This window comes from Bacillus sp. ISL-41, assembly GCF_018613235.1.
Taxonomy (GTDB): Bacteria; Bacillota; Bacilli; order Bacillales; family Cytobacillaceae; genus Mesobacillus.
This window is the reverse complement of sequence record NZ_JAGGQP010000032.1, coordinates 57,672-115,342: the sequence shown is the minus strand read 5'-3', so window position 1 is coordinate 115,342 and position 57,671 is coordinate 57,672. Positions and strand designations below refer to the sequence as shown.

Sequence of the window (57,671 nt, the reverse complement as noted above, 5' to 3'; positions counted from 1 at the left end):
TGGCCTCCGCCGCCGGGATATCCGCCGCCAGGGTATCCGCCACCGGGGAATCCGCCGCCGCCTGGCAGGCCGGGAATAGGGATGTACAAGCCTTGTCCTTGTTGTCGATGGTTCATTCAGGTCATCTCCTCGTAATCTGATGTAAAGTATGATATTAGTCTATGTAAGCTAGCAAGAAATGGAATGGGCACCTGCCCAATGAATAAAGGAGGTTCAGCAATGAGAATCGATAAAGTGCTTTCCAACCTTGGATACGGAAGCAGGAAAGACGTGAAGAAACTTTTAAAAGATGGTGCTGTAAAAGTAAATAATGCAATTGTCAAAGATGCAAAGCACCATGTGGATCCTGAAAACGATATGATCACATTAAACAGGGAAGAAATTCATTATCGAGAATTTATTTATTTAATGATGAACAAGCCGCCTGGTGTCATATCCGCGACAGAGGACAACCGTGATGAGACGGTCATCGACCTGCTTGAGATTGAAGACCAGGTACTTGAGCCATTTCCAGTAGGAAGGCTTGATAAGGATACGGAGGGCCTTTTGCTGATCACGAATGATGGACAGCTTTCCCATAGGCTCTTATCACCAAAAAAACATGTCCCCAAGACATATTTCGCGGTAATTGAGGGAGAAGTGACGGAAGAAGATATCCAAGCGTTTAAAAAAGGCGTCACACTTGATGATGGCTATGAAACAAAACCGGGTGAACTTGTTATCTTAAAATCAGGCTTAACGTCTGATATTGAGTTGACGATTACCGAAGGGAAATTCCATCAGGTGAAGCGGATGTTCGAAGCTGTCGGAAAAAGGGTCATTTATCTGAAACGATTATCAATGGGCCCGCTGAAGCTCGATGAAACGCTGGAGCTAGGGGAATACAGGGAACTTACCGATGAAGAAGTGGAAATGCTGCAAACCTATGAGGTATAAAAAAATCGCCGGGGATCTTCCTCTGGCGATTTCTTTTTTTTCTATTATTAGATTGTCTGGCGAAAGCGTCCTTCTGCTTTCTCTTTTTCGAATTAAGACGACATCTTTACCTTTTTCTGGGTCGTTGTCCATTTACCTCGGCTCGGACTTTTCACTAAGTCGTTATAAGCCAGGACATTCAAATCCCTCTGGATGGTTCGAGGAGTAATTCCGAATTCCTCTACAAGATCTTGAGTTGTGACAGTACCATTCTGACATATATACATGTAGATGGATTTGATGCGGTTTATCATCCGGTTAGTCGAAGGTTTCAAACAACCACTCCCTATCCTTTTTTAAACCCCTTTGTCATATTCCTGCAACCGACTATTGATTGAAGACGAATCCCCAAGTATGTAGTTTTCTTCTTTCCAGACAGCTCCTTTTGCGTCCATTTTAAAAGGCAATCATAAGATGTCTTACCTTTTGGACTATTTTACACTTTAATAATGTAAAATTCCAGATTATTCACTGTTTTTTATGAAAAATTAACAATTAATTTAGAAAACTGCCTCCCTTCAAATCGTTTATATACTTAACGATATGGTTTTAAACAGGTTAATTATGACAGTTTTTAGAAAATTGAGAAAAAATATATAACGTGCTGCTGTTTACGGATTGTGGTTAACAGGAGTAAAATTAATATCAAGTTTTTAACTAGAAATTTAAGGTACAATAAGAACATTGCCGGGCTTAAGTGTAATTCTTAAGGGAAATACATATAGAACAACATATGGAGGTTTGAATAATGACTTCAATCAATTGGACGAAGGAAGTAGAAAAAAGAGAATCTGATTTAATTAAGGTCACTCAGGACTTGCTTAAAATCAAGAGTGTGCTCGATGAGGAAAATTCTACAGCTGAGGCACCGCTAGGAGAGGGTGTCAGAGAAGCATTGGACTTCATGCTTCAGTTGGGTGAAAAGGATGGTTTTACGGCCAAAAATGTCGGCAATCTGGCTGGACACCTTGAATTCGGGCAGGGAGATGAAATCGTTGGTGTCCTCTGCCATGTTGATGTAGTGCCAGAAGGAGACGGCTGGACAAGTGATCCTTACGGTGCAGAAATCCGCGACGGGAAAATCTTTGCGCGCGGCGCGATTGACGACAAAGGGCCAACGATGGCAGCATATTATGCGATGAAAATCGTTAAAGAATTAGGCTTACCCCTTAATAAGCGTGTCAGGATGATCATTGGTACGGATGAGGAAAGCGAATGGCGCTGTGTTGACCATTATTTTGAACATGAGGAAATGCCAGCGATGGGCTTTGCGCCGGATGCCGACTTTCCGATCATCTACGCAGAAAAAGGGATTGCCGATTATGACTTGGTTTCAAAAGCAGCTGGAATTGAAAAAGAAAACTTTGATGCAGAGGTAATCGAGTTTTCATCCGGTCGCCGCTATAATATGGTACCTGATTTTGCGAAGGTAGAATTGGTTGTTCAGCAAGGGCAAACAGATGTTGTCCAGCGCTTTGAGGAATTCAAGAGGAACAATGAATTGGATGGCAGAGCTGTCGTAGAAAGCGGCAAGTTAATCCTTGAGCTTGAAGGTGTATCAGCACACGGCATGGAGCCTGACAATGGCAAAAACGCAGGCCTGCTCATGGCAAGCTTCCTCTCTGAGATGAACCTTGATGGAAGCAGTGAAAAGTTCTTTCAATTCGTCGCCAAGTACTTGGGCAAAGATTCACGCGGCCGGGAACTGGGCGTCGCTTACGCCGATGACATTACCGGGGACTTGACGATCAATGTCGGCAAGCTGTCTTACTCAAAGGCTAAAGGTGGCCGCGCTGGATTGAACATGCGCTATCCAGTAACTACTGACCTTGAGAAGACAAAGGGAATCTTAAATCAAGTGTTAGAGGCAGAAGGACTTGTCATCGAAAACTTCACAAACTCCAACCCGCACCATGTCGATGAAAGTGATTTCCTTGTACAGACCTTGAAAAAGGTATACGAAGAGCAGGTTGGGGAAAAAGCCGAACTTATTTCCATTGGCGGAGGAACATATGCAAGGTCACTGAAATCAGGTGTGGCATTTGGCCCGCTTTTCCCAGGAAGACCTGACATTGCTCACCAGAAGGATGAATACATGATCATTGAGGACCTTCTCAGAGCAACTGCGATTTATGCTCAGGCAATTTATGAATTGGCAAAATAAAGGGAATGACCAAACATCATTTGGGTTAGAAAACCGAACATCTTTTGAATAGCAAAATAAAGTGAGAATTACCGAACATCTTTTGTGTTAGTAAAATGAATTACCGCACATCGTGGAGGGGAAAAGGATGGAATATGTAATTGTAGACGGCGAGATTCTTGACAGGACGGTCGCCAAGGTAGACATCGAGGACAGAGGGTATCAATTTGGCGATGGTGTTTATGAAGTGATCCGGGTTTATAACGGTAAAATGTTCACAGGTAAAGAGCATTTGAACAGACTCGTTGAAAGTGCAGATAAAATCAGGATGAAGCTTCCATATGGTCCTGAAGAGCTTGAGTCTAAAATGGAAGAACTGATCTCGAAAAATGAATTGGACACTGGGATCGTGTATATGCAGTTTACAAGAGGAGCTTCACCACGTAACCATGTTTTCCCAGGAGAAGATGTGGCACCAACGTTTGTTGCGTACACGCGTAAGGTGGCACGTCCTGTGGATTCTATGGAAAAAGGGGTCAGAACCATTCTTGATGAAGACATTCGCTGGCTTCGCTGTGACATCAAAAGCCTGAATTTGCTTGGGAATCTGCTATCGAAGCAAAAGGCAGCAGAAGCCGGCTGTTTTGAGGCGATTCTTCATCGGGGAGAAACTGTCACCGAGGGAAGCCATTCCAACATCTCAATTGTAAAAGACGGCGTGATCATCACGCATCAGGCTGACAATTTGATCCTTAATGGAATCACAAGACAAAAAGTGCTTGAGATTTGCAGAAATGAGAACATTGCTTTTGAGGAACGAGCTTATACGCTTGATGAATTGTCTGCTGCTGACGAAGTTTTTTCATCTGGTACGACCGTCGAAGTCATGCCAATTGTAGAAGTCGATGGTAAGCCTGTTGGAAATGGAGAGCCAGGCCTTGTCACAAAGAACCTGCAAAACCTTTTTAAAGCAGAAATTGAAAGCCAGTGCGGCCAATTATAATCTTTATCCTGCAGTTTTAAAGCTGCAGGTTATTTTTTGCTCAAAGAAGGGTACCTGAAGGTTTTAACGCTTGGTTTGTTTTTTCCTGGCAGGAATGGGTATCATAAAAATATTTAAATCATCTGGATACCTGCTTTTGTTCATACTCAGACAAACTACAGCAGAATACCGAACAGGGGGAACAGAAATGAAAATCACTTCTGAACAGCATATTGAATTGCATGGATTCAATAATCTGACGAAATCATTAAGTTTTAATATGTATGACATCTGTTATACCAAGACAAAGGAAGAGCGTGAAGCTTATCTTGATTATATTGATGAACAGTATAATGCAGAACGGCTTACTAAAATCCTCACTCATGTTTCAGATATCATTGGTGCCCATGTCCTGAATGTGGCCAAGCAGGACTATGTGCCGCAGGGTGCGAGTGTGACCATACTTGTCTCTGAAGGACCGGTTGTCGAGGTGCCTGATGAAGCGTATGATGAGTCGCCAGGCCCGCTGCCTGACAATGTCGTATTGCAGCTGGACAAGAGCCATATTACCGTCCACACGTATCCGGAATTCCACCCGGATGAGGGAATCAGTACATTCAGGGCCGATATCGATGTTTCAACATGCGGGGAAATCTCGCCGCTGAAGGCGTTGAATTACCTAATTCATTCTTTCGAAACCGATGTCATGACAATCGATTATAAGGTAAGAGGCTTTACCCGTGATAAAGATGGCAATAAATTGTTCATCGACCACGATATCAGCTCAATTCAGAACTACATCCCTGAGAATGTAAAAGATCAATTCGATATGGTCGATATCAATGTGTATCAGGAAAACATCTTCCATACCAAGTGCAAGCTGAGAGAGTTTGATTTGGATAATTACCTTTTCGGCTATACAAAAGAGGAATTATCTCCTGAAGAACGCGAGGAAATCACCGAAAGGATCCAGGATGAAATGGAAGAAATCGTGTCAGGAGTGACACTTCATTCGGGAACGATTTTTGAAGATGAAGAGGAAGATCTGGATAAATAGCAAGTAAAAAGGCGTGTGGATGACCACACGCCTTTTTGAAACTTTGGTTATCTATTTAGCATATGGTGCTAATCTTCAAACCTGAATAAATCACTGGATAGATATCTTTCCCCGGTATCGCAGGCAATACAGATGACGACTTCATCAGGCTTCAGGTCCTTGGCGACATTGATGGCAGCGAAGCAAGCGGCTCCTGATGATGGGCCGACAAGGATGCCTTCTTCTTTGGCCAGTCGTCGAGCTGTTTCATAGGCATCTTCATCCTCGATTTTATGGATTTTTTCATACACATCCTGATTGAGGATTTTCGGGACGAAGCCTGGACTTGTGCCCACCAGTTTGTGCTTTCCGGGTTTCCCGCCTGAGAGCACTGGTGACCCGGCAGGTTCGACAACATGTACTGCTAGTTCAGGGAACTCTTCTTTCAGGGCTTCACCTGTGCCGGTAATTGTTCCGCCCGTTCCGGCTGTAGCGACGAACGCGCTGAGCGGCTTTTTCAGTTCTTCCATCGCTTCGATGATTTCTCTTGCTGTTGTTTGCCTGTGGGCGTCTGGATTCGCTCCATTTTCAAACTGCATTGGCATGAAGCTATCGGGAATTTCCTTTACTAACTCTTCCGCCTTTTTGATCGCACCTGGCATTTTTTCGTCGCCAGGCGTTAGCACGACTTCAGCTCCATAAGCCTTCAACAAATTAATCCTCTCTTCTGTCATGGTGTCAGGCATGACCAGGATTGCTTTATAGCCTCTTGCCGCGGCGTTCATTGCGAGGCCGATGCCAGTGTTGCCGCTTGTAGGCTCAATGATTGTTGAACCAGGTTTCAGCTTTCCTTCATTTTCAGCTGAAACAATCATGTTGAATGCAGCCCTGTCTTTTACGCTTTTGCTAGGATTGAAGTATTCAAGCTTGAGGTAAACCGAGGCCCCGCCCTCGGGTGCCAACTTGTTCAATTTTACAAGCGGCGTTTCGCCAATTAATGACGCGATATTATTAACGACTCTCATGTGATAGCCTCCTTGATCGTTATGGACCTGCTTTAGTATTCCAATTAAGTGAATAATTGATGATATGCAACTGAAAAATAACTATAGCTTCTTTTAATCATATAAAAAAAGACTATTCCTATCAACTTGTATGGATTAGAAATGTTTATAAGGGAATTCTGCCAATATTACATGCCATTTGCTACAATAAATTCAAGTGGACAAGAAAGGGTGTATTTGATTGCAGACGCATTATTTCTATGCTCTCGAACTTCCGGGCAAGTCAAAAGCAATACTGGAGGAGACAATCCACAGCATGAAGGAAAAAATGCCTTTTAAAACCTGGGTACATCCACAGGATTTACACATTACGCTTGCTTTCCTCGGAAATGCACCTGAAGCAAAAATAAAGGCTGCCAATGAAGTGATTAGGGCAGCATTGAATAATACACCAACTTTTAAATTGGAGGTCAATCATCTAGGAACCTTCGGCCGAAAGGATTCTCCAAGAATTTTTTGGGCTGGTCTTGAAAAATCCACCGATTTGAAAGAAGTAAGAAAAATAGTTTTTTCTGCATGCAGTGCTGCTGGTTTTACCCTTGAAGCACGCCCGTTCAGCCCACATATCACTATGGCGAGGAAATGGGCAGGCGAGGAAGCCTTCCAAGCTGGCCAGCTGGATGCAGTCAACCCTTTTAAAAAAGAACTAACTTTTCAAGCTGAGAGGGTCGTTTTGTACAAGACTCATTTGGGGAAAAGTCCAAAATATGAACCGATTACACTATTCCCGCTTGCTAAGCAGGATTAAAGGCAGGTCGAATAATGGCACAATTAATCAAGCTCCAGGACTATGTATCACGGTATGCCCAGGACATTTACCTTTATCCCTCAAGATATGTCCGTCTGAAGAAAAAACAATGGGAGGGCATTAGGGAGAAATGGGAAAACGGTCCTAAACAAACTAGTGAAAATCACTTTGATATCCAACAGGAGGAGCAGCCAAATAATCTCCTTCACAAGCTCAAAAGCATGGTGCGCCAGCCAGAGCCTGTGAAGGAGGAGGGCACCCGGGAACATAAGGAAGATCAGGAACATTTGATGGACGACGGTATGCTACATTCAATAACCAACTTACAGTCAATTGAGGAATTAAAACAGCACTTCCTCGATGGGTTGCTGCCATTCCAGCTAAAATGGGCCAGCTCGACATTGACGGAAAGGTCATTCATTACAAAAGAATTTTTCAGCGATCCGACCTTGAAATTTTTACTGCAGCGATTTCCTGATACCTTTCTCATTTTATATAAACCTATATTTTTATTAAAAAAAGCTCCGGTCGAGGCAGAGTTGATCATCATCACTCCAGCTGCAGCCATGTGCATTTCGTTCATCGAAGCTGAAGAGAATGCTGCATATGTCGGGTCCAAGGACCGCTTTTGGATCAAGAAAACGAGGAATAAGGAAAAGAAAATCCTGAATCCGCTGATTGCGCTAAACCGGACAGAGAAAATCGTCAAGACTCTTTTTGATATGTACGATGTTGAGCTTCCAGTACAAAAACTGCTGATCAGCAGGAATGGGTTCATCGACTATCCACAGCCGCCTTATGGCGTACAATTCATTGAAAAACGTAATTTCGAGGACTGGTTCATGGGCTTGAGAGGCATGAAATCTCCATTGAAGCATATGCAATTAAAAGCAGCACAGGTTCTTCTGCAGTACGGCCAGACCACATCGGTCAGAAGGCTTGAGTGGGAAAACAGTCCGAAGAGCGAACAATAAAAAGACCCCTATTAATTAGATAAAGGTTGATCATATGGAGAAGATCTATTTTATCGTCAATCCCAATGCGAAAAATGGGAGCTGCCGGGAGATTTGGAGAAACATAGAGAAAGAGCTGGAGGACCTGGACATTGCGTACCTTGCTTTTTTTACTGAATACCCTGGGCATGCTCAAGAGCTGGCAGAGTCTTTAGCCCGAAAAGCTGACGGCAAACCCGTAATAATTGCGGCAGTCGGAGGGGACGGCACATTGCATGAAGTGGTGAACGGAGCGGCGTCCTACTCGAACATTTCCGTCGGGTTCATTCCAGGCGGTTCAGGGAATGATTTTTCAAGGGGCTTTGATATTCCGAAAAAGTCAGTACATGCTTTAAGTTTGATCGTGGATAAAAGTTATGGCTACACCTCAGAAATCGATATCGGAAAAATTCAGCACAATGAATTACAGGAAACCTATTTTATGAATAATATGGGAGTAGGCTTTGATGCTGCTGTCGCAAAGGATTCAAATGAGTCCCGGATGAAAGGCCTCCTCAACCGTTTTTCATTGGGAAGGCTGGTCTATGTTTATATTCTTGTCAAAAAACTACTCACTTTCAGGACGATTCCTATCGAGGTGACAGTTGATGGCAAATTGTATAAATACAGCAAAGCCTGGTTTGTCACCGTTTCGAACCAGCCATACTACGGAGGGGGCATGAAGATTGCTCCAGCTGCTCTCCCGGATGACGGGATTCTCGACATAACGGTCGTGCATAAGATCTCGAGATTGAAGCTGTTATTGGTTTTCATCAGTGTCTTCTGGGGAAAGCATACTAAATTCCGGGAGGTTGAGCAGTTTACTGGTAAATCGATTACTATTGAATCCACTGCTGAAGTTTTAGCGCATGCAGATGGTGAAACTATCGGACATACACCGTTGAAAATCCAGGCATGTCCAAAAGCCTTGAAAATTCTATCTGGAAAAAACAATCTAGGGCATACCGAGGAGTTGAAAATGAATGATTGCCATTGAAAGGGAATTTAACGCCTATCTTGATCAAGTGGATATTATTACCGTATTACTTCCTTATTCATATTTTGAAGGAACTTCCAATGAGTTCCGCCTAAAAGGAGAAGGCGTTGATTTGCCATTGGCAATCCAGGAGAAGGTATTGCTGGAGGATGCAGTAAAATACATTTGCTTATGCAGTATCAGGCCTGAGTTAGGTAAAACTTACGTGATTTTCGATGAGCATGGCGGACAAACGGATCTGCAAATTGGAGCAGTCATCCGAACGGAGGAATTTGATTCATTATTTTTTTACGGCGGGAATGACCTTGGTGTCAGCTATACAACTGAAACGGCCATTTTCAAGCTATGGGCTCCGACCGCTACAAAAGTAAAGCTGAGGCTTTTCGAGGAAGATGACCAGACCTCTGAGCTTTTCGAGATGAAACGTGTCGATAAGGGCGTATGGAGTATTGAGGTAGACCGGAACCTGGAGCTTTACAAGTATTCGTTCCTGGTCTGTATCAACCTTGAATGGAGAGAAGCTGTTGACCCATATGCAACTGCTTTAACTGTCAATGGTGAATATGGCGTTGTCATCGACAAAGAAAAGGCAAAGGCAGCCCATACTGATGTCCCGAAATTAAAACAGCCAGTTGACGCTATCATCTATGAAGTCCATATCAGGGACCTGACGAAGCACCCGAACAGTGGAGCGGTCAGGAAAGGAACATATCTGGGTGCAGCGGAAGCAGCTACAAAAAGTGCCAACGGAATGGAGACTGGACTTTCTTACATTAAAAGCCTGGGAGTCACGCATATAGAACTGCTGCCTTTTCACGATTTTGAAGGAGTAGACGAACTGGATCGCGACAGGGAATATAACTGGGGATATAACCCGGTTCATTTTAATGTACCAGATGGGAGTTATGCCTCTGACCCCGAAGATCCCTATAACAGGATCAGCGAGCTGAAACAATTGATTCATGCTATACACCGCCAGGGGATGGGCGTCATTATGGATGTGGTCTATAATCATGTGTACATCCGCGAGGACTCACCTTTTGAAAAAATCGTTCCCGGCTACTATTTCCGACACGATGCAAATGGCCTTCCTTCAAATGGAACCGGAGTGGGGAACGATATTGCCTCCGAAAGGCTGATGGCGAGAAAATATATCGTTGACTCTGTTATGTATTGGCTGAATGAATATCATGTCGACGGCTTCCGCTTTGACTTAATGGGCATTTTGGATATCAATACAATGACAGCTGTCAGGAATGCGGTAAATACTGTGAGTTCCGACATACTGATCATAGGTGAAGGCTGGGACCTGAATACTCCGCTCCCGCCTGATCGAAAAGCCAATATTTCGAATCAGTCGAAATTGCCTGGAATAGGACAGTTCAATGATTGGTTCCGCGATTCCATTAAAGGCAGTACCTTTAATATTTATGATAAAGGCTACGCTTTAGGCAATGATCGCTATCTGGAAGCAGCCAAACAGGTGATGGCAGGCAGCGTAGGCATCGGAAAGCGGAAACAGGGCTTGTTTTTGCAGCCGGGACAATCCGTGAATTACATTGAATCACATGATAACCATACATTGTGGGATAAGCTGAAAATTTGTGATCCTGACCAGGATGAAGCTATTTTAAAAAAGCAGCACAGACTGGCGACTTCAATGGTCTTGCTGGCACAGGGAATTCCATTTTTGCACAGCGGCCAGGAATTTTTCAGGTCGAAAAAAGGGATTGGCAACAGCTACCGGTCTCCTGATGATATAAACTGGCTCGATTGGGACCTCCGGGATGCAAACATGGATAATGTCGATTACATCAAAGGAATCATCGACATTCGCAGATCGAACGAAGCTTTCCGCCTTCCGGACAATGAACAGATCCGCAGGCGTATGGAATTCTTACAATTGCCTGCTCCGTTGATTGGCTATTTGCTGACGGAAATAGAAGAGAGGGGACATTGGGAAAAAATAATCGTGCTCATTAACCCATCGATGGATCAGCATCTTGTGGAACTTACGGAAGATACAAAATGGAGTGTCCTCGCCGACCATGAAAAAGCTTCAGCACAGCCATTTCGCCATATAGAAGGAGATAAAGTCCTGCTGGAGCCATGTTCTTTGTTTGTGCTGGCAAAATAGGGAGACTCACTAATACTGCACAGTCTAGTGCCCGCTCCTGCTAATCAAAGGGCTTCTGCTTTTCTTTTGATAACTTTTTCACAATATTAAATTCAGATCCATGGGGTTGACGTACTCAGCCTCTAGGGGATAAAATTTATAGGATAGCTATTGTGTGTGAATTTTTCTATCAATAGCTGTCTTTTTATTTCCGATAATAATAACAACGGCGAATTAGAATTAGAATCCATTTCCGGTTTTTTAGCATAAGGGAAATAGTGATAAATGAAGGTGACTAACTTTGGAACATTTATTTGGACAGGATTGGGAGATCGTTCCTGCAGGCGGTGCAACCGGTGCCGCTTATTTTGCGCAGCATGAAGAACAAAGGCTGTTTCTAAAACGTAATTCATCCCCTTTTCTTGCTGTTCTCTCCGCAGAAGGAATTGTACCCAAGCTTGTTTGGACGAAAAGGTTAGAAAACGGAGATGTCATAACAGCGCAGCAATGGATGAATGGACGAGAGCTGAAGCCCGGGGATATGAACAACGACCGTGTGGCCAAGCTGTTGAAGAAGATCCATGCGTCAGAACCGCTTCTTGGGATGCTTACCAGGCTGGGAAAAAGCCCGCTGAAACCTGAGATGTTCCTTCATGCCCTGAATGAGGAATTGGATGAGGAGCTTCGTACGAAGCAGGCTGTCATAGATTCATTAAAGTTTTTAACTGCAAACGTTGGCCATATCGATGTTGACGAAAAGGTTGTCTGTCATTGTGATGTAAATCATAACAACTGGCTGCTTACCGAAGACAACCAGTTGTATTTAATCGACTGGGATGGCGCAATGATCGCCGACCCTGCGATCGATCTTGGACTTCTCTTGTATTCCTATATACCAGTAGAAGAATGGGAGGACTGGCTGGATAAATACGGTATCACCCTGACGGAAAACCTCCAGCAGCGGATGAAATGGTATGCACTTGCTCAGTCACTTTCAGCGATTCAATGGCATAAAAACCAGAACCGCATTCCAGAAATGGAAAAATGGATTGATTTTTTAAAGGCACTTATTTAATTTTTCTCATGAGAATTGTCCGATGTCATCGACCCATTGGGTTAACTGGCCTCGATTTGTCTGGATATGCTGTTCCAGGTCAGAGGCATTGACACCGTTTTGGCTATACTGATAAACATCCTGCAGAATCGATTTGATGTTGCCGTCAACATTTGTGTTGACCATCAACGATTTGATCAGGCGTTCTAATTGCTGATACTCCGCAACCGAACCGCAGCAGTCAGTCTGCTGGTTGCTTAATATATCCTTCAATAAATTTACCTGGTCATGGTGGCTTAAAGGCACAATGATCACCCTTTCTTTTAAAAGGAATTCACCTATAGATTGTGGATTCCTTTTTGTGTTTATGCAGCCGCGATAAATTTCACCTTGAAAACATATGGGTTGCATGATATTGTTTGAAACGAATGAAAATAGTACAGAGGTGTCAAAATGAGACTAAGAAACAAGCCTTGGGCTAAAGATAAATTACTTGAGTATTCGAATTTTGTGATTCATGAACCAGAACAGCACCGTGGAAACTGGGGTAAAGTGTTTGAGAAGGATCAACCCCTCCACATTGAGATTGGTACAGGAAAAGGCCAGTTCATCACTGGTATGGCAAAAGCTAATCCGGACATTAACTATATTGGAATTGAATTGCAGGAGAGCGTCATCGTCAGTGCGCTGGACAAGCTGATTGAAGTGGATTTGCCAAACTGCAAGCTGATGAATGTGAATGGTGCAGAGCTTGCCAAGTACTTTGAGAGCGGAGACGTGAGCAGGGTTTATCTGAACTTCTCCGATCCATGGCCAAAAACACGCCATGAAAAGAGAAGATTGACATTCAAGTCATTCCTTGAAGTATACGAATCCATCCTTGTGAAAAATGGTGAAATCCACTTTAAGACAGACAACCAGGGTTTGTTTGAATACTCCCTTGTCAGCTTTTCGCATTATGGCATGAAGCTTAACTATGTAAGCCTCGATCTTCACAACAGTGATTACGAAGGCAACATCATGACTGAATACGAAGAGAAATTCTCCTCCCGCGGCAGCCGCATTTACCGATGTGAGGTACAATTTGTTTCTGAAAAATAAAGATGGAAAGACCGGCGATTTTACATCGACCGGTTTTTTTACTTGGAAAAAAAGCTCGATATTTTCCAGTTCGTGAATAAATATGTGAAATTCGCCAATAAAAATGTGGAATCGATAATGCAAATCTGATCGCCAATAAAAATAAAGTATTCCCAATAAAGTTTGAATTCCGGCAATATAATAGAATTCCTATTGTATGATGTTAAAAATATGACCATATTCTCTGTCACCTACTAAAAAAGGAGCCGAATTATTTAAAAATTTAAAATCCGAGTGTTACAATCAAGTAAAAAAGGGGGATGTGCGATGGAAAAGCTTGAGCTTCGAAGTGTAAAACTGGAGTGGCTGAACGGTGGAGTCACTCATCTTGATGGCGGTGCGATGTTTGGGGTTGTCCCGAAACCATTATGGTCGCGAAAGTATGAGGCGAATGACAAAAATCAGATTGAGCTGCGAACTGATCCAATTTTGATTCAGGCAGAGGGAAAGAATTTCCTTGTTGAAAGCGGCATGGGGAATGGAAAACTGAATGAGAAGCAAAAACGCAATTTTGGAGTCCTAGAAGAATCAAGCCTAATGCCAGAGCTGGAAAAGCGGGGCTTGAAGCCTGAAGATATCGATTACGTGTTGATGACTCACATGCATTTTGACCATGCTTGCGGGTTGACGATGGATTCAAGCGGTGAACTTGTCTCAGTTTTCCCGAACGCGAAAATCATTACTTCCCAGGTCGAGTGGGATGAAATGCGCAATCCGAATATCCGGTCCAAGAGTACATACTGGAAAGAAAACTGGCAAGGAATTGAGCAGCAGGTTGAGACATTCGAAAAGGAATGGTCATTTGGTCCGATTAAAATGATCCACACTGGCGGCCATAGTGATGGACATTCAATCCTGACCATTGAAGATGAAGAACTTACAGTGGTCCACATGGCTGATATCATGCCTACTCACGCTCATCAGAATCCTCTTTGGGTGATGGCCTACGACGATTATCCAATGGATTCGATTTTCGCCAAACAGAAATGGCTTGAATTTGGGATCAGCAAAGATGCCTGGTTCACTTTTTATCATGATGCAGTCTATCGCGCAGTAAAATTTGATCAGGATGGTAAAATAACTCAAACAATTGAGAGAAAAAAATAGACCTGCGCTGAGCAGGTCTTCATTTTAACAGATATTAATCCAGCGGGTATGCATCGAGAATAGCTCCTGTTGCTGCGTCGGCGATGAATTCAAATTGTTCGACCTTACCGTCGACATTGCGGGAAATACCACCTTTATATACCTGGTAGTCAACAGGCGGTTTTGAATATGGTTCAGCCGTCATATTGATCCATGAGCCGCTGATCGGCCCTGATTTTTTAAAAGCTGCCTTCGCATGATTCAGTACTTTTTCGGCTGACACGGTTTCTTTTTGTGAAGCAAGTTCCTTTACAGCATACGCACCTGCCAGTCCGGCGCCAACGCCAATGAAAAAGGCTTTCCAGTTCATAGTCAAGGACCTCCAAGGTTATATATGGAATTTCAAGTTATCTTCATCATAACAAATCACACATGGAGAGCAAAGAATTAATGCCCGCAAAAAACGCGTATGGCACGATTTAGACTGGCAAGCATAATGAATGTTCTGTAAAATGAAATGTATAAATACATAATCTTTAGTAAATCTAAATTTTTTAGTGAGAAGGAGAAGTTATATGAACGAGCAAACATTGAGTCTGTTTAAAACATTGACAGAACTGCCTGGAGCACCAGGCAACGAGCATGCAGTCCGTAAATTCATGCGCGAGCAATTGGAGCAGTATTCGGATGAACTGATCCAGGATAAACTGGGCAGTGTATTCGGCGTTAAAAAGGGTGACCCAAACGGCCCGAAAATCATGGTCGCCGGGCATATGGATGAAGTTGGCTTCATGGTCACATCAATTACGAAAAACGGGATGATCCGATTCCAGACCCTTGGCGGCTGGTGGAGCCAGGTTCTTTTGGCACAGCGCGTCCAGATCATCACGAACAATGGACCGGTAACAGGTGTAATCGGTTCGATCCCGCCTCATCTGCTAGATGAGTCAAAGCGAAATAAACCGATGGAAATCAAGAACATGCTGATCGATATCGGTGCAGACGATAAAGAAGATGCCATCAACATCGGCATCAAACCAGGGCAGCAAATCGTACCGATTTGTCCGTTCACTCCAATGGCAAACGAGAAGAAGATTCTTGCGAAAGCCTGGGATAACCGATATGGCTGTGGCCTGGCAGTTGAGCTGTTAAAGGAAACAAAGGATATCCAGCTGCCGAACATGTTGTACTCAGGCGCTACGGTCCAGGAAGAAGTCGGCTTAAGAGGCGCGCAAACTGCTGCGAACATGATCGACCCGGACATTTTCTTCGCACTGGATGCAAGCCCCGCCAATGATATGTCAGGTGATAAGAATGAGTTCGGCCAGCTTGGCAAGGGAACTCTGTTGAGGATCCTTGACCGCTCAATGGTCACGCACAGAGGCATGAGAGAGTTCATCCTTGATATGGCGGAAACTCATGATATTCCTTACCAGTACTTCGTTTCCCAGGGCGGAACGGATGCAGGAAGAGTGCATACTTCCAATCAGGGGATTCCAAGTGCCGTAATCGGCATCTGCTCACGCTACATCCATACTGCAGCATCCATGATCCACGTAGATGATTATGCGGCTGCAAAAGAACTTCTAGTCAAGCTTGTAAAAGCAGCAGATAAAACAACTGTGGAAACAATCAAGAATAATAGCTAATAAAAACAGTAATGAGGGGCAGCTGAAAAACTGCTCCTTTTTCATGGCAAGAAAGGTGGCGCAAATTATGAGAATAGCAGTGGGTTCAAAAAATCCGGCTAAAATAAACGCGGTAAAGGGCGCGTTCATGGATGACTCATATGAAATCGTTTCTGTTGATGCTGAATCAGGCGTCAGCGAGCAGCCGATGTCTGATGAGGAAACAATCAAAGGGGCAGTCAACAGGGCCATACAGGCTGCCGAAAGAGCGGGAGCTGATATCGGGATTGGACTGGAAGGCGGCGTCCAGCAGACTCCATACGGACTGATGCTATGCAATTGGGGAGCTTTAGCTGTAAAAGGGATGGAGCCAATCATTGCCGGCGGCGCAAGGATCCCCCTCCCAGAAGAAATTGCCAGGCAGTTATTGAAGGGTGCCGAACTAGGCCCGGTAATGGACGAATATGCAAAAAAACAAAACGTCCGCAAAAACGAAGGAGCAGTCGGAATCTTTACGAATGGACAGATCAACAGAAGTGAAATGTTCACTCATGTCATGAAACTGCTTGCCGGACAATATGAATATCAAATAGGGCAAGGTAAAAAGACAGTCTAAATGGCTGTTTTTTTTCTTTACTCCTCACAATTCATTCAGACTCTTGGGAAAGGCCATATATGCGTATTGGTGCCCTGGAAATCCAGATATCGGAAAAACAGGTCACCAATAAAGCCGATTGGTGCCACAAAAATCCTGATATTGGAAAAACAGGTCACCAATGAAGCGTATTGGTGCTCTGGAAATCCAGATATCGGAAAAACAGGTCACCAATAAAGCTGATTGGTGCCCTGGAAATCCAGATATCGGAAAAACAGGTCACCAATAAAGCCGATTGGTGCCCCGAAAATCCTGATATTGGAAAAACAGGTCACCAATGAAGCGTATTGGTGCGCTGAAAATCCTGATATTGGAAAAACAGGTCACCAATGAAGCGTATTGGTGACCTAAAAATCCTGATATTGGAAAAACAGGTCACCAATAAAGCCGATTGGTGCCCTGGAAATCCAGATATCGGAAAAACAGGTCACCAATAAAGCCGATTGGTGCGCTGAAAATCCTGATATTGGAAAAACAGGTCACCAATGAAGCGTATTGGCGCCCTAAAGATCCAGATATTGAAAAAACAGGTCACCAATGAAGCGTATTGGTGCCCTAAAGATCCAGATATTGAAAAAACAGGTCACCAATGAAGCGTATTGGTGCCCTAAAAATCCTGATATTGGAAAAACAGGTCACCAATAAAGCCGATTGGTGCGCTGAAAATCCAGATATTGAAAAAACAGGTCACCAATGAAGCGTATTGGTGTCCTGAAAATCCAGATATCGGAAAAACAGGTCACCATTTATTCCGCAATACCCCGTAAACTAATATTTCTCGACAAATTTCTGAAAAATACCATTATTTTCACCAAAAAGTGCAAACGAAGCCTTGTCACCAATCATTTAAGAAAGGTATGATAGAAAAGAAGTGGTTAAGTCCTTAGCAAGGGGGAAAAAAGTATGATAAAGTTCAAAAGGGCATTTGGGCTTGTTATAGCGGGAGTATTTCTGCTGAGCGCCTGTTCTGCCTCGTTTTCCGAACAAAAGGCTGACATAAAAGAGGAAGTAGCGGCTACCTTTGAAAGCAAACCTGAGCAAACAAACAATAGTACGAAAGACATAGAATATTATTTACCGACTGGTGTCAATGTAGATAAAGAAACACCTAATAATGTACTGCTCAAAGATGGAGAAAAAACATATATCCTTTTTTACAATCAGCATGAAAATGAAGATAGTAAAGTGGTCTATGATTCTACTGTGAAGCAGCAGAAGGAATGGGATGCTAATGAGACCTTCAGTAAGGATGGGAAATTTGGCTATATGCTTGTTAAAAAGCTGAAAGAAGACCGTTATCAGCTGATTGTCGGTATTGGCGGCGTCAAATTGACTACCGAAACTGAGAACGTAAAAGAAGACGCAGAAGCTATGATGCAAATTGCCAACTCGGTTAAAATGAAGTGACGCCATTCAATTTGATGGCGTTTTTTTATTCGGGCTGTTTCCGGATTGATTGTTGCTTTTCGTACCTGATCCTGAATACCTCAGGTAGAGAAAGCAACAAAGTTTACGAAAAGAGCCTCAATTATAAAGTACAGATTACTGCAGCCAGCGGATTGTCTGGCTCCAGATTTTGCCGAAAAAGCTTAAATCAGATTAGTTTCTTTTTTAAACATGCATGGGTAAAATAAGGGAAGTACAATGAGATTTCCCCAGGAGGATTTGTTATGAAAAACTTGGAATCAATCGAACAGTTTGAAGCGTTGAAAAACGATGGCAAGCATATATTTTTATTTACAGCGGGCTGGTGCCCGGATTGCCGTGTAATTGAGCCAGTGTTGCCTGAAATTGAAAGCAAATACAGCGATTACGAATTTGTTTCGGTCGATCGTGATGATTTTATCGATCTTTGCATCCAGCTGGATGTTTTCGGCATTCCTAGCTTTGTCGCTTTTGAAAATGGCAAAGAGCTTGGCCGTTTTGTCAGCAAGAACAGAAAGACACAGACTGAAATCGAAAATTTCATAGAAGGTCTTGCTTAAATCTTTCCCTCCATCTTTTGAGGTGGAGGGAAATTTCATGTAAAATGAGTTGCAGAAACTCCTGAAGAAATGGAGGGTAGTACTATGGATAGCAGAAAAATGCGCAAAGAGCTGGAGAGTCGTCTTCAACATCCCGACCGGACTTTTTCCTATGACAGGGAAAAGGATCAGTTGAGAATTGAAAATATAACGACTGGACGCGGCATCACCATCTCTTTGCCTGGGATTGTCGCCAAGTGGCAGGATCAAAAGGAAAAAGCGATAGATGAGGTGGTCTATTATGTATCGGAAGGCCTCAATGCGATGGAAAGCCAGCTCGAACTGTCAGGAAAGGAAAAGAATATTTTTCCTGTCATCCGTTCGACATCCTTCCCAACGGAAGCTGAAGAAGGGGTTCCCTTTCTTTATGATGATCATACCGCGGAAACAAGGATCTATTATGCTTTGGATTTAGGTACAACATACAGGCTGATTGATTCGAAGCTCTTGAAAAAAGAAGGATGGTCAGCGGGTCAGGTCCGCGAGACCGCTTTGTTCAATGTCCGTTCCCTCTCTGTAAAAATAAAAGAGGATCGAGTCGCCGAGAACACCTTTTATTTCCTCAATACGAATGACGGTTATGATGCGAGCAGGATTTTGAATACAAGCTTTTTGAATGAAATGAAGAAAAGGATGAAGGGAACCATGACTGTGGCGGTTCCCCATCAAGATGTCTTGATTATCGCCGATGTGGAAAATAACACAGGCTATGATATTTTGGCCCAGATGACAATGAGCTTTTTTGCGAGTGGAAGAGTGCCAATCACTGCTCTGAGTTTCCTGTATGAAGATGGAGAACTGGAACCAATCTTTATTTTAGGAAAAACAAAAAAGGAATAGTAAGGAAAGTAGCGAAAGCCCGGAAATATCGGGCTTTTTTCCTTTATGTACATCTGGTGCCATGTTTTGTAAATAACTGAGCCTAAAGTTGATTGTTCCGTAAGGTTTCTTCTCGTAAAAAATGCTCATTCTTTCAATTTATCTCGAAAAATATGGATTTACTGTTAAAATAAATAATGAAATGCGAAAGAAAGAGTGATTTAAATTGAGTTGGATTAAAAAGATTTTTACCAAGTTCCAAAACGATAACGATGATGAATTTACTGGTATGGATCAGGATCAGCCTGTCTCAAAGCCATTAAAAAGTGAGAAGAGTGAAAAAAGGGATATAGAGGCAAAAGTATTATACCAATATCCAAAAGGTCAGTTTCGTTTCCCGCTGATCCCGGACGAGAACCCAGCCCCTGAAAAAACAAAGCCGAGAAAAGAGCGGCAGGAAAGGGCCAGCCAAGTTGATGAAATAAAGCCTTTCATTAAAGAGCAAGGTTCGTTGAGGATGATGAATGACCGTCAATCTGGAAGTGACCCTTTGCACGATCCATACCAGGATCCCGTCGTGGATGCTCGAAGCACATTCAGACGTGAACCAAATAGGAAACCGAAAGAAGCATCCAGGCCAAATAAAACCGAGGAACCTGCAGCGAAGTTCCATTACGAAACACGGAAGGACAGCGGACCTAAATTCAGGCAGCCGTTCAGGCCAACAGAAATACCGTCACCGATTTATGCGTTTAACAGGCCTCCTAGTAAAAGTAAGGCCCAAACAAACCTTGAGGATGTTGAATTTGAACTGACTGGTTTTGAGAGAAGGCAAGCAGTCCAAGTTGATCAAACCAGTCAAACCGATACAAACAGGCTGCCGCAAGCACCTGCTGTAGAGGCATTACCTGATTCAACCAAAGCTCATAATGATGTACTGACGCAGGAAATATACATAGAAGATGATCTTGCTGAAACCCGGGATTTTGAAGTCTCTGAACTCGAGGAACAAGTAGAGCAGTGGGACCTGGAATCTGAGGCAATCGACATCATTCTCAATAATGAGCCTGATTTTAGTCATGAAGAACCAAAAATTGAAACGCTGACTGAAGCCGGTAATGAGCTCGTGGTCAAAGAGCCGGCAGCAATAAGCTATCAACATGACCAGGAAAAGATAGAAGTGATTGATTCGCACCCAGAACCGGAAGAAATAGAAGTGATTGATTCGAATCTTGAACCGGAAGAGATAAAAGTGATTGATTCCCACCTTGACCTGGCAGAGACCATCTATCAAGACAGTCATGTAGAATCAGAGGCCGGTTCTCAGCAAATCCATGAAGAACAAAAAGAGACCGATCTTGTGCCTATTCCTGAAGGGTCAGAACAGACTGGCTTACAACATAGTCCAGAAGATTCGGAAGAAACTGACTTCAAACAAAGTGAGGAAGAATCTGAAACCGGCTATCAACAAAGCGAGGAAGAATCTGAAACCGGCTATCAACAAAGCGTGGAAGAGCCAGGAACAACCGGTTATCAGCAAAGAGTGGAAGAAACTGAAACAATCACATATCAGCAAAGCGTGGAAGAGCCAGAAACAACAGACTATCACCCGATAGCGGAAGATGTTTATGGCCAGCCTGTCAATGTTCATAGTGAACAAAACACGGATGCTGTAGATCCTAAAGAGGTATCAGATGCAGAACCAAGTCAGGCTGCTGAACCCAAAATAGAGAATAAGCCAGCAGAACAAAAAAGGCAGCTTCCATTTAATGTTCTCATGCTTAAGCAGGACAAGAGGAAGTGGGAAGCTCGGAACACGTCTAAATATCCCTCTTTTATGACTGAAGGAAGAAAGACTGGTGGTACGGAACAGTCCGAGTCGAAGGAAATTCATCCTGATTTTGAAGGGTCCGCGTCTGCTCAGAAAAATAAAGCGGGCGAAGAAGAGCTGTCTTCTGACCGCCTTCCAGATGTTCATCCGGTACAGGAGAAGAAGCAATCAACTGGTGAGCATGAAATGTTAACAGTTGCTGAGACTCAAACACAGCCGGAAGCATTAACTGTTTCAGCTGGTGCTGAAGAAGACGGATCAAAGGCGGGCGTTTTATCAGGAGTTAATCCTGAAGCAGGTCCATCAGTATTAAGAGAAGAGAAGTCACAAGCCGAGCCCACTGTGGCAAACCCCTCTTCTATACAAGTGAACGGCCAGTCCGAGCGTGAGGTAGGCGGATCACCTGAACATGAATCCACCCTGCAGCACGATGTCCATCCAGCAGCGGTATACGATTTCCCGCCGTTGGATTTGTTGAGCCCTCCAGTGTTCAAAGCACCTGATCCCGAGTGGCTTTCAGAACAGGAGCATATGCTTAACGAAACCCTGAGGAATTTTAATGTAGGGGCTAGGGTGGTTAATGTGACACAGGGACCATCTGTTACCCGTTTTGAGGTGCAGCCGGAACCAGGTGTTAAAGTCAATAAAATTACCAATCTATCAGATGACATAAAATTAAGCCTTGCGGCGAAGGATATCCGAATCGAGGCCCCAATACCAGGGAAGCACACAATTGGCATTGAAGTGCCAAACCACTCGAGCAGACCGGTATTATTGAGTGAAATTTTACAGTCTGCAGGCTTTATGGATTTAGAATCTCCGTTATCGGTGGCACTGGGTCTTGATATTGCCGGAAATCCAATTGTGACCGATCTGAAAAAGATGCCTCATGGATTGATTGCTGGTGCCACTGGATCCGGGAAGAGTGTCTGCATCAATACGATGCTTGTGAGCCTGCTTTATAAAGCTCATCCAGATGAGGTGAAGCTGCTGCTGATTGACCCGAAAATGGTTGAATTAGCACCTTATAACCGCATTCCGCATCTTGTCAGCCCGGTCATCACAGATGTAAAAGCGGCGACAGCCTCGCTCAAGTGGGCAGTCGAGGAAATGGAACGCCGTTACGAATTGTTTGCACATACAGGGGTCCGTGATATCAGCAGGTTCAATGAAATTGCCGAGAAGCATCGCAGGTTTTCTGAAAAACTTCCATATATCGTCATCGTAATCGATGAGCTGGCGGATCTGATGATGATGGCTCCTGGTGATGTCGAGGAAGCGATTTGCCGGATTGCCCAAAAAGCGCGTGCCTGCGGCATCCATTTGATCATCGCGACACAGCGGCCATCAGTGGACGTCATTACAGGCCTGATTAAAGCGAATGTTCCAACAAGAATTGCCTTCTCTGTTTCCTCACAGGTGGATTCCAGGACGATCATTGATATCGGTGGGGCAGAAAAACTCCTAGGCCGCGGGGATATGCTGTTCCTGGAAAATGGATCATCAAAGCCATTCCGTCTGCAGGGAACCTTCGTGACCGACAATGAGATTGATGACATTGTTGCATTTGTCAGGGAGCAGAGGGATCCACAATACTTGTTTGAACAGGATGAACTGTTAAAGAAGGCTCAGGTGACGGAGGACGAAGACGAGCTTTTCTATGAAGCCTGTGAATTTGTCATTGATCAGGGAGGCGCTTCCACTTCAAGCGTCCAGCGCCGCTTTAAAATTGGCTATAACCGAGCAGCCAGACTCATTGAAATGATGGAGCAGCAAGGATTCATTTCTGAGGGTAAGGGCAGCAAGCCAAGAGATGTCCTGATCACTGCCGCTGACCTTGAGGCCTTCCAGGAAAGTAGTGCATTCAATTAATAAGTGGTATTCTTTATCTGCATGTAATTATAATAAGGATAAATGCCTATAGACGTTGGGTTGTTATTGAAGGAGCTTTTTGGATGAAAGAAATAGAATTGAAAATGCAGGGAAAAATCAGCCGCCTGACCAATCATACATTTAAATTTGATGAAAGGATCCGGGATGGCTGGTTTTCAGCTGTGTATTTCCTTAAGACTCGGGAGCTCGTAAAGAAATACCAAGAAGACAATGTCATCACCATGCAATTTTTCCAGAAGGACGAAGCTGTGTTGTGTGGTACGGATGAAGTGATCGCCCTGGTAAAAACGTTTGCGGACCGACCTGAGGAACTGGAGATCCATTCGCTTAAGGATGGGGATAAAATCTCTCCGTTTGAAACGGTCTTGACTATTACGGGTCCTTACCAGAGTTTTGGTTATCTTGAGGGAATTATCGATGGCATCTTGGCGAGAAGAACTTCTGTCTCGACAAATGTTTATAATGTTGTGAAGGCAGCAAGTTATTCAGGAAAGCAAAAGCCGGTCATTTTCATGGGAGACCGTGACGACCATTATACAACACAGGCTGGTGATGGTTACGCTGCCTATATTGGAGGCGCCACTGCCCAGGCCACCCATGCGATGAATGAATGGTGGGGAAAGCATGGTATAGGAACGATGCCGCATGCATTGATCCAAATGTTCAACGGCGATATCGTCGCAGCAACCCGGGCTTACCACGAAACCTTTCCGAACGATGATTTGATCGCTCTTGTTGATTATAATAATGATGCGATTACTGACTCTTTGAAGGTCGCAAGGGAATTTGGCGAAAAGCTGAAAGGTGTCAGAGTTGATACTTCCCGAACACTAATCGACCAGTACTTCCTGCGCAATCAGCACTTGCTGGGAACATTCGACCCGCGCGGAGTGAACGCAGAATTGATTTTCGCACTAAGAAAAGCACTTGATGATGAAGGCTTTGACCATGTTAAAATTGTTGTCAGCGGAGGCTTCAGTGAAAAAAGGATCCTGGAGTTTGAAAAGCATGATGTGCCAGTCGACATGTATGGCGTAGGCGGGAGCCTGTTAAAGTTGCAAATAGGCTTTACTGGCGACAATGTCATGTTGAATGGAAAGCATCAGGCAAAGTCAGGCAGGAGGTTCAGGCCGAATCCCCGGCTTGAAAGAGTCGAATTTTAACAAGTTTGAAAGCAACTAACTAAGGGAATATGTACTTTTATTCATGATTGCATTTTTAACGGAGAGAATCATTGGGCACTGCCATTTTGGATATGGGGTTTGGCGAAAAGGCCGATCCTTTTGTAAGGTGCACTAATGAAACTGTGTTATTTACCGTAATGATGTTATAATGATTCAATACATGAAAGACAGACATATCACCATTGCATTTTAACTGTTTGATACAGTGTACAGGCAAAATGAGCAAATCGGGATATCTGTCATATACTGTGTTACATACAGACGTTGTTGGAGGTTCTTTATATGACTATTTACCATTTTGTAGGTATAAAGGGGTCTGGAATGAGTGCGTTAGCTCAAGTTCTCCATGATATGGATTATCAGGTACAGGGCTCCGATTATGATAAGCACTTTTTTACCCAGGTAGCCCTTGAGAAATCTGGAATAAAGATCCTTCCGTTTAATAAGGAAAATATACAGCCTGGAATGACAGTTATTGCAGGCAATGCCTATCCGGATACTCACGAGGAGATTCAGGAGGCAATGGAGCTTGGCCTTCCAATCATCAGATATCATCGATTCCTTGGTGATTTCATGCAAAACTTTACGAGTGTTGCGATTACAGGGGCTCATGGGAAAACTTCGACTACGGGATTGCTGGCGCATGTGATGAGGGGCGCCAAACCTACATCATTCCTGATCGGTGATGGCACTGGTAAAGGTGACAAGGATGCTCAATACTTTGTGTTTGAAGCTTGTGAGTATCGCCGTCATTTCCTTTCCTATTTCCCGGATTATGCCATCATGACGAATATCGACTTTGACCACCCGGATTACTTTGCCAATATCGAGGATGTATTCTCTGCATTCCAGGAGATGTCATGGCAAGTCAAAAAGGGTATTTTCGCATGCGGTGACGATGAGCAGCTGCAAAAAATCCAGGCCAAGGTACCTGTTGTATTTTATGGTTTCGGCGAAGAAAATGATTTCCAGGCCCGCAATATCGTTAAGTCCACTGAGGGTACGACGTTCGATGTCTTTGTCCGGAATACATTTTATGACACGTTCTCGATACCGGCTTATGGTGACCATAATGTCCTGAACTCGCTGGCTGTCATCGCTTTATGCCATTACGAAAATATCGAATCAAAAGTGATCCAGGCCCAGCTTGAGACATTCGAAGGCGTGAAACGGAGATTTTCCGAAAAGAAAATTGCAGACCAGGTAATCATTGATGACTACGCACATCATCCTACAGAAATCAAAGTAACAATTGAAGCTGCAAAGCAGAAGTATCCTGATCGTGAAATCGTCGCTGTCTTCCAGCCGCATACCTTTACAAGGACTCAAGCATTCCTGAACGAGTTCGCAGAAAGCTTGAATAAAGCAGATAAGGTATATTTGTGCGAAATCTTTGGTTCAGCCCGTGAAATTCATGGGAAGCTATCGATTACCGATCTGAAAGAAAAAATCGACGACGCAGAAATCATCGCTGAGGAAGATACCTCGCTTCTGAAAGAGCATAGCAATGGCGTCATCCTGTTCATGGGCGCTGGTGATATCCAGAAGTTCCAGCAAGCATATGAGAAAGAGTTACAAGTATAACGAAAAGCGGAGGCGACTGTCCAACTCCGACAAGCGCTGGAGGATCTGACAGTGAAGTCGTTCTTTGGCTTCATTGGCAGGACCGAAACGTTAGGAGCCGCAGCTAGACAATTTTCGAAGTGAAAAATTAATACTTTCTGATACTACAAAAAAGGATGCGGCCATTTGGTCCGCATCCTTTTCTTATTTATGACCTCTAGTTTTATTTTAAGTTCTCAGGGTTCAAGCCTTCGAGTTCTGGGATGACAAAGCGTCCATCTTTACGAATCAGAACGTCATCAAAATAGATTTCCCCGCCGCCGTATTCAGGGCGCTGGATATTGACCATATCCCAGTGAATATTCGAGTGGTTGCCATTGAATGCATTGTCATAGCACTGTCCAGGTGTGAAGTGGAAGCTTCCGTCAATTTTTTCATCGAACAGGATGTCCTGCATTGGATGGAGGATATATGGATTCACGCCAATCGCAAATTCTCCGACATAACGAGCTCCTTCATCTGTATCAAAAATCTTGTTGATGCGCTCTGAATCATTTGCAGAAGCTTCAACGATTTTCCCATCCTTGAAAGTCAGCTTCACATTTTCGAAAGTGAATCCCTGGTAAGGGGACGGCGTATTATAGGTGATCACGCCATTGACTGAATCACGGACAGGAGCAGTATAAACCTCGCCATCAGGAATATTCAGCTCACCCGCACATTTTATAGCCGGGATATCTTTGATAGAAAACGTCAAGTCAGTTCCCTCTCCAGTGATTCGTACCTTGTCGGTGCGGTTCATCAAGTCTGCCAGGCTGTCCATTGCCTTATCCATTTTTCCGTAATCAAGGTTACAGACGTCGAAGTAGAAATCTTCGAAGGCTTCAGTACTCATCTTTGCCAGCTGTGCCATTGCCGAGTTAGGGTAACGAAGGACGACCCACCTCGTTTTCGGAACGCGAATGTCCCTATGAACTTTCTTGCCAACTGTATTGCCATGGATCTTCATTTTATCTGCCGGAACATCAGCATGTTCATTGATGTTATCTCCAGAACGAAGGCCGATGTACGCATCCATTTTGCTCATCACATTAGCTTCGAACTCAGCTATCATGTCGAATTGCTCCTGCTGGGCACCCATGAGCAATGAACGATCCACCTGGTGGTCCTTCAATGATACAAATGGATAGCCTCCAGCTTCGTATGCTTCTTTCACGAGAGCCGTAACAAGCTCGCGCTGTAGTCCAAAGTTCTCAATCAGGACTTTTTCCCCTTTTTGAAGCTTGACCGAATAATTGATCAAGTTCTTTGCCAGTTTTTGAATACGAGGGTCTTTCACCAAAATCACTCCTATGTATAAAAATAAAACACATAATCATATTGTAACCGAAACCCAGAAGTTTGTGCTCATTTCCTTGCAGGACATCGAGAAGAATCAATTTGGTTAAAATCAAGAGGCGATGAAGGAAAGCGGATTGGGGCCAAAAAAAGCGGGATTATGGAAAAACAGGTCACCAATGGAGCTTTTAAAAGAGTACCGCAAGTGGAAAGATACCCTTATGCAAGCAATCCCGCGTCTATAAGGGTGCCATTCAAGGTGAAAGATACCCTTGTGCAAGCAATTTTACCTCTACCGATGAAGTTGATGTGTGCCAGAAAACAAAATTAAACCTACCAATGCTCTCAGATTGACAAAATAATCTCCTAAGAAGTCTATGGAAATGCTGGATTTATAAAATGTAGAAAGATATTCTTAATCAGGAAGGAAAAGGGTATGCTTATATTGAAATACATATTAGACAAGGTGGTTTATGTCGTAATCTGCGGGGTAAAATGTACATATGCTAACGGAGGTGTTCAACAGTGGAAATTATTTTGTATCTAAGTGTTGCTGTAATAGCAATCGCGTTTTTGGTTTTGGTAGTCTCATTGTCCAAGACTCTTAAATCCTTACAAACAACTTTAGACAGTGTATCAGGCACACTTGATGGCCTGGAGAAGCAGTTGGATGGAGTGACTCGTGAAACGACGGAGCTTCTGCACAAAACAAACAATTTAGCCGACGATATTTCCAGAAAATCTGAGAGCTTGAACGGTGTTGTTAATGCTGTGAGGGATGTAGGAAATTCTGTTCAGAGATTCAATCAATCTATTCACAATGTCCAGACAATGGTTGATCTTCAGATTGACAAGAATAAGGACAAGATTTCACAGGTTGTTCAGTGGAGCAACGTATTCCTTGAGTTGAAGGATAAGTGGCAATCAAAAAAAACAGCTAAGATTGACCATCAGCTTGAGAGCGAAGAGATGGTAGCAAGGCAGCGAGAACGTGTTCGGTATTAATGAAAGGTGGAGATAGTATGAACAGGGAACAAAGCCAGTATGATGTAAACGGATCAATGAGGGAGACAAACAGCAATTCCAAAGATTTTGTGACTGGAGCTATTGTTGGGGGGCTTGCCGGGGCACTGGCGGCACTATTGCTTGCTCCTAAATCAGGAAAAGAGTTAAGAGGCTCACTTAATGAGCAAACGTCTTCCCTAAAGAACAAGAGTGCTGATCTTGCATCTTCAGCGAAGGAGAAGGCAAGCGGCTTGAAAGAAACTGTTTCGCAACAGTCTTCAACCATTGTCAACAAGGTAAAGGATATGAAGAACAAGAACGAAGTTTCTTCTCAGAATACAGATGGTGACGAGGGAGAACTTCAAGAGGTTCCTACTTCAATGGCAGAGACAAGCTCCATGGAAAACACGCATACTGCCACTGGAGAAGAGATCCAAAAGAAGCTTGAAGAAACACAAAAAGCTTTCGATGATACAGAAAGCAAGCTGAATCAGTAAAATTGTCAATGAAACGGTGAAGTGGTAAGATAACTTCACCGTTTTATTTTTTATAAGAAGCATTTTCGTAGAAATTGGTGAAAGTGACAATAGTATCGTAAAGAGCTTATAAAAGGAGAGAGTAGGATGAAAAAGATTGATTCAATTGAACAATTTGACAAGCTTGTTGATTCCGGAGAAACATTCTTCATGCTGAAACACAGCACGACTTGCCCGATCAGCGCGGCTGGGTACGATGAATTTGCGAAGTTCGAAAACAATGGAAGCGATAATTTATATTATCTGACAGTCCAGGATTCTCGTGACCTGTCCAACCATATAGCTGAGAAATTCCATGTTAAGCATGAATCGCCGCAAGCCATTTTATTTGTGAATTCAGACGTTGCCTGGCATGCTTCCCATTTTAAAATTACTGCAAAATCATTAGCCGGAGCAAAAGAAGAAAATGTAAAGTAAAAAAACATCCGATGGATGTTTTTTTACTTTAAAACGATAGGGTTCTCGAAGGTTATATTCAGCTCATCACCGGGTGCCAGCCGGTCGTCGAATCCAGCTTTTTCTCCATTTTTTAATAAGGTGAATCCTCGGCTGTCCGTTGGGATTTCAAACTGTACAAAGTTGAATAAGTCCTGGAAGATGAAGTGTTGCACATCCTTTTGTTTAGTGGTTAAAAGGTCTCCGCTATGTATGCGTTCGCCCATTCCCAGTTTAATGCCCCCGCGGGAGATTTCGATTAATTCCTGCTCGAGCTGGATCTGCTGTCCGTTGAAAAAAATCGGCATTGATTCAGAAGCAGGGATCCCCAGTTTTTCTACTAATCTTCTCAAGGTTGGTTCCTTCCCTTTTTCAAAACGGATTTCATCTAGATGGTCAATTTTAGTTTCTAATTTTGCTTCCAGTCCGTTAACAAACATTTTTCCCATGAACTCTGTGACCTTGTGCTGTATTCCGTCAATCTTTATCAAAAATGGACGAGTGTCATTAAGCATTTCTGCAAGGTTAAGTTCCTTTAGAATACTCTCGATTGTATCGGGCATTTCAAAAATGATCTCATCCCTGTCCTCAACTGGTTTGGACATAGATGCAGGGAGATTATTGCAGGTCATCTTCGAGCTGACTTCATACCTTTGGTCATTAATGATGACCATTTTGGATGGAAGCTCGCCGATTAAGTCGCCAAGAGTCAATTCTGGCCTGACTCCATCCTCTCCCTTTTGGACAGTGAGTTGATCTCCTCCATCCACCTGATCATCGAATGAGCAGGGAATCCCATTTTTCAGTAACACAGGCTGCTGCCCATGCTTACCTGGTATCGTCACATTTTTGCCGTTCAGGCTGACAATCATCGCGAGGCCCGGCCTGCCGTAAAGCTTATTCATCTTTATCCCGGCAGCCAGCAGACAGTCGCCCACTGTCAATTTGTTCACTTCGAAAAGCCTTACCGGCTGGCCGTTCACATAAACAGTATGATACTGGACAGGAGACTGTTTGGCAGCAATCGCAATCCCAATTGGTGTGACTAGTTCAGGTCCTTTCGTAATATGTGCTGCAAATGAAACAGAGTTGATGGCATCGAGACCACGGATGGCGACTCTGTTTTCTGGAAGATTTAACATAGCGGCGAGCCTCCTGGGTAAATCAGGGGTAAGACTTCCACCGCCAACAAGCATGACTGCTTTAGGAGGTTTATTGCCATTCAACTTCAGGATTTCCTCTCCGATTGTTCCTGCCAAACGGTCAATCGCTGGGGCAATTCGTTCAACGGCTTCATCCTTGCTGACCTCTGTTTCAAAGCCAAGGATGTCTGTTATCGAGATTGATTGATTTACAAGCAGGTCCCGCTTTGCTTTTTCAGCAAGAGGGAAGTCCAGCAGAAACTCATCACTAACAGCTTCCGTAATTTCATCTCCTGCCACTGGTACCATTCCATAGGCAATTACTGTTCCTGAGTCTGTGAGTGCGATGTCGGAAGTCCCTGCGCCTATATCAACAAGAGCGACATTCAATCTCCTCATTGAGGCAGGAATCAGCACATTGATCGCGGCAATCGGTTCCAAGGTAAGTGCGTCCATTTCAAGTCCGGCCCTGTCCAGTGCAGCAAGCAATGATTCAACGACAACTTTTGGCAGGAAGGTTGCAATGATTTCCACAGAGGCTTCATTTCCCCGCTGGTCAATCAGGCTGCCGATCCCTTCTCCATCAAGCTGGTAATAAAGAACCGAGTATCCGACACAATAATAGTGATGCTCATTGTTTTTTTCACCAGCAACAGCTGCCTGTGCTTGCTGGACTGCACTTAATTCAAGGTGGAGGATATCCTGCTTTGAAAACATCGGCTTGCCGGAAATATCAACTGCAGCTTTTGATTGTTCTGTTTTCAGCGCGCGGCCAGCTGCAGCGACACAGACCTTGGTCAAGGGGCCATGTGAAACTTCCAGCGCCTCTTTAATTTCAGTGATGATTTCGGAAACTGACAATACATCATGGATTTGGCCGTCCAGCATCGACCGTTCCTTGTGTTCCCGGACCATGATGTCGACCGCTTCATAGTGACCATTAGCTTCCTCCAGGATGATTCCTACTACAGACCTGGTTCCTATATCTAATGCAAACAGTTTATTATTCACATGCATTTCATGCACCCTCTAACTTAAGTTCTCATACGATGCTTTATCACTTAAAAGCGTTTAATTATTAAAGAATTTTACGTGACAATCCAAATTATTTCAGATATAATTACCTTTATCATATTATACAGCTTGATCCATAGCACTTTAACTGCACTTTTGCACCTCGGCTCCTATTCTAATATCGGCTTTATAATGACATTGCTTTAGGCTGGGAACCACAGAAACCTGATTTTATAAATCCCTGGTAAAGAGATCAGATCAGGTTATACACAATTCTGGCGTGCAGTTAAAGGATTTGGTGCCTCTTTGTTTGAAAAGTCTTGGTGTCAGGGCTAAAATGTATTCCGAAAGGACGGGACAGAAAATGAGTAAAAATCTTGACCAGCTAAGAAATCGTGTGGATGAATTGAATTTAGAGCTTCTATCATTAATTAATGAAAGAGCCCTGCTCGTCCAGGAAATTGGCCGTGCAAAAGAAACTCAGGGTGTGTACCGTTATGACCCTGTGCGAGAGAGAGAAATGCTTGATTTGATCAAAGAGCAAAATAACGGCCCTTTTGAAAATTCGACGATTGAACATATTTTCAAAGAAATTTTCAAGGCAGGACTGGAGCTTCAATCTGATGATCACCGCAAAGCACTTCTTGTTTCCAGGAAGAAAAAGCCGGAGGATACCATCATTGATATTAAGGGTTTAAAAATCGGCGATGGAACACCAGACTTTGTTTTTGGTCCTTGTTCAGTTGAGTCATATGAACAAGTGGCAACCGTGGCTGAAGCAGTCAAAGCGAAGGGCTTTAAAATGCTGCGCGGCGGGGCTTTCAAGCCTAGGACTTCACCTTATGACTTCCAGGGGCTAGGAGTGGAAGGTCTCAAGATTTTGAAGAGAGTCGCGGATGAATATGATCTTGCAGTCATTAGTGAAATCGTCACACCTGCCGATATCGAAATCGCTGTCGACTACCTTGACGTTATCCAGATCGGCGCCCGCAATATGCAGAACTTCGAGCTATTAAAGGCTGCAGGTGCAGTGAATAAACCTATATTATTAAAACGTGGACTGGCCGCGACCATTGAAGAATTCATCAATGCGGCTGAATATATCATGTCACAGGGCAATGGCCAGATCATCCTGTGTGAGCGCGGGATCCGGACGTACGAAAGAGCTACAAGGAATACACTTGATATCTCAGCAGTGCCAATTTTGAAAAAGGAAACACATTTGCCAGTCATGGTTGATGTTACCCACTCTACAGGCAGGAGAGACCTGCTGCTGCCAGCAGCCAAAGCAGCACTAGCAATCGGGGCAGATGGAGTGATGGCAGAAGTTCATCCAGATCCAGCAGTAGCGTTATCCGACAATGCCCAGCAGATGGATCTTAAGCAGTTTGATGAATTTTTAGAAGGATTGAAATCTACTCCGTTTGTAAGAGTATAAAAGTTCTTGAAACCTTCCTTTCATCAGGAAGGTTTTTTTATGGACAATTTCAGGGTAACTTATTAGAAACGGTCATTACATCCAAATTCAGCTGGATTAATCAGACAAACTGATAAAAATGCATTAATTTAAGCTGTTCAGATTGCGGGATTGATAAGGATGTCGTATGATTAATAACATAATTATGCTTGTACATATAATCACAAACTTAAAATATGATTATTGTGGCAATTTTTGCTGTAAACTAACTGAAAAGCGCCGTTTATTATCTGAAGGAGTGAAATAGATGAACATTACAATATATGATGTTGCACGGGAAGCGAACGTTTCAATGGCAACGGTTTCACGTGTTGTTAACGGAAACCCGAATGTAAAGCCGGCTACAAGGAAGAAAGTCATGGAGGTCATTGACCGACTTGGGTACCGCCCGAATGCCGTTGCAAGGGGACTGGCAAGCAAGAAGACGACGACTGTCGGCGTCATCATCCCTGATATAGCGAGCCCGTTTTTTGCTGAGCTGGCAAGGGGAATTGAAGATATCGCCACGATGTACAAATACAATATTATCTTGAGCAACTCTGACCAGAATATTGAAAAAGAATTGCATCTCTTAAACACAATGCTCGGCAAACAAGTAGACGGAATTGTTTTCATGGGCGGCAATATTAAGGCCGAGCATGTTGAGGAATTCAAGAAATCACCAGTTCCGATCGTCCTTGCAGGTTCAATTGAGGAAACAGGTGAAATTCCATCCGTCAATATTGATTACGAGCAGGCAACTTTTGATGCTGTATCTGCTTTTATTGAAAAAGGCCATAAAGAAATCGGATTCGTTATTGGTCCTCAAATTGAGCCAATCAATAAGGATAAGAAGCTCGAAGGATACAAGCGAGCATTAAAAGATGCAGGAATTGAGTATAACGAAGAGCTTGTTGTCGAAGGAGATTATACGTATGATTCAGGTCTCGAGGCAATTGAAAGAATCCTTGAGCTTAATCAGAAACCAACAGCAATCCTTGTCGGTTCGGATGAAATGGCGCTTGGCGTAGTTCATGGTGCATTTGACCGCGGCTACAGCGTTCCTGAAGATTTCGAAGTAATCAGTTCGGACAACACAAGATTGACTCTTATGGTACGTCCGCAGCTTACAACAATTGTCCAGCCTTTATATGATATCGGAGCAGTTGCCATGCGCTTACTGACGAAGTATATGAACAAAGAAAACGTAGATGAAAATATCGTCGTCCTTCCGCACCGGATCGAGAACAGGAAATCGACGAAATAATTTGGAAGCCGTTTGCAGTTTAATGCAAGCGGCTTTTTTATGTAATCAAAGAGAAAGATTTACAAAAATATGAGTTTGAAAAGAGAAATTGGCCGCTAAATTGAATATAACCAATAACAGCCATTTTTTCAGCACGAATATATTGTCTCAGGCACTTCCTACAATTAATTCGACCACATTTCTAATTAATTTGACCACTTTTTCGATTAATTCGACCAACTCCTTAAGTATTGCTCCGGAATACCATTTGCATGCTACCTGACATATTTACTTTAAATACACACAAAAAAACCGGGCCATTGAATCTCCCGGTTTCCCACTCTATACAGTTTCAGATTTTTTGTTTGACCTGATTGGATATAAGGCCTTCTCCACTGTCTGGGCATTTTTTTCCGTGATTTCCGGCTTTCGAGGAATTGGCGGATATAAATCTTCAGGATCGTCCCACTCCTTTGGCAATTCCACTGGTGCTGGATCCTTCCATTCCTCAATCCATTCCAGCGGCAAGCTGCCATAAGAGTTTGAGTTTTCAATCATTTCAAGCCAGATCAGTGACCAGGCTCTTGGCACAACGCGCCAAATATCATAGCCTCCGCCTCCTACAGCAACCCATTTGCCTCCGCAATATTTATGGGCGACTTCATGCGCAAGCTTGGGGATTTCCCGGTAAATTTTCATCGTAGCCGATAAATGAGTCAGAGGGTCAAGATAATGCGCATCTGCACCATTTTGGGTGAGAATGACATCCGGTTTAAAAAACTCGGCCACTTCCATCAGAGCATGTCTATATGCATCAAGCCAAGAGTCGTCTTCTGTGAAGGCATCGACAGGGATATTGAAAGAATATCCATAGCCCTTGCCCTGGCCGCGTTCATTCACATTTCCTGTACCCGGAAATAGATAGCGTCCCGTTTCATGGATCGACAGAGTGCATACATCAGGGTCATCGTAAAATGACCACTGCACACCATCTCCATGGTGGGCATCAGTATCGACATATAACACGCGGGCATTGTATTTTTTCTGCAGGTATTTTATCGCTACAGAACTGTCATTGTATATACAGAAGCCGGATGCTTTTCCACGGAAGCCATGATGAAGGCCGCCACCGAGATTCAGTGCGTGGCTGGCTTTGCCGGTCATGACATAATCCACTGCTGTCAGGGTGCCCCCAACAAGCAGAGCGCTCGCTTCATGCATATTTTCAAAAATCGGTGTGTCCTCCGTTCCCAGTCCATATCCTTCCGCGGATTCACCCTTAAGCTTTCCCTGGCCAGCAAGCTTAACAGCGTTTACAAAATTGGGGTCATGAACGAGGTGAAGTTCCTCATCCGTTGCCATCCGGGGCGCAACTATATGTTCATCATCAATTGCGCCCATTTTACGAAGCAAATCCAGCGTAAGCTTCAACCTGATCTGGTTGAAGGGATGGTGGCTGCTGAAGCGATAGTTCAGCAGCTCCTCTGAAAAGACGAATACAGAGCGATCGCTCATGATGAAACACCCGGCAGGTTTGGCCAGAGTACGTGATGTCCGGCCTTTTTTAAGTCCTCGATCACTGCGATTGGATTCATCGTCTGTATTCTTACAACGAGGATTTTATAACGTTCATCCTTTTGGTCAGGGTATACAAGCACGCTCTGAATATTGGCTTTCCTCATGCTGATAACAGATGCAATTTCACAAAGCATGCCCGCTTTGTTTGGTACTTTCACCTCAATTTGCGATCCTGGCTGATGGGCACCTGTAAGCTCAACAAGTGTATGGAGCAGGTCCGTTTCAGTGACGATACCTACCAGCTTTTTATCCTTGGTGATCGGCAGGCAGCTGATATTATGTTCATAAAAGATTGCGGAAATTTCCTCGACAAAATCGAGGGGATGTCCAGTGATCACATTAGTCGTCATAATCGATTTTACAGGATTGTCAAGTTCACCCTTATGCTCATCCCAATGAAAAACGGACGGAGCGGCATCCTTGATATCCCTGTCGGATACCAGGCCGATCACACCTTGGTCCTTATTCACGATTGGGATGTGACGGATTTTTTTATCTGCCATTAGCTTGATTGCATCCGCAATTGTATTTTCAGGAAAAAGTGTCGTGACATCCCTCTTCATAATTTCCTCGACGATCATGGTTCCTTCCTCCTTACATGATGAGGCTTCTTATTAATAATGACTGTTTTTCCATTGATTGTTGCTTTTCGTACATGAACTAAATCACTCTAAAAAGAGGTCTGGGCTCTTTTCGAGGAGACCCCTGGATAAAGATTGCTTAGTATGGTTGAGAAAGCAACAAAGTTTACGAAAAGAGCCTTAATCATCAATACATAAAACGGTTCATGAACCGCAGCTGGTCAAATTTCTGGATCGATTCGGGCCCAATTCTCTTGCCGATTCGTGCCATCAAACAGTTTGCTGGATGGGAGCTGATTTCCGGATCATCTGTCGCGTACCAGGTCAGCCCCCCGGCATTCATCATTTTTTCCATGACTTTGCGGTATTCCCAAACATTCAAGCCGGTTCCTTTCAGGTCCCAATGCCAGTAGTATTCTGTCGTGATAATAATATAATCTTCCATGGCGTCATCCATCATGGAAACCATCAGCAAATTCTTGCCGACTCGGCTGCCGCGGAATTCAGGAATGACCTCGATCGCACCCAGTTCTATTAAATCTTCCATTTTTCCTTCAGACCATCTTTCTAGCGGGTCAGGATAGAGATAAGTAACATAGCCGACAATCATATGTCCTGAGCGGGCTACAATAATCCGTCCCTCCGGCAGACCCGCAATCTCAACCAATGCCTTGTGCTGCTGGGCAGGGGGACGAAAAGCCACTAAATCTTCATGGAATTCATAGCTTGCAAGTTTTTCCGGAGAAATCGGGCCTTCAATGATCAAACGGCCATGAGGAGTTTTTAATTCTTTTGCGTTATAAGTCTTTTTATGTTCCATTCAGTCACCACCCGTTAACAATTCAAACGATAATTCTATTATACATAAAATCTAACAGATAAAAGCGCTTTCACAAAATTTTCTGTATTTAGTTTATGACTTTTCTTGCAGATATCTCACCTCTACAATAATGTTTTATATTCTATTAATATTTTAAAAATTGAGAAAATCGAATTTTTATACTATAATGGATTTTAAATATAAAGCCAAGGGGGATGGACACATGAAAGTGGAAGCGCTACCAGTAACGCAAGGGGATCATAACCTGAAAAATTATCAAGAGCTTCATGGCCAATTCGATTGGAGTGAAGCGGAGAAGGAGTTTTCCTGGTCTGATACAGGCAGGGTCAATATGGCTTATGAAGCAATCGACCGCCATGCTGAAGGATTCAGGAAAAACAAAATTGCGCTTTATTATCAGGATGGGGTGCGTAAAGAAAAATATACTTTTAAAGAGATGAAAGAGCTTTCCAATAAAGCTGGCAATGTCTTTAAAACTTATGGTGATGTAGAAAAAGGCGACCGCGTGTTTATCTTCATGCCTCGTTCTCCAGAACTGTATTTCGCAGTTCTCGGGGCGGTCAAGCTAGGCGCGATTGTTGGCCCGCTTTTCGAAGCGTTCATGGAAGGTGCTGTCCGTGACAGACTTCAGGACAGCGGGGCAAAGGTATTGGTAACGACACCTGAGCTGCTTGAGCGTGTTCCTGTTGATGAACTTCCTGACTTAAAGCACATTCTTCTTGTCGGCGATAATATTGAGGAGAACGACAAGTACGTTGATTTCAAACAAAAGCTGTCAGAAGCCAGCAAAAAGCTTGATATCGAGTGGGTTGACCGCACGGATGGCCTGATTTTACATTATACTTCCGGTTCTACTGGAAAACCTAAAGGCGTACTACATGTACATAATGCGATGATCCAGCATTATCAGACTGCCAAGTGGGTACTTGACCTTAAAGAAGAAGATGTCTACTGGTGCACAGCGGATCCAGGCTGGGTAACAGGAACATCGTACGGAATCTTCGGTCCATGGCTTGCAGGAACGTCTAATGTCATTATTGGCGGCCGTTTCAATCCAGAGACATGGTATAAGATGATTGAAGAGTACGGAGTGACAGTCTGGTATAGTGCCCCTACAGCTTTCAGGATGCTGATGGGTGCGGGAGATGAGGTTGTAAAGAAGTTTGACCTTGGATCCCTTCGCCATATCCTGAGTGTCGGCGAACCGTTGAACCCTGAGGTAGTAAGATGGGGAATGAAGGTGTTCAACCTGCGCATCCATGATACATGGTGGATGACGGAGACAGGGGCACAATTGATCTGTAACTATCCAAGCATGGAAATCAAGCCTGGATCAATGGGTAAACCAATCCCAGGCGTAAAAGCCGCGATTGTCGATGATCAGGGCAATGAATTGCCGCCATACAGAATGGGAAATTTGGCGATCAAAAAGGGCTGGCCATCGATGATGCATACGATTTGGAACAATCCTCAGAAATATGAGTCTTACTTCATGCCTGGTGACTGGTATGTCTCAGGTGACTCAGCGTATATGGATGAAGATGGCTACTTCTGGTTCCAGGGACGAATTGATGATGTCATCATGACTTCCGGTGAGCGTGTCGGACCATTTGAGGTAGAAAGCAAGCTGGTTGAACACCCTGCAGTTGCTGAAGCTGGAGTCATTGGCAAGCCAGACCCTGTCCGCGGTGAAATCATCAAGGCGTTCATCGCATTACGTGACGGTTATGAACAGTCGGACGAATTGATTGAAGAGATTCGCCAATTCGTTAAAAAAGGCCTGGCTGCACATGCTGCTCCACGTGAAATTGAATTCCGCGACAAGCTTCCTAAGACACGAAGCGGTAAAATTATGCGCCGTGTATTGAAAGCCTGGGAGCTTGATCTCCCAACTGGCGATCTGTCCACAATGGAAGACTAATAGAATCGTACTAAAGAGCGTGAAGCTGGGCTTCACGCTCTTTTATATTTACAGAAAAAAGAAACACCGCATCCAACAAGATGCGGTGTTTCTGCTTATATTCAAGTGCTAGTTTCCGTTACCATTTCCGTTACCATTTCCGTTACCATTTCCATCACCATCTCCGTCACCGTCACCGTCTCCATCTCCTGGAGGAGGTGGTGGCTTAGGTGGATCTTTCGGTTTAGGGTCGGTTGGTGGCGGATCTTTTGGTTTTGGATCATCCGGAGGATCCTTAGGCTCTGGCTTTTGTCCGATTTCAATGATATTGGATGGAGCGGATTCTTTTCCGGCGATATCGACTGCCGTAACATAGAATGAACCGTCCCCTGCATTGAAAGCAAGTTCAGCTCCTGCCTTGATGCTGCCGACCTTTTTCTTGTTGTTATAGATCCGGTAGCCGACAATATCATTTTCTGGGTGCTTGCCCCATGTGATCGTTTTTCCAGACAGCTTGATACCCAAAGCTGCTGGCGTCTTTCCGTTTTCACTCAGCTTATCATCCGCAACAAGGATTTTATTCCAGGCATCATTTTTAGGAATGAGCTGCTGCGGATCTCTGATTTTATGGCCGATGATGCTTTCCATATACTCTGGATTCAATATTACTCCAGTATCCGTGAATTCAGCCGGAGTTGAATCAAGTGCTATATAGCGCTTATCGCCAACGGTAACGAATTTGTTTTCTACCAGGCTGTCATCTACCTTTGTTGGTGCGTATTTCGCGATAAAGTAATCCGATTCAACAAGTCCTGCTTTGGAGCAAGCGCTTGAAGGCAGCAAGCCGGATACTGCACAATAAGATCTCTTGACGATTCCGCCAGGCATCTTGAAGCGTTCTTCAGGATCGACTAGCTGAGGAGCGACATCATAAGCATCATTCATTAGGTCAGCCCAGATATATTGGGTCCGGACTCCATAAGATAGCCCTTTGTAACTTCTCTCTAGTGATTTGTTATGATCATAACCGAGCCATACCCCGAAGGAAACATTAGGGTTGGTGGCTACAAACCATGAATCATAATAATCATGACCTGTACCTGTTTTTCCAGCCCAGTCAGAGCCAAATTTCAGCCTGCCTTTTAAAGCAGTAGCCGTTCCTCGGTTGATAACATCACGCATCATATCGATAGTCAAATATGAAGCTTGAGGACTAAATACATCTACAGGCTCGGCTTTATGCTGGAAGATGACATTTCCATTTTTGTCGACGATTTTGTCGATCAAATAGGCATCAACGAATTTACCCATATTGCCAAAAGTTGCGAAGGCATTGGTATTTTCCTCAACAGTTACACCGCCATCTATTGATCCAATAGCCGGTGCAAGTATTTCATAGTCAGTTTTGACAAGGGAAGAGAACCCCATCTTATCTAAATAAGTAGCAGGCCTTTGTCCCAATACGTTTTTGTATGCTAAAACAGCTGGAACGTTATAAGACTTGGTTAACGCATGCCTAACTGAGGTTAAGCCCCTGTACTGTTTATCATAGTTAGTAGGCCAAGGTGATCCAGGTTTTGCTGGGTTTAAACGAACCTCTACGTCAGGCAAGACCGAACCTGGGTGCAATTTCCCCATGTCGATCGCTGGTGCATAGGCTAGTAATGGTTTCATTGTGGAACCATTCTGTCTTGGTGAATCTGTTGCGTGATTTCTTTGCTGTATGTCAAAATCACGTCCGCCAACAAAACTGATTATCTTACCAGTCTTGTTTTCTATCAGCACAGCACCTACTTCAACCTGTTCATCAATGACAATCGTTTTGTTTGGATCATCTGGATCAGGAACTTCCTGTGGTTTATTTCTTCCATAATATGGGTACTTATTTGCTGTTTCCTGGTGTTTTTCATAAATCTCTTTATTGATGGTCGTATAAATCTTATAGCCATTCTGGCGGATGTCACGGTCCGCAAGCGTGTGATACTCAGCCATCAATTTCTCATCTTTTTTCAGATCTTCAGGTTCATAGCCATCACGCTGAGCAAGAATCTCTGCTAAAATCTTTACGGATCGTTTCTCGATTTCGAAAGTCAGGAACGGATATTGCTCAACCGTATTATCACTTGGAACTTCTTTTACAAAGTCCTTGGTAATATCGTAGTTGATCGCATCCTTGAACTCTTCATCTGAAATGAAACCAGCTCCATGCATCCTTGTGATAACTGTCTTGTATCTGGACAGGCCGGGCTCAAGACCGGCAGGATCCTTCAGCTTGCCGCGATCGCTGCTGAATGGCGTATAGCCGAACGGGCTTTGCGGAAGTCCTGCGATAAATGCAGCCTGCGGCAATGTAAGATCTTTCGCTTTTTTTCCGAAAATACCTTTTGCTGCGGCCTGGACACCGGCAATGTTGCTGCCGTTTGCGTTACGTCCGAAGGTAGCGACATTTAAGTAGGCTTCAAGAATTTCCTTTTTATCAAAGAATTTTTCGAGACGAAGGGCGAGCAGGATTTCTTTCGCTTTACGCTCGAAGGAAATTTCATTGGTCAAGATCTGGTTCTTGATGAGCTGCTGTGTCAGTGTACTTCCCCCTGAGGATGTTGCTGAATTTGTGACCTCCTGGAAAAGTGCACGCATGATTGCTTTTGGAACGACGCCGTCATGCTCATAAAAGTACTCATCTTCGGTTGCGACTACTGCATTTATCAAATGCTTCGACATATCGTCAAGCTTTACTTCCTCACGGTAAAGGTCCGTTCGGAGCTTGCCAAGATAAACATCGTTATCAAAATATAAATCCGAGGTTTCTTCATAGTTGTATATATCTTTCCTCATATTTTCATAAGGTCGGATTTGTTCATCTTTGACAAGGGATGCGAAGTACCCGGCACCTGTGCCTGCGGCGAAGCCACCGCCGAGAACTAATACAATGATCAATAACAACAGCATGTTCCAGACAACCGAATAAGTAATCCGGGCTCCTTTTACGGTCTTTTTATTCGTAAAAAAAGCACCAAAGGATTTAAGCTTCTCTTTCCAAGCCTGTTTTCCTTCATGCATTCATATCATTCCCCCTAAAATCACATACATTATAGCATAAACAGGCTGTCGAATAGTTGCTAATGTTAATTTTTCTGAAAATTAATGTCGAATTTGACAACAAGTATCGCTTTATGGTAAAAATGCTTTATTAACTTTATAGCAAAAAGCTGTGAAGGGAATGAGTAGTGCTTCTGTCACTGTTCCAGAAAGCCGGCGGCTGCTGTGAGCCGGTACAAACAGAAGGATGAATTACCTCCCTGAGCGCCGCAGTGAACTTAAGTCACATAGTAGCCGCGGACGGTTTAACCGTTATTTTATTGAGTGGAAGACATTTTTTTATTTTGTTTTCAAGCCGGGTGGTACCGCGCATACAGCGCCCCTGCATTTATTGCAGGGGCGTTTTTTATTTTTGACATAAGAAAGGGTAAATCTCACTTTGAGAAATGTCCAGCTTCAGCGCCTAGCCCCTCGAGTCGCTTCGGTCCGCCCAATGAAGTCAAAGAACGACTTCACTGGTCGGTCCTCCAGCGCTTGTCGGGGCTGAGCATGGCGCTTGCGCTTTTCTTATTGGCTCAATCCGGTTGCGAAATATATTTTTGAATGGAGGAAGAAGAAATGGAATTACTAAAAGATCTCGAATGGCGCGGGATTATTTACCAGCAGACAGATGAAGAGGGAATGAAGGATTTGCTTTCAAAGGAGAAAATCTCTCTTTACTGTGGTGTCGATCCAACCGCGGACAGCATGCATATCGGACACCTTCTTCCGTTCCTGACGCTGCGCCGTTTTCAGAATGCAGGGCATCGTCCGATTGTTCTTGTCGGAGGAGCAACCGGCTTGATTGGCGATCCAAGCGGCAAGAGTGAGGAGCGTAAACTGCAGACACTTGAGCAAGTTCAACTCAATGTGGAAGGAATCCAAAAGCAGCTCGGGAAGATTTTTGACGTTGAAGGCGAAAATGGAGCGATAATGGTCAACAACTACGATTGGGCCGGTTCCATGGATGTCGTTACATTCCTGCGTGACTTTGGAAAACATGTTGGCGTGAATTACATGCTGGCCAAGGATACAATCGCTTCAAGACTTGAAACAGGTATTTCTTTTACAGAATTCACTTACACGATTCTGCAAGCGATGGACTTCTTCCATTTATACGAAAAGCACGACTGCAAGCTCCAGATAGGCGGAAGCGATCAGTGGGGCAATATTACGACTGGTCTTGAGTTAATCCGCAAAATGTCTGATGAAGGATCCAAGGCTTTCGGTCTGACAATCCCGCTGGTAACAAAGGCAGACGGAACAAAATTCGGAAAGTCAGAAAGCGGCGCTGTATGGCTTGATCCGGAAAAAACGTCACCATACGAGTTTTACCAGTTCTGGATTAACACAGCTGATGCTGATGTAGTTAAATACTTGAAATTCTTCACTTTCCTAGAAAAAGAAGAAATCGAAGCTTTGGAAAAGGCGGTTGAGGAAGAGCCGCATCTTCGCAAGGCACAAAAAGCCCTTGCTGAAGAAATGACACGAATGATCCACGGCGAAGAATCTTTACAGCAGGCAATCAGGATCTCAGCGGCACTTTTCAGCGGCGATATCAAAAACCTGAGCGCTGACGAAATCAAGCAAGGCTTCAAGGACGTTCCTTCTTTTACAGTAGAAGGGGAAGAAGAACAAGGTCTAGTCGACTTGCTCGTTGCAGCAAAAATTTCGCCATCCAAGCGTCAGGCGCGTGAAGATGTTTCGAACGGTGCAGTCTCCCTGAATGGCGAACGCGTAACCGACACTGCATATGTCCTTAGTGATGCAGACAAGATCGAAGGACAGTTCACAATCGTCCGTCGCGGCAAAAAGAAGTACTTTATGATTAAGTACTAGAGTTTGTTGCTTCATCAGGATAACAGCTCATATAGATGAAGAAAACAGCCATCCTGGACCAGGAGGCTGTTTCTTTAGGCTCTGTTAAACCTGGCTGTTAATTTTCGTTCCAGGCGCTTCGCTTTCCGCGGGGAAGAATTATGAAAAAGCCCTACTGCCGGCTTTTTCAAAGATCAAATTCTTCCTTGCAGTCGGGGAGCCTCCTCGGCGCTTTAAGCGCCTGCGGGGTCTCCCCATGACTTTCTCATCCCGCAGGACATTGAATACACTTCCTCGAACCCGCCCACGCACGATGAAAATTAGTTAGCATTTTCGGAGGAGTCTACGCGCCTTCCACTACAATCAACAGGGGCTTTAAAACATCATTGGGCTTTAACAGAGCCTATGATAAAGAGATCTGTTTTTAGCTTTATCAATCATATATTTTCGAATATATCAGTGTTTGTTTTAAATATATCGACCACATTTTCGAATATATCAGCGGATATTCAAATATATCGACCACATTTCCAATTATATCGACCAACTTGAAAAATCAGCGGGCGTTTGAAGAAAGTCCGGATGGTGAGGAAGAAAACAAACAAGAACCCCAGCCAAATTGGCTGGGGTTCTTTAAGCACTCTATTAACGAGAGTAGAATTCAACGATAAGAGCTTCGTTGATTTCAGCTGGAAGTTCAGAACGCTCAGGCATGCGAGTGAAAGTTCCTTCTAGCTTGTCTGCATCGAAAGTCAAGAAGTCAGGTACGAAGTTGTTTACTTCGATTGCTTCTTTAACTACATCAAGGTTGCGAGACTTTTCACGAAGTGTGATTGTCTGGCCAGGAGCTACGCGGTAAGATGGGATATCTACGCGTGCGCCATCAACCATAATGTGGCCGTGGTTTACTAACTGGCGAGCTGCACGACGAGTGCGAGCAAGACCAAGACGGTAAACAACGTTATCAAGGCGTGCTTCAAGAAGAATCATGAAGTTTTCGCCGTGCTTACCAGGCATTTTGCCTGCTTTGTCGAACAAGTTACGGAACTGGCGCTCAGTAACTCCGTACATGTGGCGAAGCTTTTGCTTCTCTTGAAGTTGCAATCCGTATTCGGAAAGCTTTTTACGCTGGTTAGGACCATGAGGACCTGGTGCGTAAGGGCGTTTTTCTAATTCTTTACCTGTACCGCTTAGTGAAATTCCAAGACGGCGGGATAGTTTCCAGCTTGGGCCGGTATAACGAGCCATGAATGACTCCTCCTTAGTTTTTATTTTGTAAAATAAAAACAGATTGTGATTAAACATTTATGGGTATTTTGTTTTCATGTACCTTCGCCCTAGCAGCAGCGGGTTACGAGATACACCATCAAACCATGTTTGAGGAACAAAATACATACATAATGTAGACCACATAGGCTGCGATATTTTACACAAAGAGTATTATATAATTTTTTCTGTAAAGAAGTCAAGGGTATAATGAAATTAAAGCCGCTTTTATCTATCGTTCTTCTTTAAAAAGTTTGTCTTTTATATCATACTATTTTACTAGGTCTATGGTATAATGAGTAGTAATTGTTTTATTTTTCAAATATTTGGATATTACCTTGCCGCGTGATGAATCATTTTAGTTTATTCAGGCTGCTGCCTGTCAAAACAGCTACTTATAAATCGCTGTTAAGTGATTTTAAATCAGGTGATATATATGGAAGAATTATTAGAACGGGAAATTATATTAGAACTGAAAAGCAAATTTTTCGATTTGATCAGCACTGGCAGATTATCTTTTTCTTCCTCAGAGGTTCTCTCGCAAATGACGGCTATTTTAAAAGAACTCCTGCAAGCCGATGTGGTCGACTTTTACAGCTGCCAGGAATGGAAGCAAGGGATGTTCCTGGAAGCTACAACCCGTCTATCGACTAATGACGGTGTGTTGGAGACTTTTCCTCATTGTCTGGTGAATGAACTGGCAGCTAAACCTTATCCCTTCATTAAATATCCAGAATCCATGCCTCAGCATGAACTGTTGCTGGTTTTGAAAGCGAATGAAAAACCAAAGGGCCTGTTTGGCTTCCAAATGGACAGCGACTTTCTAAACCGATTATCAGACCGTTTTTTCAATAAGCTATCATATGAATGCAGTGTGTTCATTGAGAGAGTGCGAAACCTGGCGGAAACAATGGAGGAAGAAAAAAGGTATAAGCAATTATTCAGGGTTACGAAGAAATTCCATTCAACGATGGACATGGATGCCGTTCTCGGTGAAATCATTTCCACATTAAAGGAAGTATATCCTTCTTTCACCTATTACCTTTTGTTGTCCCATGATCATAAGGGATATGGAGGCTTACCGGTCAGAGACCTTGAATACGATAGCGATAACCTGACGGCGATGCAGTCATATGTAAGCGGACAGATCCAGTTCGAGGACTCAGTCTTAGAAAAAAATTCAATCATGTACGCCCCTTTGAAAGGAAAACAGGGTGTTTACGGTGTCTTGCAGGTCATAGCCCCAAACTCACTGGTTTTCCCGCAAAATGAAGTAGAGTTCATCAAGCTTCTCGCCAATACTGCCGGGAGTGCGCTGGAAAATGCCAAGCTTTATGAGCAATCCAGGAAATTGATTGCCGATTTGCAGTTGATCAATGAAACTTCACATCAGTTGAATACAAGCTTGCGCCTGACAGATACCATGAAATTTATCTGCGGGCAAATCATCAAGTCCTTTAATGCCCAGGAAGTCGGTTTCATTATGCTTGACGATGAACATGATGATTACTCCGTCCTCCAGGGCAGCACAAGCTTTTTCTTTTCAAAGGATGCTTCCAACTATATATTGAGCGTTGCCCATCGAATTCGGCAGGATATGGAGCCATTGTTCCTGGGAGATATCTCTTCAGATCGTGAGGACGCTCCCTTGCATTTCCACTCGGTAATGGGTGTTCCGATGATCCAGAGCGGTGAATTAAAAGGATTTGCGCTTGTCATGCATGAGGAGCCTTACCACTTTGCGTTTGATACATTCAAGCTGCTCCAGTCTCTTATTCACCATTCAACTTTGGCTTTCACCAATTCGATGCTTCGAGAAGAGCTGGAGAAAATGGTTGTGACGGATCATTTGACGAAGCTATATTCTCGAGGATATTTGGATGAAAAAATGAACCTTTCCATGCTTGAAGATCAACAGGGAACCTTTATTTTGATTGATGTCGATAATTTTAAAAGCGTTAATGATCAATATGGCCACCAGGTTGGAGACGAAGTACTCATCCAACTGGCTCGCCAGATTGCCAAAAATATCCGCGGAACAGACATAGGTGCAAGATGGGGCGGCGAGGAGCTGGCGATTTATTTGCCAGGTGCCCCTCTCGAGACTGGTGTCAAAATTGCGAATAGGCTGGTAGATAAAGTTGAAAAAAATACGAACCCGAATGTCACTGTTTCATGCGGTGTCTCCACATGGATCAGGGGACAGGAGGACACGACCAAGACAGTGTTCAAAAGGGCCGACCAGGCTTTATATCTAGCAAAGGGATCAGGTAAAAATAAAGTAGTCGTTCAGAATGAAGAACAATCTTTCTTTAGTGATAATGTATAACTTTCACTTTGAGAATTGTCCAGCTCCAGCGCCTAGCCCCTCGAGACGCTTCGGTCCTGTCAATGAAGTCAATGAACGACTTCAATATCAGGCCCTCCAGCGCTTGTCGGGGCTGACCAAGGCACTTACGCTTTTCTTGCCAGCACTCAGGAATGAGTGCTTTTTTCGTTTAATAAACCACAGGACTTTTTGTCGAGGTGTGAGAGAAATTACTTTCAATAAAGGGGTAAATGTCATATCCTGATTATGGGGGTAAATTGTAAGCGGTTACAGAACAAATAGGAGGAATCATAATGGGAGAGAAAAGATTCGAAACAGAAGTAATCCATTCCGGATATAGATCGGACGAATTCAGGGGAAGCCTTGCGCCTCCATTATTTCAGACTAGTACGTTCACTTTCGATACTGCTGAACAGGGAGAAAGGCGCTTTGCCGGGGAAGAGGAAGGGTTCATCTATTCACGTCTTGGAAACCCTACGGTTGCGATGCTTGAAGAAAGGATGGCGACGATTGAAAAAGGGGAGAAAGCCCTTGCGTTCGCTTCAGGGATGGCTGCTGTCTCTGCGATACTGGTAGCACTGACACGCACAGGTGACCATATCCTCTGCTCACAGGGAGTGTATGGGTGTACGTTTGGACTTCTGCAGCTCATGAAAGAAAAATATGAGATCAACCATGATTTTTCAATGATGTCGACGAGAGAAGAAGTATTGGCTGCCATTACCCCAGAGACAAGAGTCATCTATATCGAGACGCCGATTAATCCAACAATGAGACTCGTTGACCTGGAGATGGTCGCGGATGTCGCTAGGGAAAAAGGAATTCCGGTAGTTGTTGATAACACATTCAGCTCACCTTATCTTCAAAATCCGATCGAGCTTGGCTGTGATTTCGTCATCCACAGTGCAACGAAGTACATTTGCGGACATGGTGATGTCATAGCGGGTGTAGCGGTCGGCCCTAAGGAAATTATGTCTAAAATCGCCATGACAACGCAAAAGGACATTGGCGGCGTAATCTCGCCATTTGATGCATGGTTATTGCTTCGCGGGTTGAAAACACTGCCTGTCAGGATGGACCGCCATTGTGACAATGCCGAAAAATTGGCAGAGTATCTTTCTGCTCATCCCGCAGTAGAAGAAGTCATTTTCCCAGGGGACCCTAAGCATCCTGATTATGCCATTGCGAAAAAACAAATGCGCAAGCCAGGCGGCCTTATTTCCTTCAATATAAAGGGAGGCCAAAAGGAAGCTCAGGCATTCATCAACAAGTTAAAGCTGATTAAAATAGCGGTTAGCCTTGGAGATGCAGAAACATTGATTCAGCACCCGGCGACAATGACTCATGCCGTAGTGCCAAAAGAAGCTAGAGAAAAAATGGGCATCAAAGAAAATATGCTCAGGCTTTCAGTCGGACTCGAAGCATGGCAGGATATCAGAGATGACCTTGAAGCAGCATTCGAAGCTGTCAGGAAAGAAAGTACGATGGAGACTGGATCGATTTAAGAGTTTCATTACAAAAACCCTCCCGTGAATGGGAGGGTTTTTCAATATCAGCTTATATACTGCACCAGCATGTCAACGAATTCTTCGAGTTTTTTCTGGTCCAACTCATCAAAGCGATTTTTTTCCGGTGAATCAATATCAAGAACACCGATGACATGACCGTCTTTGACCATCGGAACGACGATTTCAGATTGTGACGCGGCATCACATGCGATGTGGCCCGGGAAGGCATGGACATCTTCAATTCTTAATGTTTCCTGCCTGGAAGCGGCAGTGCCGCAAACTCCTTTGCCGAGCCGGATTCTTACACAGGCTGGAAGGCCCTGGAATGGTCCGAGGACAAGCTCTCCATCCTCCATCAGATAAAAGCCGACCCAGTTGACGCGATCGAGAAATTGGTTCAATAAAGCTGATGCGTTGCTGAAATTCGCGATCGCATTCTTTTCATCCTCCACCAAGGCTTTGAGCTGCTTTATCAATAAATCATAATTTTTTTCACGGCTGTCGCTGTATGTTTCGACTTTAAACACAGTTTTTCCCCCTCATTCTTGAAGTTTTAATCTACATTGTATCAAAAATCGGCGAAACAATGGAGACTTTGTCGAGCTTTTTATAAAGGAAATTTAAATGATTTCCAGAAAGGTAAACAGTAAGGTTAATTGCGGAAAGTGAGGGGCGGAGCAATGAGAAAAAATTCAAAAGCTGCGATTATTGATGCGGCCATCTACTTATTCAATACGAAGGGGTTCAATGGGACATCAGTAAGGGATATTGCAGCAAAGGCAGACGTAAATGCAGCGAATATCTCATACTACTTCCGGAATAAAAATGGACTCCTCGAAAATTGTTTTACCGTTTTTTTCGAAAGCTATATGGAAGAATTGGAGAAGGGCTTTTCATTGCTGGAATACGGGGCGGAAATATGCCTGAACGCAATGGTTGACAATATATTGAGATACCAATGCCAGAACATCCAATTGACAAGGTTCATTTTAAGAGAAATGACGATCGATTCTCAGGTTGTCAGGGAGATTATGTCCACCTATCATGTAAAAGAACGCTATATGTTTAAAAAGGTGCTTGAGGCTGGGATGGAGAATGGAGAATTCAAAAAGCATTCCATCCAGTACAGCATTTTACAGTTAAAAGGTCTGCTGTCGATGCCATTTCTGAACACCCATTATGTGACAGAGGTTCTGCATGTGCAGCCTCATGAAAAATACTTTGCTGACAAGTACAGCCATGAGATCTCACAGTGGATTAAGGGAACCCTTGGTACAGGCCATCAAGTGAATGAAAAAATGTTGATTAATATATAGGAAACCGGTCAAACTGCCGGTTTCCTTATTTTTGTTTTAGAAGCATTCTGTCAAGCCCCTGTCCCAATTCCTTCGCCTGGTGGGCATCAGAGCCGTACACAAGTCTGATCCCAAGCTTTTTGGCTTCGCTGACTACCCAATCTGGCGGATATGGCTCACGGCATAAAGGCTTTGCGGTACCCGCCCCGTTATAATCCAGTTCATAGCCATGCTTCGAAACGGTCTCCAGTATTTCAATGATTTCATCAGTACATTCCTGTACAATTGGATATTTTAAGCGGAATTTATTCGCAAGGGTAATATGCCCGATACGTTTAGGCTTATAAGGCCCGAGATCAGCATGAATGGATTTTAAGACGGTCTGATAGTAGTGTCGATGGATCATTTCAGCAGAACCGTATTCTTTAACCATCTTCCCGAAGTTGTCAGGGCTGTAATCAAGACAATCATATTCACCGGCAGGATTTTTCAAAAAATGCACCGATAGAACGGCATCGTCTAGCCGCGCTCCGAATTCATTGAGGAAATTGGCCGTTTTAACCTCGTATCCTTCGATAAAATCAATCTCGAAACCAGTATTGATATTTATTCTTCCGTGGTATCTTCTCTTTGCTTCTTCGATACTTTGAAAATATGGTTCCAAATCTTCGTAACGCATTGCGCTGTCCTGCAATGGTGTAGGATCTGTGAATCCTTCTGGTAATGGGGCATGCTCGGCAAAGGTGATTTCCTTGCAGCCAAGCTCAAGTGCCCTTTGGACGTAGTCATCTAACGAATCTTTTGTGCCATGCGGGCAAAAAGATGTGTGGACGTGGCCATCCTTCATGATTCCCGACCTCCTAAAGTAATATTTAAGGCGAAATTTCAAGTTAAATCGGCTTATTTCGGATAATTTCAACAAAAAATATGAATTTAATAGTCAAAAAATGTCGTTTACATGGTAATATAAATACATTATACACGCATTTATAAATTCATTTTATATAGAAGGATTCAGAACTTGGAATTTGTGAGGCCAGGGGGATAACAATGGAGTACATAATTGGCGGAATTGCTTTATTAATAATTCTTTTTTTAAGCGGATATTTTATGAAACGCAAGTATTACAGCGAGGTCGACAGGTATGAATCATGGAAAATTGATATCATGAACCGTCCTGTACTTGATGAAATGTCAAAGGTAAAACAGTTGAACATGACGGGCCAGACAGAGGAGCTTTTCGAGCGTTGGCGCCAGGAGTGGGATGAACTTGTGACATCCAAGCTGCCGGGCATCGAAGATTATCTGTTTGATGCGGAAGAGTATATCGATAAGTACCGGTTCAAGAAGGCGAAGGAATCTTTGGCAGTCATTGACCGTAGGCTTACGGAGACAGAGGATAAGATTAAAAAGATCCTCGGAGAATTGAATGAACTTGTCGGAAGTGAAGAAAAGAACCGTGAGGAAATCGATGGCCTGAAGGAGCATTACAGGGATAATAAGAAAAACCTTCTTTCGCACCGTCACAGCTTCGGAAGCGCCGAGGCAAGTCTTGAGGCGATGCTTGAAAACATCCAGGTGAAATTTGTTGAGTTTGATGAGAAAACAGAGAATGGCAACTACCTTGAAGCAAGGGAAATTGTCCTGTCCATCCAGTCAATGCTTGAACAGGTATCCAGTAAAATGGAATCGATTCCCGCGCTGCTGCATGACTGCCAATCAGTCATACCTTCCCAGGTCAGCGAGCTGAAGGACGGAGTCAGAGAAATGACTGCAAAAGGTTATGTACTTGACCATCTGAACGCTGATAAAGAAGTTGAGGAAATCAGCAAAGAACTAAATGAATATATAGCTTCTCTGGAGAAAGGCGATGTTGAAGTCGCTGAACAAGGGATCCAGGGGTTGAAGGAACGTATTGAGAAGCTATTCGATCTCCTTGAAGAGGAAGTCATGGCTAAACAATACATTACGAAGACCGAACATGAAGCAAAGGAAATTCTCGTAAAAGCAATAACAGAAAGCAAGACGATGAAAGAAGAGACAAAGCATATCCAGGAGAGCTACCACCTTAATGATAAAGAGCTATCAGCACAAACGAATGTAGAGCAGCAGCTCAAAGGCCTGCTAAAGCGGTTCGAGCTGATCGACCACAGAATCACCGAAAATGATACAGCGCAAAGCCTGATTAAACAGGAGCTTGAAGAAGCGAAAGAGCAGCTTGATAAGCTGGTCCAAGAGCAAAAAGTATTGATGGAGAAGTTGAGTGCCCTCAGGAAGGACGAAATGGCGGCAAGGGAAAAAGTCTGGGATCTGTCGAAAAAGATTTCTGAACTGATCCGCACCGTCTCTAAAAGCAATATGCCTGGTTTGTCACAGGAATATAAATATCTTCTTGAAGATGCCAATGAGAGCATCAAACAAGTCAATGAAAAGCTTGAGGAAAAGCCTCTTGATATTCCTGTTGTCCAACAGTATCTTGAAATCTCTGTGCTGACAGTTGAAAAGCTGGAAGCATCGACTGAAGAAATCGTTGAGACCGTCATGCTGGCCGAGCGGGTCATCCAATATGGCAACAGATACCGAAGCCGATATCCTTCGGTTGACCGCGGACTTCGGGAAGCAGAAGAACATTTCCGCAATTACGATTATCGTGAAGCCCTTGAACAGGCGGCGACTTCAATCGAAGAAGTGGATCCTGGTGCCTTGAATAGAATTGAGCAAATGTTATCTGAAAAAGAGTGATGTAAAACATGGGTCTCCGCAATGGAGACCTGTTTTTTTGGGTGACACCTGCCTTGGGGCATACTATAAAATATCCATTCCATTTATTTTCATTAATTACTTCTTATGATAAGATTTTTAGTTAGCATGAACAACAAGGGGGGATACGATGATTTACTTAGACAACAGTGCCACAACTAAACCCTATAAAGAAGTATTAGACTCATTTGTAAAGGTCTCAGAGGATTTTTTCGGTAATCCTTCATCACTTCATAAAATTGGCGGCCAGTCTGAGAAGCTGCTGCAGCAGGCACGTTCCCAGGTCGCCAGGCTGCTGAATGTAAAAGAAGCAGAAATCCTGTTCACATCCGGAGGAACGGAAAGCAATAATCTAGCGGTAAAAGGGATCGCTATGGCCCATCGGGAAAGAGGCCGGCATATCATTACAACAAGCATTGAACATGCTTCGATCCAAAATGCCATGATCCAGCTGGAATCGCTCGGCTTTGAGATCACTTATGTAAAGCCCGATGGTAATGGCTTTATCAGCGCGGATTCGATTGAGAGAGAAATGCGTGATGATACCATCCTCGTTTCCGTGATCCATGTCAATAATGAAGTCGGCACGATTCAGCCTGTAAAGCAAATTGGAAGCTTGCTTAAAAAGTATCCTAAAGCGTTTTTCCATGTTGATTTCGTTCAGGGAGTTGGAAAGGCGCCTCTGGATTTTTACGAAGCTGGAATCCACCTTTCCACCATCTCGGGTCATAAATTCCATGGCCTGAAAGGGACAGGCGCGTTGTTCATCAAAGAAGGGGTCACCCTCTCCCCATTATTTTCCGGCGGGAATCAGGAGTGGAAGCAGCGGAGCGGAACAGAAAATGTAGCGGGCATTGTTGCGATGTCAAAGGCACTAAGAATGACATTTGAACATAGAAAAGAAAGTCTGAATCAAATGGTTGCGGCAATGGAAACATTAAGAAGTGGAATCAGCCAAATCAAGGAAATAACCATTCACACTCCAAAAGAAAATAGCGCGCCCCATATCCTTAACTTCTCAATCCGTGGATTGAAGGCGGAAACCTTTGTGCATGCGCTGGAAGAAAAGAATATTTATGTATCAACAACAAGCGCTTGCTCTTCAAAGAAGAAAGCTGCCAGCAAGACCTTGCTGGCAATGGGAGTGCCTCTGTCGGAAGCGGAGAGCGCGATCAGGGTCAGCCTGACATACAGCAATACAGTGGAAGAAGCAGAAATAGCCGCAAAGGCAATTGCAGATACAGTAAAACATTTAAGCGAGGTAGTAAAGAAATGATGTATGACCGTATTTTGGTTCGGTATGGAGAAATATCGACAAAAGGAAGAAACAGGAATAAATTCATCGATCGTCTCAGGAAGAATATCAAGAGAGCCTTAAGCGACTATCCGAACGCAGCCATCAAGGCAGAACGCGACCGCATGTTCATCCTCCTTAACGGTGAAGATAGCGATGGGATTAGCGAGAAATTGAAGGGCATATTCGGGATCCAATCCTTCAGCCCGGCAATTAAAGTAGAAAAAGATCTCGAAAAAATGAAAGATGTGGCGCTGGAGCTTTTCAGGAAAATCCATAAGCCTGGCAAGACTTTTAAAATAACCGCTAAACGATCGGACAAGACATTTGAATTGGACACAAACGGGATCAATTCGGAATTTGGCGGTCATATCTTAAGGAATGTTGAAGACTTGAAAGTGGATGTACGGAAGCCAGATATCAATCTCCAGATCGAAATCAGGAAAGAAGCAGCCTACATCTCTGCCGAAACGATCAAGGGTGCGGGAGGGCTTCCTGCTGCATCCGGCGGCAAAGGAATGCTGATGCTTTCCGGCGGAATTGACAGCCCTGTTGCCGGCTATCTGACGATGAAAAGGGGACTCGAAGTCGAAGGTGTCCATTTTTTCAGCCCGCCTTTTACAAGTGAACGCGCCAAGCAGAAGGTAATCGACCTTTCTGAAAAGCTTGCCGAGGTTAATGGCCATTTTGCGCTTCATATAGTGCCATTCACTGAAATCCAGCAGGCCATCCATAAGCAAATACCGGAAAACTACACGATGACAACGACTAGAAGACTAATGTTGCGCATCACGGACGCCCTTAGGGAAAAACAGGGCGGCCTTGCGATCATCACTGGTGAAAGTCTTGGCCAGGTTGCCAGCCAGACGCTTGAAAGCATGTATGCTATCAATGAAGTGACTAATACGCCGATCATCCGGCCTTTAATCACTATGGACAAACTGCAAATCATGGATATCGCCCATGAAATTGATACCCACGATATTTCAATCCGCCCCTATGAGGATTGCTGTACCGTTTTTGTTCCTTCATCACCAAAAACAAAGCCAAAGCTGGATAAAGTCCAGAACTTTGAGAGCTTTTTCAATTTCGAGGAAATGATCCAGAGGGCAGTTGAAGGCACTGAGCGTATGGTCCTCAAACCAGCTTCGGAAACAGTGGATGATACAATGAATGACCTATTTTAGATTGTGATAAATTTGTGAACAATTACCAATTAAAGTTTTGAATTAAGCCATGTGTTTCTACACATTCTATACTCACAAGGAGGTGAAACACATGGCAAACAACAACAGCTCAAATCAACTTCTAGTACCTGGAGTATCACAAGCTCTTGACCAAATGAAGTACGAAATCGCTTCTGAATTTGGTGTACAGTTGGGCGGAGAAACTACTTCTCGCGCTAACGGTTCTGTAGGTGGAGAGATTACTAAGCGTTTAGTTCAAATGGCTGAACAACAACTTGGTGGCGGATTCTCTCGCTAATTAAAAAATGAATAATATGGCTACAAGGAGCGGGGCAGATGCCCTGCTCTTTTTTTGCGCGAAATTTATTATATTAAAAAAGTGTTATCATATAATTTTAAATTTTTAAATAATTTTGTATAATGAGAAGTGGGGATAGACAGGCAATGATTCGCTATGCGGAACAGCCTTAAAAAACATGATTAGGGGGAAGAGTATGAACAGGGAACAATTGATTGCGCCGCAAAAGTATAATCTGGTATCTGAAATGGAGCGTTACGCACAGGATCAGGTAAGAAAAGCGATTATCTGGGAAAATGAAGAAGGCACTACAAAAGAGATTACATACCGTGACCTTCTAAATAATGCGAATAGAATTGGAAACGTTTTCTTGAAACATGGTTTGCAGCAGGGGGATGTTGTACTGGTCGTAGTGCCAAGATTGATTGAGGCCTACCAAGTTTATATTGCGTCATTGAAAATGGGATTGGTCGTCATTCCTAGTTCGGAAATGCTAAGAATGAAAGATTTTCAATATCGAATCAACCATGGTGATGTAAAAGCAATTGTCAGTTTTGCACCTTTTACAAATGAATTCGCTGGAATCGAGGAAGCCGATAAACTTCCTAAGTTTGTTATTGGAGATGAAAAAGAAGGCTGGATCCATTTGGATGCAGAAATGGAAACTGCATCGGATGAGCTTGAGCTGGCAAATACAGAAAGAGATGATATGGCATTCCTTAGCTATACCTCAGGAACAACCGGCAATCCAAAGGGAGTCGTCCATACACATGGATGGGCATATGCGCATCTTCGCACAGCAGCGACAAACTGGCTTGGCATTGAGGATGGTGATACGGTCTGGGCCACTGCAGGTCCTGGCTGGCAAAAGTGGATCTGGAGTCCGTTTTTATCCGTTATGGGGACAGGGGCAACCGGCCTGGTTTACCAGGGCAAGTTCGAGCCGCAAAAATATTTATCACTTTTACAAAAATACAATGTGAATGTCCTTTGCTGTACACCGACGGAGTACCGTCTGATGGCAAAGGTAGAAAACTTAAGTGACTTTAATCTGCCAGGGCTCCACAGTGCTGTTTCTGCAGGAGAACCACTTAATCGTGAAGTAATTGATACATTTAAAAAGCATTTCAATGTTGAGGTACGCGATGGATATGGGCAGACGGAAAATACTCTGCTTGTCGGCGTGACGAAAGGCATGGAACTAAGACCGGGCTCGATGGGCAAGCCAACGCCTGGAAACCGCGTTGAAATTATCAATGAAAACGGTGAGCCTTGTACTCCAGGAGAAGTCGGGGATATCGCTGTCCATGTTGAAACACCAGCGTTATTCAAGAACTATTACAAGGATCCTGAGCGGACAGCGATGCAGTTCCGCGGCGATTACTATGTAACAGGGGACAAAGCGAGCAAAGATGAAGAAGGCTACTTTTGGTTTGAGGGACGCGGCGATGACATCATCATCAGTTCTGGATATACGATCGGGCCTTTCGAAGTTGAGGATGCCCTTGTAAAGCATCCTTATGTAAAAGAATGTGCTGTAGTTGCATCACCTGATGAAATTCGCGGCCATATCGTCAAGGCTTTTGTTGTCCTGCGTGACGGCGTCAGCCCTGAACAGGAGAACCTTGTTGCTGAGCTGCAGCAGCACGTAAAAGAATTGACCGCACCATATAAGTATCCGCGGAAGATCGAGTTTCTTGAAGAACTCCCAAAGACAACTTCCGGTAAAATTCGCCGCATTGAATTGCGCAAGAAGGAATTGGAAGGCGCAAAATAAATAGTAATAACAAAAAGCAGGCCAAGTGTCTGCTTTTTGTATTTTGCACATAGGGAAAG

Annotated in this window: 48 protein-coding genes and 1 other annotated feature (1 of these 49 only partly in view); of the genes, 34 read left to right on the top strand and 14 right to left on the bottom strand. The window is 43.8% G+C overall.

Annotated features, from left to right (window positions below; all coding sequences use genetic code 11):
* Positions 1–116: the start of a hypothetical protein gene (locus tag J7I80_RS17435; RefSeq protein WP_214739865.1), read on the bottom strand. It extends 136 nt beyond the left edge of the window; the window shows 116 of its 252 coding nt (coding positions 1–116); its start codon is at positions 114–116; the stop codon falls past the left edge of the window.
* A 103-nt stretch (positions 117–219) separates the two neighbouring features.
* On the opposite strand from J7I80_RS17435, the gene J7I80_RS17430 reads away from it, so the two are divergent.
* Positions 220–936: a pseudouridine synthase gene (locus J7I80_RS17430; RefSeq protein WP_214739863.1), complete on the top strand. Its 717-nt coding sequence runs from the start codon at positions 220–222 to the stop codon at positions 934–936.
* A 92-nt stretch (positions 937–1,028) separates the two neighbouring features.
* Here the strand turns inward: J7I80_RS17430 and J7I80_RS17425 are convergent, their stop codons facing one another.
* Positions 1,029–1,250, bottom strand: a complete 222-nt coding sequence (locus tag J7I80_RS17425) for a DeoR family transcriptional regulator (protein ID WP_023626930.1) — start codon at positions 1,248–1,250, stop codon at positions 1,029–1,031.
* Positions 1,251–1,723: 473 nt separating this feature from the next.
* On the opposite strand from J7I80_RS17425, the gene pepV reads away from it, so the two are divergent.
* The 3 genes from pepV to speD all read left to right on the top strand — a co-directional run bounded on the left by pepV (position 1,724) and on the right by speD (position 5,157).
* Positions 1,724–3,139: a dipeptidase PepV gene (gene pepV / locus J7I80_RS17420; protein ID WP_214739861.1), complete on the top strand. Its 1,416-nt coding sequence runs from the start codon at positions 1,724–1,726 to the stop codon at positions 3,137–3,139.
* A gap of 127 nt (positions 3,140–3,266) precedes the next feature.
* Positions 3,267–4,121: a D-amino-acid transaminase gene (gene dat, locus J7I80_RS17415; protein WP_214739859.1), complete on the top strand. Its 855-nt coding sequence runs from the start codon at positions 3,267–3,269 to the stop codon at positions 4,119–4,121.
* 187 nt (positions 4,122–4,308) lie between these two features.
* Complete coding sequence (speD, locus tag J7I80_RS17410; protein WP_214739857.1) at positions 4,309–5,157, top strand: adenosylmethionine decarboxylase; 849 nt, start codon at positions 4,309–4,311, stop codon at positions 5,155–5,157.
* A 68-nt stretch (positions 5,158–5,225) separates the two neighbouring features.
* On the opposite strand, the gene cysK is transcribed toward speD, so the two are convergent.
* Positions 5,226–6,161 (bottom strand): cysteine synthase A, encoded by a 936-nt coding sequence (gene cysK / locus J7I80_RS17405; protein WP_214739856.1) that lies wholly within the window; start codon positions 6,159–6,161, stop codon positions 5,226–5,228.
* A 220-nt stretch (positions 6,162–6,381) separates the two neighbouring features.
* On the opposite strand from cysK, the gene thpR reads away from it, so the two are divergent.
* From thpR to J7I80_RS17380, 5 genes are all read left to right on the top strand, one after another.
* Positions 6,382–6,948 (top strand): RNA 2',3'-cyclic phosphodiesterase, encoded by a 567-nt coding sequence (gene thpR / locus J7I80_RS17400; protein ID WP_214739853.1) that lies wholly within the window; start codon positions 6,382–6,384, stop codon positions 6,946–6,948.
* A 14-nt stretch (positions 6,949–6,962) separates the two neighbouring features.
* On the top strand, positions 6,963–7,922 hold the full coding sequence (locus J7I80_RS17395; RefSeq protein ID WP_214739851.1) for an NERD domain-containing protein: 960 nt from the start codon (positions 6,963–6,965) through the stop codon (positions 7,920–7,922).
* A gap of 34 nt (positions 7,923–7,956) precedes the next feature.
* Positions 7,957–8,937: a diacylglycerol/lipid kinase family protein gene (locus J7I80_RS17390; protein WP_214739849.1), complete on the top strand. Its 981-nt coding sequence runs from the start codon at positions 7,957–7,959 to the stop codon at positions 8,935–8,937.
* Positions 8,924–11,074 carry a type I pullulanase gene (pulA, locus tag J7I80_RS17385; protein WP_214739847.1) on the top strand — a complete coding sequence of 717 codons (2,151 nt, stop codon included), beginning with the start codon at positions 8,924–8,926 and terminating at the stop codon, positions 11,072–11,074. The genes J7I80_RS17390 and pulA overlap by 14 nt, the downstream gene beginning before the upstream one ends.
* 280 nt (positions 11,075–11,354) lie before the next feature.
* Positions 11,355–12,128: a phosphotransferase family protein gene (locus tag J7I80_RS17380; RefSeq protein WP_214739845.1), complete on the top strand. Its 774-nt coding sequence runs from the start codon at positions 11,355–11,357 to the stop codon at positions 12,126–12,128.
* Between the two features lie 6 nt (positions 12,129–12,134).
* On the opposite strand, the gene J7I80_RS17375 is transcribed toward J7I80_RS17380, so the two are convergent.
* Entirely contained in the window at positions 12,135–12,413 is a 279-nt protein-coding gene (locus J7I80_RS17375) for a YtzH-like family protein (protein ID WP_192472506.1), read from the bottom strand.
* Between the two features lie 147 nt (positions 12,414–12,560).
* On the opposite strand from J7I80_RS17375, the gene trmB reads away from it, so the two are divergent.
* Both trmB and J7I80_RS17365 read left to right on the top strand, forming a co-directional pair.
* Complete coding sequence (gene trmB, locus J7I80_RS17370) at positions 12,561–13,208, top strand: tRNA (guanosine(46)-N7)-methyltransferase TrmB (RefSeq protein ID WP_214739843.1); 648 nt, start codon at positions 12,561–12,563, stop codon at positions 13,206–13,208.
* Between the two features lie 306 nt (positions 13,209–13,514).
* Positions 13,515–14,354 (top strand): YtnP family quorum-quenching lactonase, encoded by an 840-nt coding sequence (locus J7I80_RS17365; protein ID WP_214739841.1) that lies wholly within the window; start codon positions 13,515–13,517, stop codon positions 14,352–14,354.
* A gap of 34 nt (positions 14,355–14,388) precedes the next feature.
* Here J7I80_RS17365 and J7I80_RS17360 read toward each other — a convergent pair whose 3' ends face one another.
* A complete protein-coding gene (locus tag J7I80_RS17360; protein WP_214739839.1) occupies positions 14,389–14,703 on the bottom strand; it encodes a PepSY domain-containing protein in 315 nt (104 codons plus the stop codon).
* Between the two features lie 205 nt (positions 14,704–14,908).
* On the opposite strand from J7I80_RS17360, the gene J7I80_RS17355 reads away from it, so the two are divergent.
* The 8 genes from J7I80_RS17355 to murC all read left to right on the top strand — a co-directional run bounded on the left by J7I80_RS17355 (position 14,909) and on the right by murC (position 25,951).
* On the top strand, positions 14,909–15,982 hold the full coding sequence (locus tag J7I80_RS17355) for a M42 family metallopeptidase (RefSeq protein ID WP_214739837.1): 1,074 nt from the start codon (positions 14,909–14,911) through the stop codon (positions 15,980–15,982).
* 67 nt (positions 15,983–16,049) lie between these two features.
* Positions 16,050–16,577: a DUF84 family protein gene (locus J7I80_RS17350; RefSeq protein ID WP_214739835.1), complete on the top strand. Its 528-nt coding sequence runs from the start codon at positions 16,050–16,052 to the stop codon at positions 16,575–16,577.
* 942 nt (positions 16,578–17,519) lie between these two features.
* Positions 17,520–18,023 carry a hypothetical protein gene (locus J7I80_RS17345; RefSeq protein WP_214739833.1) on the top strand — a complete coding sequence of 168 codons (504 nt, stop codon included), beginning with the start codon at positions 17,520–17,522 and terminating at the stop codon, positions 18,021–18,023.
* 263 nt (positions 18,024–18,286) lie between these two features.
* Complete coding sequence (locus J7I80_RS17340) at positions 18,287–18,601, top strand: thioredoxin family protein (protein WP_214739831.1); 315 nt, start codon at positions 18,287–18,289, stop codon at positions 18,599–18,601.
* Between the two features lie 84 nt (positions 18,602–18,685).
* Complete coding sequence (locus J7I80_RS17335) at positions 18,686–19,480, top strand: DUF1444 domain-containing protein (RefSeq protein WP_214739829.1); 795 nt, start codon at positions 18,686–18,688, stop codon at positions 19,478–19,480.
* A gap of 205 nt (positions 19,481–19,685) precedes the next feature.
* Complete coding sequence (locus J7I80_RS23365) at positions 19,686–23,162, top strand: DNA translocase FtsK (RefSeq protein WP_251027832.1); 3,477 nt, start codon at positions 19,686–19,688, stop codon at positions 23,160–23,162.
* A gap of 83 nt (positions 23,163–23,245) precedes the next feature.
* Positions 23,246–24,346, top strand: coding sequence for a nicotinate phosphoribosyltransferase (locus J7I80_RS17325; protein WP_214739827.1), 1,101 nt, complete (start codon positions 23,246–23,248; stop codon positions 24,344–24,346).
* Between the two features lie 303 nt (positions 24,347–24,649).
* Positions 24,650–25,951: a UDP-N-acetylmuramate--L-alanine ligase gene (murC, locus tag J7I80_RS17320; protein ID WP_214739825.1), complete on the top strand. Its 1,302-nt coding sequence runs from the start codon at positions 24,650–24,652 to the stop codon at positions 25,949–25,951.
* A 202-nt stretch (positions 25,952–26,153) separates the two neighbouring features.
* Here murC and J7I80_RS17315 read toward each other — a convergent pair whose 3' ends face one another.
* Positions 26,154–27,269, bottom strand: coding sequence for an aminopeptidase (locus tag J7I80_RS17315; RefSeq protein ID WP_214739823.1), 1,116 nt, complete (start codon positions 27,267–27,269; stop codon positions 26,154–26,156).
* A 524-nt stretch (positions 27,270–27,793) separates the two neighbouring features.
* On the opposite strand from J7I80_RS17315, the gene J7I80_RS17310 reads away from it, so the two are divergent.
* From J7I80_RS17310 to ytxJ, 3 genes are all read left to right on the top strand, one after another.
* Positions 27,794–28,273, top strand: a complete 480-nt coding sequence (locus tag J7I80_RS17310; RefSeq protein ID WP_214739821.1) for a DUF948 domain-containing protein — start codon at positions 27,794–27,796, stop codon at positions 28,271–28,273.
* Positions 28,274–28,290: 17 nt separating this feature from the next.
* Complete coding sequence (locus tag J7I80_RS17305; protein WP_214739819.1) at positions 28,291–28,770, top strand: YtxH domain-containing protein; 480 nt, start codon at positions 28,291–28,293, stop codon at positions 28,768–28,770.
* A 126-nt stretch (positions 28,771–28,896) separates the two neighbouring features.
* Positions 28,897–29,226, top strand: coding sequence for a bacillithiol system redox-active protein YtxJ (ytxJ, locus tag J7I80_RS17300; RefSeq protein WP_214739817.1), 330 nt, complete (start codon positions 28,897–28,899; stop codon positions 29,224–29,226).
* 23 nt (positions 29,227–29,249) lie between these two features.
* Here ytxJ and J7I80_RS17295 read toward each other — a convergent pair whose 3' ends face one another.
* Positions 29,250–31,403 carry a cell division FtsA domain-containing protein gene (locus J7I80_RS17295; protein WP_214739815.1) on the bottom strand — a complete coding sequence of 718 codons (2,154 nt, stop codon included), beginning with the start codon at positions 31,401–31,403 and terminating at the stop codon, positions 29,250–29,252.
* Positions 31,404–31,764: 361 nt separating this feature from the next.
* Here J7I80_RS17295 and J7I80_RS17290 point away from each other — a divergent pair, with 361 nt between their 5' ends.
* Both J7I80_RS17290 and ccpA read left to right on the top strand, forming a co-directional pair.
* Positions 31,765–32,838, top strand: a complete 1,074-nt coding sequence (locus J7I80_RS17290) for a bifunctional 3-deoxy-7-phosphoheptulonate synthase/chorismate mutase (RefSeq protein ID WP_214739813.1) — start codon at positions 31,765–31,767, stop codon at positions 32,836–32,838.
* A 286-nt stretch (positions 32,839–33,124) separates the two neighbouring features.
* On the top strand, positions 33,125–34,123 hold the full coding sequence (ccpA, locus tag J7I80_RS17285; RefSeq protein ID WP_214739811.1) for a catabolite control protein A: 999 nt from the start codon (positions 33,125–33,127) through the stop codon (positions 34,121–34,123).
* 321 nt (positions 34,124–34,444) lie between these two features.
* On the opposite strand, the gene J7I80_RS17280 is transcribed toward ccpA, so the two are convergent.
* The 3 genes from J7I80_RS17280 to J7I80_RS17270 form a co-directional block, all read right to left on the bottom strand.
* Positions 34,445–35,617, bottom strand: coding sequence for an acetoin utilization protein AcuC (locus J7I80_RS17280; protein WP_214739809.1), 1,173 nt, complete (start codon positions 35,615–35,617; stop codon positions 34,445–34,447).
* Positions 35,614–36,261: an acetoin utilization AcuB family protein gene (locus J7I80_RS17275; RefSeq protein ID WP_192472525.1), complete on the bottom strand. Its 648-nt coding sequence runs from the start codon at positions 36,259–36,261 to the stop codon at positions 35,614–35,616. Before J7I80_RS17275 ends, J7I80_RS17280 begins: the two co-directional genes overlap by 4 nt.
* A gap of 187 nt (positions 36,262–36,448) precedes the next feature.
* Positions 36,449–37,081, bottom strand: coding sequence for a GNAT family N-acetyltransferase (locus J7I80_RS17270; RefSeq protein WP_192472526.1), 633 nt, complete (start codon positions 37,079–37,081; stop codon positions 36,449–36,451).
* A gap of 223 nt (positions 37,082–37,304) precedes the next feature.
* On the opposite strand from J7I80_RS17270, the gene acsA reads away from it, so the two are divergent.
* Positions 37,305–39,023, top strand: coding sequence for an acetate--CoA ligase (acsA, locus tag J7I80_RS17265; RefSeq protein ID WP_214739808.1), 1,719 nt, complete (start codon positions 37,305–37,307; stop codon positions 39,021–39,023).
* Positions 39,024–39,131: 108 nt separating this feature from the next.
* On the opposite strand, the gene J7I80_RS17260 is transcribed toward acsA, so the two are convergent.
* A complete protein-coding gene (locus J7I80_RS17260) occupies positions 39,132–42,062 on the bottom strand; it encodes a transglycosylase domain-containing protein (RefSeq protein ID WP_214739806.1) in 2,931 nt (976 codons plus the stop codon).
* Positions 42,063–42,204: 142 nt separating this feature from the next.
* Positions 42,205–42,428, top strand: a binding site (T-box leader).
* Between the two features lie 231 nt (positions 42,429–42,659).
* On the opposite strand from J7I80_RS17260, the gene tyrS reads away from it, so the two are divergent.
* Positions 42,660–43,919, top strand: coding sequence for a tyrosine--tRNA ligase (gene tyrS, locus J7I80_RS17255; RefSeq protein WP_214739804.1), 1,260 nt, complete (start codon positions 42,660–42,662; stop codon positions 43,917–43,919).
* A gap of 624 nt (positions 43,920–44,543) precedes the next feature.
* Here the strand turns inward: tyrS and rpsD are convergent.
* A complete protein-coding gene (rpsD, locus tag J7I80_RS17250; RefSeq protein WP_079510073.1) occupies positions 44,544–45,146 on the bottom strand; it encodes a 30S ribosomal protein S4 in 603 nt (200 codons plus the stop codon).
* A gap of 454 nt (positions 45,147–45,600) precedes the next feature.
* On the opposite strand from rpsD, the gene J7I80_RS17245 reads away from it, so the two are divergent.
* Both J7I80_RS17245 and megL read left to right on the top strand, forming a co-directional pair.
* On the top strand, positions 45,601–47,493 hold the full coding sequence (locus J7I80_RS17245; RefSeq protein WP_214739802.1) for a sensor domain-containing diguanylate cyclase: 1,893 nt from the start codon (positions 45,601–45,603) through the stop codon (positions 47,491–47,493).
* Positions 47,494–47,786: 293 nt separating this feature from the next.
* The gene (gene megL, locus J7I80_RS17240; protein WP_214739800.1) at positions 47,787–48,998 is read left to right on the top strand and encodes a methionine gamma-lyase; all 1,212 of its coding nucleotides are present in this window, start codon (positions 47,787–47,789) and stop codon (positions 48,996–48,998) included.
* A gap of 47 nt (positions 48,999–49,045) precedes the next feature.
* Here megL and J7I80_RS17235 read toward each other — a convergent pair whose 3' ends face one another.
* On the bottom strand, positions 49,046–49,528 hold the full coding sequence (locus J7I80_RS17235) for a GAF domain-containing protein (RefSeq protein WP_214739798.1): 483 nt from the start codon (positions 49,526–49,528) through the stop codon (positions 49,046–49,048).
* A gap of 153 nt (positions 49,529–49,681) precedes the next feature.
* Between J7I80_RS17235 and refZ the strand changes: the two genes are divergently transcribed.
* Positions 49,682–50,317 carry a forespore capture DNA-binding protein RefZ gene (gene refZ, locus J7I80_RS17230; protein ID WP_214739796.1) on the top strand — a complete coding sequence of 212 codons (636 nt, stop codon included), beginning with the start codon at positions 49,682–49,684 and terminating at the stop codon, positions 50,315–50,317.
* A 25-nt stretch (positions 50,318–50,342) separates the two neighbouring features.
* Here the strand turns inward: refZ and hisJ are convergent, their stop codons facing one another.
* Positions 50,343–51,143, bottom strand: coding sequence for a histidinol-phosphatase HisJ (hisJ, locus tag J7I80_RS17225; RefSeq protein WP_214739795.1), 801 nt, complete (start codon positions 51,141–51,143; stop codon positions 50,343–50,345).
* 203 nt (positions 51,144–51,346) lie between these two features.
* Here hisJ and ezrA point away from each other — a divergent pair, with 203 nt between their 5' ends.
* From ezrA to mbcS, 5 genes are all read left to right on the top strand, one after another.
* Positions 51,347–53,038: a septation ring formation regulator EzrA gene (ezrA, locus tag J7I80_RS17220; RefSeq protein ID WP_214739793.1), complete on the top strand. Its 1,692-nt coding sequence runs from the start codon at positions 51,347–51,349 to the stop codon at positions 53,036–53,038.
* A 148-nt stretch (positions 53,039–53,186) separates the two neighbouring features.
* Positions 53,187–54,332, top strand: a complete 1,146-nt coding sequence (locus J7I80_RS17215; protein ID WP_214739791.1) for a cysteine desulfurase family protein — start codon at positions 53,187–53,189, stop codon at positions 54,330–54,332.
* Complete coding sequence (thiI, locus tag J7I80_RS17210) at positions 54,329–55,537, top strand: tRNA uracil 4-sulfurtransferase ThiI (RefSeq protein WP_214739789.1); 1,209 nt, start codon at positions 54,329–54,331, stop codon at positions 55,535–55,537. Before J7I80_RS17215 ends, thiI begins: the two co-directional genes overlap by 4 nt.
* Before the next feature lie 91 nt (positions 55,538–55,628).
* Positions 55,629–55,835, top strand: coding sequence for an alpha/beta-type small acid-soluble spore protein (locus tag J7I80_RS17205; RefSeq protein ID WP_023626976.1), 207 nt, complete (start codon positions 55,629–55,631; stop codon positions 55,833–55,835).
* A gap of 196 nt (positions 55,836–56,031) precedes the next feature.
* The gene (mbcS, locus tag J7I80_RS17200) at positions 56,032–57,612 is read left to right on the top strand and encodes an acyl-CoA synthetase MbcS (RefSeq protein WP_214739787.1); all 1,581 of its coding nucleotides are present in this window, start codon (positions 56,032–56,034) and stop codon (positions 57,610–57,612) included.
* Positions 57,613–57,671 lie beyond the last annotated feature (59 nt).

Coding starts and splice junctions, on each gene's coding strand:
- J7I80_RS17335 (WP_214739829.1), top strand. CDS start 18,686: ATGGATAGCAGAAAAATGCGCAAAGAGCTGGAGAGTCGTCTTCAACAT.
- J7I80_RS17260 (WP_214739806.1), bottom strand. CDS start 42,062: ATGCATGAAGGAAAACAGGCTTGGAAAGAGAAGCTTAAATCCTTTGGT.
- J7I80_RS17270 (WP_192472526.1), bottom strand. CDS start 37,081: ATGGAACATAAAAAGACTTATAACGCAAAAGAATTAAAAACTCCTCAT.
- J7I80_RS17325 (WP_214739827.1), top strand. CDS start 23,246: ATGAAAGAAATAGAATTGAAAATGCAGGGAAAAATCAGCCGCCTGACC.
- J7I80_RS17355 (WP_214739837.1), top strand. CDS start 14,909: ATGAACGAGCAAACATTGAGTCTGTTTAAAACATTGACAGAACTGCCT.
- trmB (WP_214739843.1), top strand. CDS start 12,561: ATGAGACTAAGAAACAAGCCTTGGGCTAAAGATAAATTACTTGAGTAT.
- pepV (WP_214739861.1), top strand. CDS start 1,724: ATGACTTCAATCAATTGGACGAAGGAAGTAGAAAAAAGAGAATCTGAT.
- mbcS (WP_214739787.1), top strand. CDS start 56,032: ATGAACAGGGAACAATTGATTGCGCCGCAAAAGTATAATCTGGTATCT.
- J7I80_RS17205 (WP_023626976.1), top strand. CDS start 55,629: ATGGCAAACAACAACAGCTCAAATCAACTTCTAGTACCTGGAGTATCA.
- cysK (WP_214739856.1), bottom strand. CDS start 6,161: ATGAGAGTCGTTAATAATATCGCGTCATTAATTGGCGAAACGCCGCTT.
- J7I80_RS17280 (WP_214739809.1), bottom strand. CDS start 35,617: ATGAGCGATCGCTCTGTATTCGTCTTTTCAGAGGAGCTGCTGAACTAT.
- J7I80_RS17340 (WP_214739831.1), top strand. CDS start 18,287: ATGAAAAACTTGGAATCAATCGAACAGTTTGAAGCGTTGAAAAACGAT.
- refZ (WP_214739796.1), top strand. CDS start 49,682: ATGAGAAAAAATTCAAAAGCTGCGATTATTGATGCGGCCATCTACTTA.
- J7I80_RS17295 (WP_214739815.1), bottom strand. CDS start 31,403: ATGCATGTGAATAATAAACTGTTTGCATTAGATATAGGAACCAGGTCT.
- J7I80_RS17350 (WP_214739835.1), top strand. CDS start 16,050: ATGAGAATAGCAGTGGGTTCAAAAAATCCGGCTAAAATAAACGCGGTA.
- J7I80_RS17365 (WP_214739841.1), top strand. CDS start 13,515: ATGGAAAAGCTTGAGCTTCGAAGTGTAAAACTGGAGTGGCTGAACGGT.
- ccpA (WP_214739811.1), top strand. CDS start 33,125: ATGAACATTACAATATATGATGTTGCACGGGAAGCGAACGTTTCAATG.
- J7I80_RS17345 (WP_214739833.1), top strand. CDS start 17,520: ATGATAAAGTTCAAAAGGGCATTTGGGCTTGTTATAGCGGGAGTATTT.
- J7I80_RS17245 (WP_214739802.1), top strand. CDS start 45,601: ATGGAAGAATTATTAGAACGGGAAATTATATTAGAACTGAAAAGCAAA.
- speD (WP_214739857.1), top strand. CDS start 4,309: ATGAAAATCACTTCTGAACAGCATATTGAATTGCATGGATTCAATAAT.
- rpsD (WP_079510073.1), bottom strand. CDS start 45,146: ATGGCTCGTTATACCGGCCCAAGCTGGAAACTATCCCGCCGTCTTGGA.
- dat (WP_214739859.1), top strand. CDS start 3,267: ATGGAATATGTAATTGTAGACGGCGAGATTCTTGACAGGACGGTCGCC.
- ytxJ (WP_214739817.1), top strand. CDS start 28,897: ATGAAAAAGATTGATTCAATTGAACAATTTGACAAGCTTGTTGATTCC.
- thiI (WP_214739789.1), top strand. CDS start 54,329: ATGATGTATGACCGTATTTTGGTTCGGTATGGAGAAATATCGACAAAA.
- megL (WP_214739800.1), top strand. CDS start 47,787: ATGGGAGAGAAAAGATTCGAAACAGAAGTAATCCATTCCGGATATAGA.
- pulA (WP_214739847.1), top strand. CDS start 8,924: ATGATTGCCATTGAAAGGGAATTTAACGCCTATCTTGATCAAGTGGAT.
- J7I80_RS17275 (WP_192472525.1), bottom strand. CDS start 36,261: ATGATCGTCGAGGAAATTATGAAGAGGGATGTCACGACACTTTTTCCT.
- tyrS (WP_214739804.1), top strand. CDS start 42,660: ATGGAATTACTAAAAGATCTCGAATGGCGCGGGATTATTTACCAGCAG.
- murC (WP_214739825.1), top strand. CDS start 24,650: ATGACTATTTACCATTTTGTAGGTATAAAGGGGTCTGGAATGAGTGCG.
- hisJ (WP_214739795.1), bottom strand. CDS start 51,143: ATGAAGGATGGCCACGTCCACACATCTTTTTGCCCGCATGGCACAAAA.
- acsA (WP_214739808.1), top strand. CDS start 37,305: ATGAAAGTGGAAGCGCTACCAGTAACGCAAGGGGATCATAACCTGAAA.
- J7I80_RS17395 (WP_214739851.1), top strand. CDS start 6,963: ATGGCACAATTAATCAAGCTCCAGGACTATGTATCACGGTATGCCCAG.
- J7I80_RS17305 (WP_214739819.1), top strand. CDS start 28,291: ATGAACAGGGAACAAAGCCAGTATGATGTAAACGGATCAATGAGGGAG.
- J7I80_RS17430 (WP_214739863.1), top strand. CDS start 220: ATGAGAATCGATAAAGTGCTTTCCAACCTTGGATACGGAAGCAGGAAA.
- J7I80_RS17290 (WP_214739813.1), top strand. CDS start 31,765: ATGAGTAAAAATCTTGACCAGCTAAGAAATCGTGTGGATGAATTGAAT.
- ezrA (WP_214739793.1), top strand. CDS start 51,347: ATGGAGTACATAATTGGCGGAATTGCTTTATTAATAATTCTTTTTTTA.
- J7I80_RS17390 (WP_214739849.1), top strand. CDS start 7,957: ATGGAGAAGATCTATTTTATCGTCAATCCCAATGCGAAAAATGGGAGC.
- J7I80_RS17360 (WP_214739839.1), bottom strand. CDS start 14,703: ATGAACTGGAAAGCCTTTTTCATTGGCGTTGGCGCCGGACTGGCAGGT.
- J7I80_RS17215 (WP_214739791.1), top strand. CDS start 53,187: ATGATTTACTTAGACAACAGTGCCACAACTAAACCCTATAAAGAAGTA.